Genomic DNA, 53,327 nt, shown 5'->3' on the forward strand with positions numbered 1-53,327 from the left:
ATTTCAAATCGGGCAGGCAGTGCCAAAGTGGGCAGTACTGGTCAGCTGGTACCCGGCTATGAAGCAAAAATAGTTGATGACGAGGGAGAGGAATTACCGGTTGGTGAAAGAGGCACCTTACTGATCAAAGGGCAGAGCATTACCCTGGGTTACTGGAATAACCCAGATAAAACACAGGCAACTTTATTAGGTGAGTGGTGTAACACGCGGGATACTTTTAAAGTCGATGAAGATGGCTTTTTTTATTATGTCGGCCGTGAAGATGATTTGATGAAAATAGGCGGTCAATGGGTATCGCCAAAAGACATTGAGTCGGTTTTACAGGAACACCCCGCCATCCTTGAAACGGGCGTCGTAGGATCTGCTGATGAGGGGATCATCACCCCAGTTGCTTATGTCTCTCTTAAAGGTGGATTTAGTCCCTCAGCGGATCTCGCTTTGGAATTACAAGACTTTGTTCGAACACACTCGGCGAGAAATCATGCGTGTTGGATTGAGTTTATTGACGAATTACCGCAAACCACCGTCGGAAAAATCCAGCGCTCGAACTTGCGAGAACTCAACGAGCTGCGCGGTGAGCACAAAACCCAAGCTGGCTCATTTGTTGATGAATTAGCTCAGTTTGCGTCGCCACAAGCTCAGCGCGATCACTTACTGAGCTATATTCGCACGCAAGTGGCTGTTGCACTGCGCTTAGATGAATCCCAGTTGCAAGATGTACACACTAGCTTTTTTGAGTTAGGGATGGACTCTTTAGCTGCGATTGCACTGAGAAATCGCTTGCAAACCGGCCTTGGTCGGGCGGTATCATCGGCGGCGTTGTTTAAACATTCGACATTAACGGCGCTGACAGATCACATTATCGATCAGGTGCTTGCGACACAAGCGACAGAAAGCACAGCCAAAACTGCGGAACCAGCTTTGAGCAATGCGTTACCTCAGCTGATCCCATCTGCGCAAGACCGCTCAAAACCGTTTCCGTTAACAGACATTCAGCTCGCTTATATTTTTGGTCGAGGTGACACATTCCTTGGTAACGTGGCAACACACTGGTACACCGAGATTGACTGTGATTATGACGATGAAGCCTTGGCGCGCTTTAATGCTGGCTGGCAGCGCTTAATTCAGCGCCAAGATATGTTACGTGCAGTGATGTTACCGGACGGTAGGCAGCAGATCTTAGAGGATGTACCTCCTTACGAGATTGAAGTGAGTAATCTTATCAACCAGCCTGAGGCCTTGGTAGAGCGCGAACTCATGACCACACGGGATAAAATGTCGCACCAGATCTTAGACCCCTACACTTGGCCTATTTTTGAAATCAAAGCGACGCGACTTGAGCACAACCGCACCCGTTTGCATGTTGGGCTAGATCTTTTGATCATGGATGCATGGAGCATGTTCCTGATCTTTAGAGAATTACATGACATTATCTATCAGCCACACAAGCTTGAACCACTGGAAATCAACTTCCGCGATTACGTGCTGGCCGAAGAAGCATTTAAAGAAACCGCACATTACCAAAAGGCCAAGGACTACTGGTTTGCGCGCTTAGATAATTTGCCGCCTACGCCGGATCTGCCTTTTGCAATTAAACCTGAAGCGCTGAAAAGCCATGAGTTTACACACCGTGGGATCACAGTGCCCGCGGATACATGGCAAACTTTACAGACGCGTGCAGCCAAAGTGAATTTGACGCCATCGGCCTTGCTGCTATCGGTATTTGCCGAAGTGCTGGCAATTTGGAGCAAAAATGCGCACTTTGTCATCAATATCACGCTGTTTACACGCCAGCCTCTACATTGCCAAATAAACGATGTAGTCGGTGATTTCACTTCGCTGTTGTTGTTAGAAGTGGATCATACGATTGAAGAACCATTTATTGCCCGTGCACAGCGTATTCAACAACAGTTGATGGATGACTTAGACCACAATGCAATCCATGGTGTGCAAGTACTGCGCGAGTTGGCGAGGCGACAAGGTGGTAATCAGCGTGCAGCCATGCCTGTGGTATTTAGTAGCACGTTGGGGCTTGGTTCGCTTGGTTCAGATATGTCATCTGTGAGCCAATTTGGTGACATTGCTTACACTGTTAGCCAGACCCCGCAAGTATGGCTCGATTATCAAATCTTTGAAAACAAAGGCGAGTTAATCCTCAATTGGGACTGTATCGAAGAGCTATTCCCGGAGGGGCTAATTGATGACATGTTAAACGCGTATAGCACCATGTTGTCGTCGCTTGCCAATGATGAGGCCACTTGGCAGCAAAGCAAGTTCCAACCACTGTTAATGGAAAAGCAGCTCACAGAGCGCACTGCCATCAATGATACTTCTGGTGATGTATCCGACGCATTATTACATGAATTATTTATCGAACGTGCGGCAGCAACCCCTGATGCGCCAGCGGTGCTCTCTCACGACCACTGTGTGAGCTATGGAAAATTATTCGATCTTGCAACGCGTACCGCGCATTGGTTGCAGCGCCATGATGTTGCACCAAATACCCTTGTGGCTGTGGTGATGGAAAAAGGCTGGGAGCAAATCGTGGCGGTACTAGGGGTATTGATGTCAGGTGGTGCTTATCTGCCGATTGATGCGCATCAGCCAGAAGCGCGCATCAACACTATTTTGGCCGACGGTCAGGTTACGCTTGCACTCACTCAACCTCAATTTGAACATCAAGTGCTCTCGGCGGGGATCACGCGCTTGATCATCACAGAAGACAACCTTGCTCAAGAACAAGCACAGCTTACTCCGGTTGTGATAGACCCTGAAGATCTGGCTTATGTGATGTATACCTCGGGCTCAACGGGCAAGCCAAAAGGCACCATGCTGCCGCATCGCGGGCCAGTGAACACCATTTTAGATGTGAATCGAAAATTCTCAGTGACACAGAACGACAGAGTAATTTGCCTCTCTGCACTCAATTTTGATTTATCTGTTTATGATGTCTTTGGGGTACTTGCAGCAGGCGGTGCGTTGGTAATGCCTGATCAGCAAAGACTGCGAGATCCCGCACATTGGCGAGCGTTGATGATTGAGCACAAGGTCACTGTGTGGAATACAGTCCCTGCATTACAACAGATGCTGGTGGATTATCTAGAGCTGCGTAATGAGTTGCTGCCACCAAATATGCGCTTGGTGATGATGAGTGGGGATTGGATCCCTGTTGATCTGCCTAACCGCATTCGTTCCCTGTGGCCAGATATGATGATTGTTGGGCTAGGTGGTCCGACTGAAACGTCAATTTGGAATAACCACTATGTCATCGAAGATGTCGATCCAAATTGGCAAAGTGTTCCATATGGTAAGCCACTGGCTAATCAAGCGTTGCATGTTCTTAACCAAGACCTTGCGCCTTGCCCTGTTTGGGTCACAGGCGACTTATATGTGGGGGGACGCGGTCTAGGAAAAGGTTTTTGGCAGGATGAGGAGAAAACCAATGAACTCTTTATTATTCATCCACAGAGCGGTGAAAAACTGTACAAAAGTGGCGACCTTGCCCGGTACTTGCCAGATGGCAATTTGGAAATCATGGGACGTGCTGATTTTCAAGTGAAGATCCGCGGCCATCGAATCGAGCTCAAAGAGATAGAAGCTATTTTGGCCGACCATAGTGATATTCGCTCTGCGGTGGTCACTGCGTTTGGAGAATCGCAAAGCTTGCAGTTTCTTGCGGCGTACGTGGTTTTACAGTGGGATAAGGTGCTTGCTAAGGATGCGCAAAGTGACTTAATCAAAGCGTTAAAGGCTCATGTCGCTGATTTATTACCAGACTATATGGTGCCAACCACCATTACTGTGCTGGATGTATTGCCGTTATCAGCCAATGGCAAAGTGGACCGTAACGCACTGCCAGCACCAGATTTATCACAAAGCCTTGGAAGTGATACGCAGACTCTACCTGAGACAGAGCTTGAGCAAACTTTGGCAGAGATATGGTGTGCGCTGCTTAATCGAACCCACATTGGGATCTACGACAGCTTCTTTGATGTCGGTGGCGACTCGGCTTCAATAGTGCAGCTTCACGCCAAGCTGTGGGAGGCGTTAGGTCAAGAAGTGCCGATCACCAAACTTTTTGAACATCCAACCATACATGCACTCGCAGCACATCTAGAAGGTGAAGAAGTGATTGAACATGCAGCTCGCAGTAACCGAGTTGATAAAAGGCGTACCAGTCGGCAATCAGCAAAAGATCAGAGGCAAGCACGTAAGCGCAGCCGAACGGAGAACTCCTAACCATGAACAGATATGACAAGAAGGTCCTTTTAAGTCAGCGCCAAATGGGGCACGGATCAAAGCAAAGCAGATTAATGGAAGTAACACTATGACGACTTTTGAATCGTTAAGTGACTCGGATATCGCAGTGATTGGCTTGTCCTGTCGCTTTCCTGGTGCAAAAACGGCGGACGAGTTTTGGCATAACCTCAAGCACGGAGTAGAGTCTATTACCACCTTCACTGACGATGCGTTGCAAAAAGCAGGGATCAGTGCCCCGATTTTGGTTCGACCTGATTATGTAAAAGCTGGCTCTGTGCTTGAGGACATCGATCAATTTGATGCTGGCTTTTTTGGCTTATCTCCTAAAGAGGCTGAGTCCACCGATCCGCAGCAGCGCATTTTTTTAGAATGTGCATGGGAAGCATTAGAAGATGCGGGCTATGTCGTCGACAAAGACACTTATTCTATCGGTGTGTACGCTGGCGCTGGCATGACGAGCTATTTCTTTGACCGTGTATCGGATCAACTGCCGTTTTTAGAAGCTGAGGCGTTTTCAACTTTATTGGGTAATGACAAGGATTATTTAGCGACACATGCCGCTTATAAGCTGGATTTAAAGGGGCCTGCGGTCAGCATTCAAACGGCCTGCTCCACCTCGCTTGTCGCGACACATATGGCGTGTCAAAGCTTGATTAATGGTGAGTGTGATATTGCGCTGGCGGGAGGAGTGTCAGCTCGTGTTCCCCATGAAAGTGGGTATTTTTATCATGAGGCCATGATGTTATCTCCCGATGGCCACTGCCGTGCTTTTGATGCGCAATCACAGGGCACAGTGCCTGGCAATGGGGCTGGCGTAGTGGCATTAAAGCGCCTTGTTGATGCGCTGGTGGATGGCGATATCATATATGCTGTGATCAAAGGCTCTGCCATCAATAACGACGGTGCTGGTAAAGTTGGCTTTACCGCCCCAAGTGTTGAGGGACAGGCAGCCGTGATATCTGAGGCACNCATTGCGGATGTTGACCCAGAGACAATTTCTTATGTTGAAGCACATGGCACAGGCACCAAGCTTGGTGACCCCATTGAAATTGCCGCTTTAACACGGGCATTTCGGCTTGGCACGAAGAAAAAAGGGTATTGCCCAATTGGGACGGTGAAATCTAATTTAGGTCATTTGGATGCCGCAGCAGGCATCGCTGGTTTGATAAAGACCGTGCTGTCGTTAAAGCATCAGCAGATCCCACCAAGCTTGCACTACGGTGCCCCAAACCCAAGCATTGATTTTGTCAGTAGCCCTTTTTACGTCAATACCGAGTTGACGTCATGGCCACGCAAAGAGGTGCCGCGCAGAGCGGGCGTCAGTTCTTTTGGCATGGGTGGAACTAATGCGCATATGGTGCTGGAAGAAGCGCCCACGATTAACGCACCACCTGTTAAACAGAGTACTGAGCGACAACATCATGTTTTGACCTTATCGGGAAAAACCGCACAGGCGCTTGCGCAACAGGCAGATAAGTTAGCGAGGCACCTAGACAGCCACCCTGATTTGGCACTTGCGGATGTGTGCTACACCGCGGCCAATAAACGGGCGCATTTCTCTCATCGGTTAAGCTTAGTTGCCAGTTCATTGGAAGACGCGAAGCAGCAACTTAGAGGCAAAGACTATAGCAGTACACAGGCCCCAGAGAAAGCGCCTAAGCTGGCATTTTTATTTACCGGGCAGGGTGCACAATATCTTGCAATGGGACAGCAGTTGTTTGAGTCTCAAGCGCTGTTTCGTGAAACGCTAGAGCGCTGTGATGCTATATTGCGACCGTTAGATGTGCCATTACTTGAGTTACTATATGGCCAACAGGCTGAAGCACTCAATCAAACTCAGTATACCCAACCTGTGTTGTTTGCAATTGAATATGCACTGGCAAAGTTATGGCAGTCTTGGGGTGTGCACCCTGATGCGGTCATGGGGCATAGCGTGGGTGAGTATGTCGCTGCGTGCCTCGCTGGCGTATTCAGTTTAGAAGATGGCTTAAAGCTTATCAGTACGCGTGGGCGCTTGATGCACAGCTTGTGTCAGGTTGGCGAAATGCTGGTATTGCCTGTGGATGAAGCCAAGGCACAGACACTGATCGCGCCTTTTGCGGAGCGCTTATCGATTGCCGCTGTGAATGGCCCTGAGAATATTGTTATCTCTGGTGATACTGAGTCGATGGCGGGCTTTGTATCGATGCTGGAAGCACAAGAAATTCAAAGTAAAGCGTTATCGGTTTCTCATGCTTTTCACTCTGTGATGATGGCACCGATGTTAGCGGAATTTGCAAGCGTTGCAGCGAGTATTCAATTTGCCAAGCCAAGTATCCCTGTATGCTCCAATGTGACAGGCGAGATGATAAATGCGGACATTGCAAGTGCGGATTATTGGGTGCAGCATGTGTGTGCGCCTGTACGCTTCGCATCTGGGATAGATACACTGCTAAGCAGAAGTATTGAGGCATTTATAGAGATTGGGCCCAAACCTGTTTTATTGGCGATGGCGAGGCAATGTTTAGCGGATGGGCATGCACAGTTATTCTTGCCAAGCTTGCGAGCAGGCCAAGATGATGAATTGCAACTATTACAGAGTCTAGGGCAATGGCATTGCCATGGCGGGCTTGTGGACTGGAAAGCGTTTGATGCAGGGTATGGGCGCCGACAAGTGTCTTTACCAACCTATGCATTTCAGCGTCAGCGCTATTGGATGGCGCCACTGAGCAAGGACAAGCAAAGTACAAATGATGAGCTGGTCCACCCTTTATTGGGTGCACAATTGCAACTTGCAGATACAGATAAGACCCGTTTTGCCAGTGAAATAGGCGAAGATTCGGCACCTTGGTTGGTAAGCCATCGCGTGTTTGGTGCTGCAGTACTGCCCGCCGCAGGTTATATTGAGATGGCTCTTTGCGCAGGCGTGCAAGTGCAGGGAGAAAAGACCTCTAGTATTGCAGTGGAAAATATCTCTTTTGAGCAGGCATTTATTTTACCTGAGCAGGGTACCTCTTCCATTCAAACTGTGATGTCTGCTCCTCACAATGACAGAGCCGTTCAAAGTCACTCTTTCCAAGTGTTTAGCCAAGATGCACACGGGCAGTGGGGCGCACACGTAACTGGTCAAGTTGTCGCTGAGCAAGCCGTTAGTCAGCCTCAGAACATTGACCTTGAAGCCCTGTTATCTAGTTGCCCAAATGAACTCCCCGTTGCTGAACAATACGCACTTTGGCAAACGCGAGGCTTACATTATGGGACTAATTTCCAAGGATTGGTGCAATTACATCAAGGAGAAGGTGTCGCCATTGGCAAGGTTACACTGGCCGATAACCTACTTGCTGATAGTGCGCTGCTAAATGCTAGCCAAAGGCTACACCCCGCAATGCTGGATGCGTGTTTGCAGGTGATGTTTGTGCAGATGTTTGACCCGACGGAGTCATCTGACAAGATCTGGTTGCCAGTCTCGATAGACAAGGTGAGCATGTTTGGTGCAGGCAGCAACACCTTGTGGAGTGTGGTTAAGGTGGTGGAGGACGCTCAATCTGAGCAACCAAGTCTCACTTTAGATATTTCAATATTTGATGAAGCGGGTAAGGCCGTTGCAAGTATCGAAGGCTTAACCGCAGTGCAAATGGATGGCAAAACACTTCGCAGTCACTTTGCACAAGAAGCAGATGATTTCTACTCATTAAATTGGGTACCAGCACCATTACCTGCATCAAGGGTTGAAGCGCAGGCCCTTGGCAATTGGTTAATCTTTGCAGATCAAGCCGGAGAAGGTGAAGCGCTAGCTGCACAGTTGCAGCAACAAGGCAATAACTGCACTTTGGTATACAGTAAAACGGCCCCCGAGTTAGAGCCTGTAAAAGGGAATTGCAGTAGCGCATTTACTGGTGAAAAAGTCTACATAGATGCCGAAGAAGCTGCTGGCTTTGAGGCGCTTTTCGTTCATATTAATCATCAGCATGGTGCGTTACCTGTTGGCGTGGTGCATCTTTGGAGTTTGGATGCCCCAACAACTTCCGCGCTGTCATTGTCTTCACTGAACCAAGCTCAAACACATATTGGCGCCAGTGTGCTTAACCTTGTGCGCGCGGCAGCGAAGCTGCAATCAGCAAAGCTATGGTTTGTTACGCGTGACGCTGTAAATGTCGGTGATGACGATAATACGGTATCGGTTTGCCAAGCGCCGCTTTGGGGTACTGCCAAGGTAATTGCACAAGAGCATCCAAATCTTTGGGGAGGAGTGATAGATAACCCTTCTACATCCGCTTTATTAGATGAGCTTAAGCAGACAGAACAGGGTGAGCAAAAAGAAGATCACATCGCATATCACAAAGGTAAGCGATATGTCGCACGCATGGAAGCAAGCATCAGTGCGCCTGTGCAAGGACACATTTCTCTGCAAGCAGACAAGAGCTATCTCATCACAGGTGGCATGGGTAAATTGGGGCTGCATTTAGCACGTTGGATGGTTGAAAAAGGCGCTCGTCATATTGCGTTAGTTGGACGCAGCGCGCCCTCTCAATTCGCCCAAGAGGCTATTGATCAGTTGCAAGGGATGGGCGCTAAAGTGTTCGTGATGCAGGCTGATGTGGCGAAGGAAAGCGATGTTGCGCAGCTTTTCCATCAGCTGAGCTCTGACATGCCAACGCTTAAGGGCGTAATTCATGCCGCTGGTGTGGTAGATCGTGCTGCTTTAGTTGAGCAAAGTTGGCAGCAGTTTAACCAAGGTATGGCTGCAAAGGTGCAAGGCAGCTGGAATTTACACTGTCATACAGCGTCCTTGGCGCTAGACTTTTTTGTGCTCTTTTCTTCTACGGCAGCACAACTGGGTGGCCTCAACATGGCAAGTTATGCTGCGGGCAATGCCTTTATTGATGCACTTGGCCAATACCGTACCTCGCAAGGCTTGCAAGCGCAAAGCATCAACTGGAGCTTTTGGGCTGAAGGCGGCATGGCAGGCGATACTGATGCGCAAGCAAGCTTAGGTGATTTTATGCTATCAACTGAGCAAGGCCTCAGTATTCTTGACGCCTTGCTTAGCAGCCCACAGCTCAGTCATGCACTTGTATTTCCAGGTAGCTTGCCGGCCTTTTTACAGCAGTTTTATCCCGGTGACATACCGCCATTTTTACATTCGTTGAGCCAAGAAACTGACGTGCAATCTCCACAACTATCTGTACAGGACCTTCTGGATCAAGCTGATTGGCAAGCACATGATGAGATCTTAGAAGACTTTATTCGCAAAGAACTCGCTACGGTGCTTAAGCTCAGTCCCACGCAGCTAGGCCCAACACAAGCCCTGAACTCAATGGGCTTGGATTCACTGATGACTGTTGGGTTGAGAAATCGTATTCGTGCAGAGTTGGGTGTTGATATCTCCATTGCCAAATTTATGGGCGAAGGCACCACAGTGTTGGATCTGGTCGCTGAGTTAAAGCCGCCTCATAACCTCAATGTGAAACCGCAAACAGAGCTACAAGAAGGGGAAGAGGAGTTTAGGGTATGAGTATTATGCAGACCGTACGTACCCTGTTAGCCGATTTGCAGGCGCTTGATTGTCGTATATGGGTTGAAGATGACGAGCTTATGGTGCGTACTTCTAAAGCGGGCATACCCACTGAGCTAAAAGCGCAATTGAAAGCCAATAAACAAGATATTTTGTCGTATCTGACAACACCATCAAATCGCACAGTATCCGAGGCGAGAATGGCACAAACGCTTGAGGCACAGCGCAGCACGACCCATGCTGTGCAATTGCCAGCGCTTGTCAAAGGCGAGCAGACTCAGACCTTTGAGCTCTCTTACGGACAAAAAGCGTTTTGGTTTTTATATCGCAACGCACCGCAAAGCCCAGCATATAACGTGACTATGCATTGGCGCATGTTATCCAAGCTGGATTTACCCACCGTAAAGGCGACTTTGCAAGCCTTGGTAAATCGCCACCCTTCCTTGCGCACGACCTTTTCTGAGCAACATGGTGAACCGATGCAAACGGTACATCCTCAGCAAGATGTCTGCTTTGAAGTACTAAACGTGGTCGGCGAAGGTGATGAACAAGTTTATCAGCGTGCCCGTGACGCTTATTTGCGTTTGTTTGACTTAGAAAATGGCCCGTTGCTGCGTGCGACATTATTAACGCAAGCAGAAGATAAGCATATTTTGCTGATCACCACACACCACATCATCACAGATGGTTGGTCATTTTGGAATCTGATGTCGGAGTTTTTAACTCTATACCCAGCGCTGAAGGCTGAAAAACAAGCCAACTTACCGCCTTTGAATTGGCACTACCAAGATTATGTACGCTGGCAAAATAACATGCTGTCCAGTGAGCAAGGAGAGCAGTTATGGAGCTATTGGCAAAACCAGTTATCTGAACAGCCGCCTATTCTCGATTTGCCAGCAGACAGGCCGAGGCCCTTGCTTCAGACCAGTAATGGCGCATCCATTATCTTTACGTTGCCAAAAACGTTGACCCAGCAGCTTAAATTACAAGCGCGTGAGTCAGGCCACACCTTGTATGTCATGCTGGTTGCAGCTTTTCAGGTACTACTGCATCGCTACACTAGCCAAAATGACATTTGGGTAGGATCGGCGGCAGCAGGGCGCAGTCTTGCTGAGTTTAAAGATATTTGCGGATGCTTTTTTAACTTTATTGTACTGCGAGGAAAATTAGAATCGAATCAAAGCTTTGCATCCTTTTTGAGTCAGATGCAAAAGGCGACGTTAGAGGCGTTAGTTCATCAAGACTATCCATCGCTTCTGTTAATTGAGCGTTTGAAACCGCAAAGAGACAGCAATCGCTTTCCGCTGTTTCAAGTTGAGTTTAATTTGCAACAACCTCATGAAGAAGATGACCTCGCTCCGTTTTTTTTAGGGGCGGATGAAAATCATATCGTGCGAAGAGATGGACTGACACTCAAGCCTTTTCGAATGACGCAGCAAGAAGGTCAATTTGATTTGAGTATCGATCTGATTGATGTGGCGGGCGAGTCACTATCTGGGATATGTCGCTATAGCGCAGACTTATTTGATGCGGATCGCATAAAACGTTTACTCGGTCACTTTGAAACCTTGTTAGCTGCGGTTGCTGAAAATACGCATACACCCATCGCTGAACTGCCCCTTTTAACGCAGTCGGAGCAACATCAGCTTTTGCATCAGGGGCAAAAGGCCACGGTGAACCTGGAGCATAGCAGCTGTGTTCATACTTTATTTGAACGCCAAGCCGAGTTATCTCCAAACGCGGTTGCACTGACGTTTGAAAATCAGCAAGTGTGTTATGGCGATTTAAACGCACGAGCCAATCAGCTCGCTCATTATTTACGTGAGCAAGGGGTTGGGCCCGAAGTGCGCGTTGGCTTGTTTGTCGAGCGCTCACTTGATGTGGTGATTGGACTGTTGGCAATCTTAAAAGCAGGCGGGGCCTATGTGCCGCTAGACCCTGATTATCCCACAGAACGGCTCGCCTTTATGGTACAAGATGCCGAGCTCAAGGTGTTGTTATGTCATGGTGCTACGGTCTCTCGATTACCTAAAAACGAGGCGCTTGTCGTGGATGTGTCGGCGCTGGCTGATGCGGTTGCGGCGCAAAGTGCGGCGAACCCAACACCGCTTGCTGGGTTAGATAACCTTGCTTACATCATTTATACCTCAGGCAGCACAGGCAAGCCCAAAGGCGTGTGCGTAGAGCATAAAAATGTACTGCGTTTATTCAAAGTCACCGAGCAGGAATATGGCTTTGGCAATCAAGATGTGTGGACACTGTTTCACTCTCATGCCTTTGATTTTTCTGTCTGGGAAATTTGGGGCGCACTCATATACGGCGGCCGCTTAGTCATCGTGCCATACATGACGACGCGCTCACCTGAGCTGTTTTATCAGTTACTGCAAGCACAAAAGATCACGGTACTGAATCAAACGCCGTCTGCGTTTTATCAATTGATTGAGTACGAGCAAGCAATCAATGTGACTCAGCCCGAGCAGTTGTCGCTGCGATGGGTGATATTTGGCGGAGAGGCACTGACACCTGCAAAGTTGGCTCCTTGGTTTGAACGCCACGGTGAGCAAACACCGACCTTGGTGAATATGTACGGGATCACTGAAACCACTGTGCATGTCACGCTCAATAAGTTAACCGCAAAAGATATTGCGTCTGCGACAAGCAATATAGGCCAGCCGATTGCTGATTTGAGTGCTTACATTCTCGACCAACATCAACACCCAGTGCCAATCGGGATCCCCGGTGAGCTGTATGTTGGCGGGGCTGGTGTAACCCGCGGCTACCTAAATCGTCAAACCCTGACAGATGAGCGGTTCATTGTAAATCCATTTCAGGATGCAGCAGAGCGGCTATATCGCACGGGCGATTTATGTCGTTGGTTACCCAATGGCGATATTGAATACCTTGGGCGAGTGGATACTCAAGTGAAGATCCGCGGATTTCGCATTGAGTGCGGCGAGATTGAGACCGCACTTTTATGTCATGAGGGCATTCAAGACGCCGTCGTCGATGCATGGGGTGAAGGGGAAAGTAGGCAGCTAATTGCATGGCTGATCGGCGCATCATCCGCACAGGAAAATACGACGCTAGCATGGGATGCGTTGCGTGCTCATCTGCGAACCTCGTTACCTGAATGGATGATCCCAACTCAGTTTGTCTTTGTTGAGAAGTTACCTCTCACACCCAGTGGAAAGGTTGACCGAAAAGCCCTACCTGCATCGGATGCGGCGCAAAGAGATGCGCAGGCACAACGTGTTCCACCAAAAACAGCGCTAGAAAAGACACTGGCTGATATCTGGTGTGCACTATTGACCCGTGAACACATTGGTATTCACGAAAACTTTTTTGAAGCCGGTGGTAACTCCATGTCCATCGTCCGACTTCAGTCAAAGCTCAAGGAGCAGATTGATAAGGATGTGGCCGTGGCCAAGTTATTTGCCAATCCCACCATCTTTACGCAGGCCCGCTATTTAGCCGGAGACCAGCAAAAGAGAGTCAATCGTAGTCGAGCAGGCGAACGACGCATTCGACAAGGCTCTATGAGAAAACAACAACAAACGCGGCAGCAGCGCCGTTCGAATCGTCAGACTGACATTCAGCGTTAAATAAGGAAAATACGATGACGAATTTATCAAATATAAATGATTCGGACATTGCCATTATCGGCATGTCTTGCCGCTTTCCCGGTGCAAAAAGCATTGAGACATTTTGGCATAACCTCAAAAATGGGGTGGAATCTATCACTGCTTTTTCTGATGAAGAACTGCTTGATGCTGGCGTTGATCAGGCCACGCTTGCTCAGCCTGAATACGTCAAAGCTGGGGGCGTTTTACCCGATATCGATATGTTTGATGCGGAGTTCTTTGGCTTTACACCCAGAGAGGCTGAGATCACAGATCCGCAAGAACGTATTTTTCTTGAATGTGCTTGGGAAGCGCTCGAGGATTCAGGCTATACCGCTAAAACGCATCAATATGCCATTGGCGTGTACGCCAGTGCCAATCTGAGCTCATATATTATTGATAATCTGCAAACCGCAGATAAATCACGTGATGTGTTCGAGTTTTTCCCGAAGCTGATTGGTAATGATGCCGATTATGTGGCGACACGAGTGTCATACGAGTTGGATCTCACTGGGCCGAGCATGGGGATCGCGACCGCGTGTTCAAGTGCTTTGGTGGGTGTACACATGGCGTGTCAAAATTTACTCAATGGTGAGTGTGATATGGCACTAGCCGGTGGGGTGGGCTTAGTATTGCCACAGGAAAAAGGGTATGTCTATTACGATGACATGCATGTATCCGACGACGGTCACTGCCGAGCATTTGATGCGCAGTCAACAGGTACGGTATTTACTAATGGTCTGGGGGTGGTGATCTTAAAGCGCTTAGATGATGCCTTGGCGGATGGTGATATCATTCATGCGGTTATCAAAGGCTCTGCGGTCAATAATGATGGCGGTATGAAAGTTGGATATATGGCACCAAGTGTTGAAGGTCAGGCGGATGTCATTGCAGATGCGCTGGCCGTGTCTGGTGTCGACCCGAACAGTATTTCTTATGTTGAAGCCCATGGTACTGGCACACGCCTCGGGGATCCGATAGAAATAGAAGGTTTAAGCCTTGCATTTGAAGCGCGAACAGGCGACAAGCTGCCAATTGGTACAGTAAAAAGTAATATCGGCCATATTGGCGCAGCAGCTGGGATTGCGGGCTTGATTAAAACCGTGTTGGCATTGAAGCATCAGCAACTGCCGCCAAGCTTGCATTATAATACGCCAAACCCAAATATTGACTTTGATGGCAGCCCTTTTTATGTCAACAGTAAGCTAGCGGATTGGCAAGCTAATGATGGCCAGCCTCGCTGTGCAGGGGTGAGTTCATTTGGTATTGGTGGTACCAATGCGCATGTGATTTTACAAGAAGCGCCTGTTTTGGCTAAGCAGCCAGAGTCCCAGCAAGCAGAACGCCCAAAACATGTCTTAACGCTGTCGGGAAAAAGCGTAGGCGCGCTAAACCAACAAGCGCTTAACTATGCAAATTATCTAGATACGCAGACAGCAAGCTTTGCTGATGTTTGTTTTAGTGCAGCTAATCAGCGTACACACTTTGCACATCGCTTGACCTTGGTTGCAAGCTCAATCCAAGACGCACAGCAGCAGCTGCGTGATAAAACCTATCATATTGACACAGCATCAGAGGATGCACCTAAGCTCGCGTTTTTATTTACCGGACAAGGTGCGCAATATTTAAATATGGGTAAGCGGTTATTTGAAACACAGCCACTATTTAGAGAAGCCTTAGAGCACTGTGATGACATATTACGCCCACAGGATGTGCCTTTGCTGGACTTGCTTTACAGCGACAATGCCGATGCTGAGGTGCTCAATCAAACGGTATACACCCAGCCTGTACTGTTTTCACTAGAGTATGCACTGGCAAAACTTTGGCTGTCATGGGGTGTGCGTCCTGATGCCGTTATGGGGCACAGCGTTGGTGAGTATGTGGCGGCTTGCATAGCAGGTGTCTTCAGCTTACAAGATGGCTTAACCCTCATTGCTGCCCGTGGCCGCTTAATGTACACATTGTGTGAAAAAGGGGCGATGTTAGCCTTGTCTGTCAGTGAAACGCAGGCACTGTCGTTGATAGCACCTGTACAAGATAAGATTTCAATTGGCGCGATTAACGGCCCTGATAGCGTGGTTGTTTCTGGTGATAGTGAGTCGATATCAGCTCTGTCAGCTAATTTGGCGCAGCAAGGCATCAAAGTAAAACCACTGGCGGTTTCCCATGCGTTTCATTCAAGCATGATGGAGCCTATGTTGGATGAGTTTAAGCAAATTGCCGCAAGTATCGATTATGCATTGCCTACACTGCCTGTGTGCTCTAATGTCACAGGAGAATATGTTAGTGATGCGCTGACAGATCCTGAGTATTGGGTCAAGCAAGTTCGCCAGCCGGTGCGTTTTTCTTCGGGTGTGCAAACGTTAGAGACTCAGGACATAACAGCGTTTATCGAGATCGGGCCAAAACCTGTGTTATTGGGGATGGCATCACATTGCTTCACAACGGATACCCCTGTGGTGCAATTACCCAGCTTACGTGAGGGCGAAGATGATTGGCTGCAAATCTTAGAGAGCTTAGGGCAATGGCATGCCTGTGGTGGCTTTGTGGATTGGCAAGCATTTGATAAGGGCTATGGACGCAATAAAGTGCCATTGCCAAGCTATCCTTTCCAGCGCCAACGTTATTGGATTGAAGCAGAAAAGACGGCAACAGCCGCTAAGCCTGAAGAAACTCACCCTTTACTTGAATTTTTGTTCCAAGATGATTTAGCGCATTTTGAGCAGTTTAAACGTCTTAATAGCCTCGTTGATGACAAGGTAAAGGCCATGGAACCGCATGAGCGTTTGAAACTGTTACAGGTGTTTGTGGAGCAGGATAAAAGAAGCCGAACTGTAACTAAGTACTATGATTCTACGGCAAATTTAGAAACCCAAGATTATCATTTAGAGGAAGGACGATTCCTAAACTTTGGTCCATTTTTTGACATGGTGCCGGGCTTTTCTTGGGTACTGGCCTTTTCTGATGCACAAAAATACCCTGAGCATTCTCGCTTAGTACTCAATGCACAAAAGTCCATGCGTGAAGTGTTATTCAGAAAAGTCGACTTTGATGCTTGTGAAAAAGTGATGGACTTTGGGTGTGGTTTTGGCACAGATATTTGTGTGCTGGCCAGAAAGCACTCGCATCTGCAACTCAGAGGCTACAGTATTTCGGGGGAGCAACTTGAAGCTGCCAATAAAAAGATTGCTAAGTTTGGGTTAGAAGATCGTGTCGCTGTGTTCAATCGAGACAGCGCCATTGAAGAGTTCCCAGACCAATTTGATTTGATCTTTGGTTTTGAAGTTGCACTGCATATTAAAAATAAAACCGCGCTATTTGCCAACATAGGTAATCACCTCAATCAAGGTGGCAAATTGGTCTTGGCAGATATTATTTCCAATACGCTGTTTGATATTGACCACGGTGAAACATCATCCTTCTTGATCACCAAAGATGAATGGGTTGAGCAGCTAACAAAAAACAACTTAAAAGTTGTTGATTGTATTGATGCTAGCCATGAAATCGCAAACTTCCTTGAAGATCCTAACTTTGAGGAGAATTTAGCGACATTTGATTTAACTGAAGAAGCACGCGCAGGGATCCGCTCACACAATCAATTAGGTAGGCTATTACGTCGCGAGTTGGCGAGTTTTGTATTGCTGACCGCAGAAAAAGACACGCAGTTAAGTACACAAGAGCTAAGACGCATTAATGAGGCGGGCTTGGGTAATTGGATGACTTATACCGAGTTATTAAAAGGTCGCCCAACTCAAGCATTGCTGTCAGAGAGCGTGTATGAGACACGTTGGCAGCCAAGTGAGATCGGCACGTCAAATCATGACGCTGAGACCGGACATTGGCTGATTTTTGCTGACGCAGGTGAGCAAGGTCAGCAATTGGCTACTCAGTTGGAAAAAGCAGGCCATCTTTGCACGCAAGTGTATGCAAAAAATGGGGTTGCGGTGCTGACGACGTCTGACTCAACACAAGGTATTCACTATCACCTAGACCCAAATACACCGGAGCAATTTAAAACACTGTTTGCAACAGTATGTGCTGATGAAACTACGCCACTTAAAGGCGTCGTGCATCTTTGGAGTCTCGACACACCGACAAGCGCAGAGTTAAGCGCAAAAGCGCTCACAGATGCGCAATCATTAAGCTGTGCAAGTGTCTTGCACCTGCTGCAAGCACAAGCTGAGCATGCTGAGTCTTGCAAGCTGTGGCTGGTAACACGCAATGCCGTGCAAGTGGCGCAACAAACGCATCCGTTGAATATTGCGCAATCGAGCGTGTGGGGACTTGGCAAAGTGATAGCTCAAGAGCATCCACAATTATGGGGAGGCATGATAGATAACCCGAGTGTGGGTGACTTGGTGAAAGAAATTATCTCTGATGACCATGAAGACCAAGTGGCTTACACAGAAGGCGGTCGACATGTGCCCCGAGTTATCAGCGCGCCGCAAGATGAAAGTGCTACCTTGACTGAGCTTAATGCACACAGTAGCTACCTGATCACGGGTGGTTTAGGTGGATTGGGACTCATGTTAGCTAACTGGATGGTCGAAAAGGGGGCGCGCAAGCTCGTATTAACTGGGCGCAGTGCTCCATCTGACGCGGCAAATGCTGTGATTGCACAGTTGCAAGCTCGCGGTGCCGAGATACAGCTTGTAAACGCAGATATCGCTGATGAGGTACAAGCGACTCGGCTGTTTAATGAGATTGTAGGTAACGGCGCGCCACTGAAAGGCATTATTCACGCTGCGGGTGTGATGGACCAAGACGCGTTAACGCACCAAGATTGGCTGCGCTTCAGTCAGGCGATGAGCGCAAAAGTTGAAGGAAGTTGGAACCTGCATCAATTGTCTAAAGGCCTAGGGCTCGATTTCTTTGTGTGTTTTTCTTCTTTATCTGCCTTGTTAGGTGGTCTTGGTATGGGCAGTTATGTTGCAGCTAACACCTTTATGGATGCACTTGCCCAGTTACGTGCTCAGCAAGGACTGCCCGCACTTAGCGTCAATTGGGGTGTATGGGCTGACGGCGGGATGTCAGCGGATATTGATGAGGGAGTAAATAAATCACAGAGTGAGTTCATTCTAGATGCCGCATCTGGCTTGGCTATTTTAGATAATCTAATCACTCGCCCAGATGTGACCTGTAATGCAGTTCTACCAGGCGACTGCGCTAAATTCTTAGAAATGTTCTATCCGGTACAGGTACCGCCTTTCTTATCTGAACTGACACGAAGTGAGTCTGACAATGATGTGTCGTTCTCTATTAAACGCCTGCTTGAGCAGACGAGCGCTGAGGATCATGCCCAGATGTTGGCGGAGTTTATCCAAAGTAGCCTTGCTGAGGTATTGAGAATGGAAACAGCGCAAGTCGATGTGCACAAGCATCTCAATACCATGGGGCTGGATTCACTGCGCGCAGTGGAATTTAGAAACCGGATCCGAATTGAGCTCAATATCGATATTCCCATGGCCAATATTATGAATGACATCAGCGTGATGGATCTGGCTGGTCAACTTGGTGCACTGCTCGTTCAGACGCCAACTGATGACAAAGAAGCGCTGCTCAACCAATTGGACTCAGCAGAGTTAAGTGGTGAGCAGATCGATGCGCTTTTTGATGAATATTTCGGTTAGAACAATTAAGCAGGTTAACCTAATGAACAACACCCAAGACGATAAACAAGCCATGACAACAGAACAAAAGCGCGCGCTTCTTCAACAGAAATTGCGCGCCGAAGTAGAAACCAAAAGGCAACAGGCAAATACGGGCAAAGAGCAACTTGCTTATATCAGTGAGGCATTACCGACTGTTGAGGCAGATCCTGAAGGACGCTTTTTGCCCTTCCCACTCACTGAAATCCAGCAAGCTTACATGTTAGGCCGACAAAGTAGTTTTGACTTTGGTGGGTTTGCTTGTCACTGGTATCACGAAATTGATTGCCCTTATGACGAGACACAGTTTGCTGCGTTTAATCAGGTTTGTCGACAGCTTATAGACCGTCACGATATGTTGCGGGTTGTGATGTTACCCGATGGACAGCAAAGGGTCCTTTCACCGCAAGAAATTCCGCCCTATACCATTGAGGTGACGGATCTAAGTGCTCAGCCAGAAGATGTAAAAGCAACTCAATTGGCCGAGCTTCGTGAGCAGATGTCGCACCAAGTGATTGACGCCTATACTTGGCCTATTTTTGATATTAAAGCGATACGTACTGGCCCGCAGTTGGTCAGGCTATTTGTCAGTGTTGACATGCTGGTGGTTGACGGTTACAGCGGGTTTTTGCTCTACAAAGAGCTATATCAAATGATGAATCAGCCAGAGGTTGCGCTGCCGCCGTTACCGCTTAACTTTCGTGATTATGTGCTTGCCACGGACAAAATCCAAGAGACCGCATATTACAAAAAGTCATGTGATTACTGGTTTGACCGTATTGATAACCTACCACCCGCGGCGGAGCTACCTCTGGTGTCCGCAGTGGATGAAGATACTCAAGTCCGGTTTAGCCGCAGACACGATACCATCCCCGCTGATGTTTGGGGCAAACTCAAAACACGAGGTGCCAAACAGGGGCTGACGCCTTCGAGTATTTTGACCGCTGTGTTTGCGGAAATCTTAAGTATTTGGAGTAAGAGCTCGCATTTTATTCTCAATGTCACGCAGTTTGACCGCTTACACCCTCAGGTCAATGATATTGTCGGTGATTTCACCTCCCCGATGTTAGTCGAAATCGACAACACCACCACTGAGTCGTTTGAGCGTCGAGCTGTGCGTATCCAGCGGCAGTTATGGGAAGATTTAAGTCATAATGCCATCAGTGCTGTTGGCGTGTTAAGAGAGATGACACGACGTCGTAAAGGGGCGTATGTCACCATGCCAATTGTATTTACCAGCACACTGTGGTCAGGCTCTGAGCAGGAAAGCTTTGCAGGCGACATGTCACCAAAAGGATGGCTTGGTGACTCGGTATATGGCATCACGCAAACCCCTCAAGTACTCTTTGATCATCAATTGGCGGAAATTAAAGGTGAGCTGATTGTCAGTTGGGACTGCGTTGAAGAACGCTTCCCAGCGGGGTTATTAGAAAGCATGTTTAATGCGTATTGTGACATGCTTACCTTGCTGGCCAGCGATGGAACAGCGTGGCAAAAGGCGTCATTCCAAGATGAGTTGTTAGCGACTCAACTGCTGCACCGTGCCCTTATCAATGACACTGCGCAAACGCCTTCAGAAGCACTTTTACACGAATTATTTATAGCGAAAGCCATAGAAAACCCAGACGCAATCGCGGTGATCTCTGGGTCTCGAACCTTGACCTATGGTGAGTTACTAGACCTTGCCAAGCGCACTGCTAATTGGCTACAGCAACAAGGTGCTGAGCCCAATACCTTAGTTGCTGTGGCAATGGAAAAAGGATGGGAGCAGATTGTTGCTGTGCTGGGTGTCTTGATGTCAGGTGCAGCATATTTGCCAGTGGATGCGCATCAACCTGATGCTCGTCGCCACGCTATTTTAGCCGATGGGCATGTGAGGTTAGTATTAACACAGCCTCAATTTGAGGCGCTAGCGTGGCCCGCTGACTCGCTGCAACTTATCATCACCGATGAGAATCTAGCACAGCAAAATACCAAGGTGGCAGATGTCTCAATCGGTGCCGAAGATCTTGCCTATGTGCTGTACACCTCAGGTTCAACTGGCAAGCCAAAAGGGACCATGCTACCGCATCGTGGCCCAGTAAATACGATTTTAGATGTGAATCGCAAATTTGGCGTCACAGAGAAAGATAGAGCAATTTGTCTCTCTGCCCTTAACTTTGATTTATCCGTTTACGATGTATTTGGTCTACTGAGCGCGGGGGGCGCATTAGTGATCCCCGAACATGATGGACTGCGCGACCCCGCTCACTGGCGTGAGCTGATAAATACGCACCAGGTTACGCTTTGGAACACAGTCCCTGCGCTTCAGCAAATGTTGGTGGATTACTTAGAGTCTAGTGGTGGTGATTTAGCATCGAGTATGCGACTGGTCATGATGAGCGGTGATTGGATCCCCGTTGATTTACCAGATCGTATTCGTCAATTGTCGCCGGATATGATGATTGTCGGATTAGGTGGCCCAACAGAAACCTCAATTTGGAATAATCATTATGTAATTGAAGAGGTTGACCCCAGTTGGACAAGTATCCCATACGGTAAACCACTGGCGAACCAAACCTTGCATGTCCTAAACGATAAGTTAGAGCCTCGCCCTGTTTGGGTGACGGGTGATTTATACGTGGGCGGTCGAGGCTTAGGCAAAGGATATTGGGGAGATGCGCAAAAAACCAATGAAACCTTTATCACTCACCCGCAAACGGGTGAGCGCTTGTATAAAAGCGGCGATCTAGCTCGCTATCTGCCAGATGGTAATTTAGAGATCATGGGACGCTCTGACTTTCAGGTTAAGATTCGAGGCCATCGTATTGAGTTAAATGAAATAGAATCTGTGATCAGTGAATACCCGGGCATTCGTGAAGCGGTTGTTACCACTGTTGGGGGGGAGCGCAATCTACAGTCTTTGGCGGCATTTGTGGTGCCTGAAGGAACAGGTCAGCCTACTGGCGATGGTGAACAGGCAGAGCAAGAGGGGGTGCTCTTAGATCAGTTTGCAGGGTTAGAATTTAAACTCACGCAGCCGGGTGTACGCAAAGTGGAAGACGGCATGGTTGAAATCCCTATCGCCGCGCCAAAGGTACTGGAGTCAGCTTGGCTGACACGACAAAGTTACCGTGAGTTTCGTCAAGACCCATTAGCACAAGAGCACCTTGGTCAGTTGTTGTCACACCTAAGTGCAGTAACGCTTGAGGAAACACCTCTACCTAAGTATCGCTATCCATCAGCTGGCAGTTTATATCCTGTGCAGTGCTACGTATATGTGAAACCAAACCGCGTAGCAGGGCTTGAAGGCGGTGTGTATTACCATCATCCAGTAAGAAACTCGCTACTGCAAATGGCCAAAACAAATGACATAGGCGAGCAAGTATTTGCTGGCAACATTGATATTTATGAGGAAGCCGCATTTGCGATTTTCTTGATCAGTGACCTCAGTGCCATAGAGCCTTTATATGCGCATTATTCCGAGCGCTTTTCACTACTAGAAGCCGGACATATAGGCCAGATGTTGATGGAGTCTTCGACACGCCATGGTATTGGCCTTTGCCCGATTGGCAAGCAGGACCTATCTGCAGTTGATGCGCTATTTGGTTTGGGTGAGCGTCATTTACCCCTTTATACCTTCCTTGGCGGAGGCATTGATCCTGAACAGACGCGTAAATTATCGCGCCCGGTGTCAAAAACAGCATCCCTTACAGATAAACTGAAAGACTTCGTCAGCGCAAGACTGCCAGATTATATGGTGCCGAGCACGTTTGAGCTACTTGACGCCTTGCCATTAACAGCCAATGGCAAGGTGGACCGTAAGACCTTACATGCGCAAATTGGCAATCAAGAAGTCGAGAAACCTGAATTTGTTGCGCCGGACAGTGCGCTTGAAAAGTCCATTGCGCAGATTTGGGCAGCGTTGTTGGGACATGACAATATCGGTATTCATGATAACTTTTTCGAAGCCGGGGGAGACTCCATGCTTATTGTGAGGGTGCAATCTAAGCTGAGGGAAATCTATCACCAAGAGATCCCCGTTACCAAGCTATTTCAGCACTCAACGATAGACGCACTTGCACGTTATCTTGGTCAAGAAGATAAGGTAGAAGAGGCAATAGCCAGTAAAGCGGATAAACGACAAGACCGCCGAGGCTCAACGCAGCGACGCAAGCAAGCACGTAAAAAACATCGATCAAACCCACAGGAGGGTAGCTGATGGGCGCGCATTTACCTCATGAGTCTGATATTGCGATTATTGGTATGTCTTGTCGCTTCCCTGGGGCGCCAAATATAAAGACGTTTTGGGAAAATCTCAGAGATGGAAAGGAGTCTGTTTCTTTCTTCTCTGATCAAGAACTATTAGATGCGGGCGTTGATCCTGATCTGCTGGCGATGCCTAACTATGTGAAAGCAAGCCCAACGCCGTTTGATGTCGACATGTTTGATGCCGAATTTTTTGGCTTTGCCCCCAAAGAAGCTAAGATCATGGACCCCCAGCAGCGGATCTTTTTGGAATGTGCGTGGGAGGCATTAGAAGACGCTGGTTTTAAGCCCGCAGAGACAGAGGAGGTTGTTGGTGTCTATGCAGGCGCTGCACTCAATAGCTACTTTTTTGATCACCTAACGCCAGAGGAAGTCGGGCTAGCTGGGCTGGCAGGTAATGAAAAAGATTACTTAAGTACTCGCATCGCATACAAGCTAGATTTGAGAGGGCCGGCTGTCACCATTCAATCTGCTTGTTCTAGTGCCTTAGTTGCTATTCATATGGCGTGTCAGAACTTACTTAATGGTGAATGTGACGTTGCCCTTGCTGGCGGCGTGGCTATTCGCAACTTTGCCAAAAGTGGTTATCTCTATCAGGAGGATATGATCTTCTCTCCTGATGGACATTGCCGCAGTTTTGATGCGGACTCTAAAGGCACCTTATTTGGTAATGGCGCAGGTATTGTGGTGTTAAAGCCATTAACAGAAGCAATCGTTGATGGGGATACCATTCACGCTGTTATTAAAGGCTCTGCCATCAATAACGATGGTGCGCAAAAAGTGGGATATACAGCGCCCAGTGCGGAAGGGCAAGCGGCGGTGGTGATGGAAGCACAGGCCATTGCTGATGTTGAACCAGAGTCCATTTCATACATTGAAGCACATGGTACGGCGACCGCGTTTGGCGATCCTATTGAAATCGCCGCACTGACGCGTGTATTTAGAGAATCGACTGACAAGGTTGGGTTTTGCCCAATTGGCACTGTGAAATCTAATTTTGGTCACCTTGATGCAGCTGCGGGGGTGGCAGGGTTAATTAAAACCGTACTGGCGCTAAAAAACCGACAAATTCCACCCAGTTTGCATTACCAGTCAGCCAATCCCAATATTGATTTTGCCAATAGCCCATTTTACGTTAATACCGAATTGGCGGATTGGCAAAGTGAGGGGAAGCCGCGCCGTGCTGGAGTGAGCTCGTTTGGCATTGGCGGCACCAATGCCCATGTCATCCTTGAAGAGGCCCCAGATGTTGTAGGTCAAGCACCTGAAGTCAATGCGCAGCGCCCGCAACATTTACTGACTTTGTCAGCTAAAACCGCATCGGCCTTGAATGCCCTTATTGCATCATATGACAATTGGTTTACTGAAAATCCACATACAGATTTTGCGGATGTTTGCTATACAGCTGCACAAGGCCGGAGCCACTTTGCACATCGTTTAAGCTTGGTTGCAGGTTCTATTAGCGAGGCGCAAGCCCAATTGCGAAGCCACCAGTACCAGCAAGGAATTGCCACAGAAGCCGCACCAAAAACGGCCTTTTTATTTACCGGCCAAGGCGCACAATATTTTGGTATGGGTCGCACGCTGTTTGAAACGCAGCCGCTGTTTAGAAATACACTGATGCGGTGTGAGGCAATTTTGCGTCCATTAAATGTGCCGTTACTGAAACTACTTTATGAGCAAAGTGAGGAGCCAACTGACCTCAATCAGACGGTGTATACGCAGCCTGTATTATTTTGCATTGAGTATGCCCTCGCGAAGCTATGGCAGTCATGGGGTGTAAAGCCAGATGTCTTGATGGGACACAGTGTGGGTGAATACGTCGCAGCGTGTATTGCGGGTGTATTCAGTTTAGAAGATGCATTAACACTTATCGCAGCGCGAGGTCGTTTAATGCACACGCTATGTTGCGGCGGTGAAATGCTGGCATTGCCAATCAGTGAAGCCAAAGCGGGATCGCTGATTGCTGATAGCCATGCGCTCTCAATTGCGGCGATAAATGGCCCGCAAAGTGTGGTGCTCTCTGGAGAATCAGATGCGATTGAGCAGCTTGCTGGGAGCTTATCTGAGCAAGGGATCCAAGGTAAAAAGCTCGCCGTGTCTCATGCTTTTCATTCTGTGATGATGACGCCCATGTTAGATGAGTTTGAAAAGGTCGCAACGGCGGTTAGCTATGTTAAGCCTAAGCTGCCAATTTGCTCGACTGTTAGTGGAGATATAAGCGGTGACGAGCTTTGCTCAGCTACTTATTGGGTGAAACAGGTGCGCGAACCGGTGCGGTTTGCAGCGGGTGTCGAGACACTACAAAAGCAAGGCATTCAGGTGTTATTGGAAGTCGGTCCAAAGCCTGTTCTGCTTGGCATGGTAGGACAGTGTTTAGCGGATGATACCGAGATTATTCAGCTCCCCAGCTTGCGAGATAACAAGCCTGATTGGCTGCAACTGTTAGAAAGCCTAGGCCAGTGGCACAGCCAAGGAGGCGAGGTTGATTGGCTCGCAGTTGATGCTGATTATGCACGAAGTAAAGTGCAGTTGCCGACCTATCCGTTTCAGCGTGAGCGCCACTGGGTTGAAAAAAAGGCCTCAAAGCCAGGCACTTACCAAGATCCTAAACAGCACCCTTTGCTGGGCAAAAAGCTGCGTTTGGCTGACTCAGATAGGATTTACTTTGAATCTGAAGTTGATGTGTCGGTGACGACTTGGCTAAGTGAACATCGCTTCTTTGATGTCATGGTATTTCCGGCGACTGGTTACCTTGAGATGGCCATGGCTGCGGGTAAAACGGTGACCGCTGCACAGGACAGACTGCACATACAAGACATTACATTTGAGCAAGCTTTGATCTTGGAGCACACAGGTTCCCTGATCATGCAATTGGTTTTAAGCCCGAATGAGCATGGTTATGAGTTTAAAATCTTGAGCCAAAAAAATGGATCAGTATGGCAGGTTCATGCATCAGGGAAACTCGCTGCGAGCGTGCCAACATCTACGCCACGTGAAGTGACGCCAGCAGAATTACAAGCTCAATGCCGTATTGAGTTAAGTGTTGATGAACATTACAGCATGGCCGATGAGCGCGGTGTTTATTATGGGCCAAGTTTTCGCGGCATCACTCAGTTGCAAAAAGGCGACTCTGTGTCCTTGGCACAAGTTCATTTACCCGAATGTATAACCACCAATGAATTCACACAGTACCATCTTCATCCAGCCCTGTTTGATGCTTGTATTCAAATTTTAGGTGCTGCCGTTGCCAAGCCTTCTGAGGGCACTTTTATGCCAATTGGCTTGGATGCATTGACGACTTATAAGCAAGGCGTGCAACAGCTATGGAGCTTTGTGCGTTTGATTGAGCAAAGTGATGATCAAGTGATCACGGATATAGCCTTATTTGATAGCCAAGGCAAATTGGTTGCTGAAGTCACTGGATTTAAAATTGGCCGCGTGGCTGACGCGACAGTAATGCATCATTTTAAAAACCAGACGAACGACTTTTATCAGATAGAGTGGCAACAACAGCAGCTCATTTCCAAAGCTCATGCTGATGATATTGGCCAAGGTACTTGGTTGATATTGGCGGATAAACAGGGCACTGGGCAAAAACTAGCAGGCAAATTAGAGCAAGAGGGCAAACGTTGTGTTTTGGTTTATGCCAGCACGGGTAGCCGAGCTGATAGTGTCCAAAGTGAGCGTGTTCAAAGTGATGCTAAATTGTCAGTGAACCCATCCGACCCCGCTGAATTTAAACACCTTTTTAATCACTATTGCATCGAGCAATCTAGCGCGCCTGAGGCGGTTATTAACTTGTGGAGCTTAGACGCCCCTGATTCTGATGAGTTATGCCAACAATCATTGCTGCAAGCACAAAACCTCGTCTGCGCAGGTACTTTGCACTTGGTACAGGCAATGGCTGAACTGGGCTGGTCGAGCAAGCTGTGGCTGGTGACTCACAATGCGGTCAGTACTGGTGCCAATATCTCAGAGATAGCCGTAGCGCAAGCGCCTCTGTGGGGCTTAGGTAAAGTGATCGGGATGGAGCATCCAGAGTTGGCCTGTTCATGTGTTGACCTGAGCCAAATTGATGACATTACGCCTTTATATACTGAACTTGGCGCGGATGTTAGTGAAGATCAAATTGCTTTACATGGCAGTGAACGCTTTGTCGCGAGGTTGGTACAGCATGATCCTGAAGGAGTGAAAGATGAGCTAGATGTACCTCAAGGTGCATTTAACATGCAGATGGCTGAAAAAGGTGCGCTCGACGCTCTGGCGCTTGTCAATGTCTCTCGCCCTGCACCAAAACAAGGCCAAGTTGAGATCCAAGTACGTGCTGCGGGCCTTAATTTTAGAGATGTGCTCAATGCATTAGGTATGTACCCGGGCAGCCCCCCGTTTGGTGGAGAGTGCGCGGGTGAAATCGTGGCTGTTGGCGAAGGTGTCACAGAGTTTAACGTGGGGGATGCCGTCATTGCTGCGGCACCAGATAGCTTCAGCAGGTACGTGCTGGTTGACGCAAGTGAAGTGGTGGCCAAACCTGAGCAGCTTAGCTTTGAAGCCGCAGCGACTATCCCTGTGGTGTTCTTAACTGCTTGGTATGCATTGAACGAACTTGCCAAATTGTCTAACGGGGAGCGGGTGCTGATCCATGCGGGTTCTGGTGGTGTTGGTATGGCGGCGATACAAATTGCACAGCTTGCAGGTGCTGAGGTGTTTGCCACCGCAAGTCCCAGTAAATGGCAGCAACTTGAAGCGATGGGTGTTAAGCACATCATGCATTCTCGTACCACGGAATTTGCCGAGCAGATTATGGCAATGACCCATGGCGAAGGGGTAGATGTAGTTTTAAATTCATTGACTTCAGATGACTTTATCCCAAAAAGCCTATCTGTATTGCGAACGGGTGGGCGCTTTTTAGAGATCTCAGTGGTCAATACATGGCATCCTGAGCAGGTTCAGGCATTTAACCCTGAATTGACTTACCATCAGATCAATCTTGCGCAATTGGGTCAAGACCAGCCAGATTTAGTGCAAGGCATGATGAAAAAGTTAATGTGGCTATTTAAGCAAGGTGAGCTTAAACCTCTGCCATTCAGAGCTTTTCCAATTAGCCGTGCAATTAATGCGTTCCGCTACATGCAGCAGGCAAGACACAGTGGAAAAGTTATTTTGACTGTTCCTTCAAGCGAGGAAAATCAGACACCTGTGTGCCAAGATGCGACTTATCTTATTACTGGTGGATTGGGCGATTTAGGGTTAGAAGTTGCTACACTGCTAGCTAAGCAGGGCGCTCGCCACCTTGTTTTAACCGCAAGACGTAGACCGACGGAGCAAGCCGCGAGTGTGATTGCGCAGTTGCAAGCAACTGGTGTGCAGGTTCGCGTTATCAGGGCAGACATAGCCAACGAAGCGCAAGTAACCGATCTATTTAACCAGATAGACGCAGACATGCCACCATTAAAAGGTGTTATTCACGCGGCAGGGCTGCTAGATGATGGCGTGCTAGTGCAACAAGATATGGTGCGTTTTGAGCGCGTGATGGCACCTAAAGTCTTGGGTAGCTGGCACCTTCATACGTTGACAAAAAATAGCGCGTTAGACTTTTTTGTGTGCTTTTCGTCAACCGTTTCTCTGTTGGGATCTGCTGGACAGGCAAACTATGCAAGTGCCAATACCTTTATGGATAGCTTGGCCCACTACCGCAGACAAATGGGCTTACCTGCGTTGTCAATAAACTGGGGTCCTTGGGCAAGTATTGGTATGGCAGCCAGAATGCACGGTCATGAACGAGAGCAAAGTCGCTTGCATGCCATGGGCGTGACCCCAATTGCACCTGAGCAAGGCATGGCCCAGTTAACAAGCTTGTTGCGCCAAGCCCACCAGGCACAAGTTGGCGTTTTACCAGTAAATTGGACTCGTTTCTTCAGTCAGTTACCTAAAGTACCTCAGTTTCTATCTGTATTGGCTTCGGATGACGTGCCTGTGGCTAATGCGCTTGGGATTAAACAGCAACTAGCGCAAGCCAGNAGTACGCCCACATATTGACTGAGTTTATTCGCGATAAATTGAGTGCAGTGCTTGGCATGACCGCAAGGCAAATAGATGTCCATCAGCCGCTAAATAGTATGGCGCTTGATTCTTTGATGACGATTGAGCTGCGAAATCGAATCCGCTCTGAACTTGGAGCTGAGCTATCTATGGCGCAAATCATGAAAGCAGGCACCACAGTATTAGACTTGGTATCAGAGCTAAATCCTCGACAAGGAGTTAACGTTAAACCCACCTCAGCATTGCAAGTGGGTGAAGAGGAGTTTGAGCTATGAGTGCAGCTGAAACGGTTCGTTCACTACTTGCCGATCTCAAGGAGATTGGCTGTCGGATTTGGGTTGAAGATGGCAAGTTAAAAGTGCGTACCTCAACGGCGGGGATCTCACCCGCTTTGAAGGCACAGTTAAAGGCCAATAAGGGGGGGATTCTCACTTATTTGATGCAGCCGCCAAGTAGAGCGATTAGCCAACCAGAGCAAGATCACGCAGGCGGCTATTTGCAATTGCCTGCATTACAACGGTGTGATAGGACGTCGATTTTTGAGCTGTCTTATGGGCAACAGGCATTTTGGTTTTTATATCAAAATGCGCCAAAAAGCCCGGCATATAATGTCGCCATGCCGTGGCGTATTTTGTCTAGGTTGGACACTTCGGTACTTAAAGCAGCACTACAAGCATTGTCTGATAGACACCCATCGCTGCGAACCACTTTTTTTGAGCAAGACGGGCAAGCAATGCAAAAGGTTCATGCTCATCAAGCGGTCGAGTTAACGTTACAGGATGCTGAAAAAGACAGTGAAGAGCGCGTGTTTAAAAAAGTCAGGGAGGCTTATTTATGTCCGTTTGACTTAGAAGAAGGCCCATTATTTCGGGCGCATTTAATCACTCAAGCAGAGGACAAGCATGTCTTATTAATGACCATACACCATATTGTGTTTGATGGTTGGTCATTATGGAACTTAATGTCTGAGTTTTTATCTTTATACGAGTCTATAAAGGGTCATCGACCTTCAGCGCTATCGCCTTTACCTTGGTGTTATCAAGATTATGTTAGTTGGCAAAATGCGCTGTTCTCCAGTAATGCAGGAGAGCGTCTTTGGTCTTACTGGCAAAAACAGTTGTCAGATCCGCCAGCGCCGCTTGATTTACCGGCTGATAGACCTCGTTCAGCGCAGCAGCTAAATATAGGCGCTTCCGTTAATTTTACTCTGTCAAAAGCCTTGACGGAACAGCTGAAATCGTATGTGAATGGCACTAGCAGCACCTTATACGTGATGCTACTGGCTTGCTTTCAAGTACTCTTACATCGTTATACTGGGCAGCAAGATATTTGGGTTGGCTCAGCTGCGGCGGGTCGCAGTCTTGATGAATTTAAAGATATTTGCGGCTGCTTTTTTAACTTTATTGTACTGCGTGGAAAACTAGAACCGCAGCAAAGCTTTGCCTCATTTTTGACACAAATGCAGCATACTACGTTAGAGGCGTTGGCGCATCAAGATTACCCGTCGCTATTATTAATTGAGCGTTTAGCGCTGCAAAGAGAGAGCGATAGGTTTCCACTTTTTCAGGTGGAATTTAACCTCCAACAACCGCAGCAAGGCCATGTGTTATCGCCCGCTTATTCAGCAATGAACAACAATGAGAATCAAACAATTAACAGTGCAGGGCTGATACTTGAGCCTTTTAAAATGCCCCAGCAAGAAGGCCAGTTTGACTTGAGTCTTGATGTACTTGATGTGGCTGGGCAGTCTTTGTCTGGAATGTTTAGATATAATGCAGCACTGTTTAATGAGGACAGGATCCAGCGCATGCTGGGTCATTTTGAAGTTATTTTAAAGGCGGTGGTGCAGGAGCCACAAACATCGATTGCACAGATCCCTTTATTGACGGAGTCTGAACAGCAAATGTTGGTGAAAATGTCACCTTTCAGCAGGGAGCATACGGCAAGGACGGCATGTGCACACACCTTGTTTGAACAACATGCAGCGCAAAACCCCGATGCAACGGCGGTCATCTTTGAAGGGCTGCAGCTGAGTTATGGTGAACTCAACGTACGGGCTAATCGCTTGGCACATCATTTACGTCGCAAAGGCGTCGGTCCGGATGTGTTGGTTGGTTTGCTTGTTGAGCGCTCGGTCGATGTTGTGATTGGTATTTTGGCAATCCTCAAAGCAGGTGGTGCTTATGTCCCTCTTGATCCTGAATACCCGGTTGAACGCCTGAGTTTCATGGTCGAGGATGCTAGTCTTCAAGTATTGCTGTGTCATGAGGCGACACAAGCGCGTTTGCCAAAGTGTGGGGTGCAGACGTTAGATATGTCTTCAGCTGCGATGGCAAAGGAGAGCGCCGAAAATCCGCAGCCGCTCTCGGGCTCAAATGACCTTGCTTATATCATTTATACCTCGGGAAGTACGGGTAAGCCTAAAGGCGTGTGTGTTGAGCATCGCAACATAGTTCGGCTTTTTGATTCTACACAATCAACCTACCAATTCGGTCGTGATGACGTTTGGACACTGTTTCACTCACATGCCTTTGATTTTTCTGTGTGGGAGATCTGGGGAGCGCTCATCTATGGCGGTTCGCTAGTTATTGTGCCATATACGACAACTCGAACACCGGCATTGTTTTATCAGCTATTAAAAGAAAAACGGGTAAGTGTTTTAAACCAAACGCCGTCTGCTTTTTATCAGTTGATAGAGTATGAGCAAATTTTAAGCGCATCGCAGCGAGCATCGCTGGCACTTCGTTGGGTCATTTTTGGTGGTGAGGCGCTAACGCCAACACGCTTAAAACCTTGGTATGCAAATCGCGGTGAGCAGGGGCCAACACTCGTAAACATGTATGGCATCACCGAAACAACGGTGCATGTGACTTTGCATGTATTACAGCCACAAGATGCAGACAATACCTCAAGCAATATTGGCATGCCTATTTCAGATTTACACGTCTATATCTTGGATCAATGGGGTCAGCCTGTGCCTGTAGGCATCCCCGGAGAGCTGTATGTTGGTGGGGCTGGAGTTACTCGAGGTTATCTGAATCGACCTGAACTTAATGCGCAGCGATTTATTGCTGATCCGCTGAACAGTGAGAGTGAAACACCTTGTTATCGTACTGGCGATCTCTGTCGACGGTTATCCGATGGCACACTCGAATATCTTGGCCGAGTAGATACTCAGGTTAAGGTACGCGGCTTTCGAATTGAATGTGGCGAAGTTGAAAGTGCATTGCTATCACATGCTTTGGTTCAAGCTGGGGTGGTTGATGCTTGGGGAGAAGGTGAAAGTAAGCAACTAGTTGCTTGGATAAAGTTGGATGGTATTACCGGTGAGCTGCCGCAAAGAGATGATTTTCGCACACATTTACGCGCGTTATTGCCAGATTGGATGATCCCGTCGCGCTTTGTATTTGTTGACACTTTGCCACTGACGCCCAGTGGAAAAATTGACCGGCGAGCATTGACCGTACCCGACACGCAGCTGTGCCAGACAAGCCCATCATTCAGTGCACCGCGCAACAGTTTGGAAGCGGATTTATGTGGGGCATTTGCTGAGTTACTTGGTGCATCACGTGTTGGCATTAACGATAACTTTTTTGACCTAGGCGGCCATTCAATCTTATCGATGCGACTGCTATCCATACTGCGAACAACACTTGGTATTGAAGTGCCGCTCAGTGTGTTATTTCAGCACCCGACCCCAAGTACCTTGGCGCTGGCAATCCAAGGGAGCAATCCTTGGCAAGAAAGTCTGTTGGTGCCGCTGCAAAGCGGCGGCTCAGAGGCGCCACTGTTTTGTATTCATCCTGTGGGAGGCAGTGCGTTTTGCTACCAAGCCTTGGCTGAATCGCTTGGGACATCGCGCAGTATTTATGGTGTACAGGCTTTTGGCCTAGAGGGCGAAGGCGAGCCACTCGATGATATCAAAATGATGGCTGCACAGTATGTGAAGGAGATTATCACACGTTATTCCGCGGGTCCTTATCACCTATATGGTTGGTCGATGGGTGGCGTTATTGCATTTGAAATGGCGCAGCAGTTACTCGCTGATGGCCGCGAGGTGGGCATGATTGCGATAGCCGATTCTACTCTGCCAAGCCTGAGTAAAAACCACCAAGCCCCTAAAGATGATGAAGTGTTATTGCACCTACTGGCTGAAACTGGTGAGCTAAGCGAGGCTGTATTTTCAGAGCTTCAAAATATTGAACCTGAGCGCCGCTGCGATGTGTTGCGAGCACGTCTGGCACAGGCCACAAATCCACTCGGCCCTGATGAAATAGTGCAATTGCTGCCTATCTATCGTGCCAACCTCAGTGCGCTATCAGCTTACCAAGCAAATACTCTGGATAAGGATATTCTCTACTTCAATGCTTGTGAGCGACTTGCTGGACAGGGCGATAGCTTGCGATCTGGTTGGCAAGAGGTTGTATCAAAAATAGAATCTTTTGAAATAGTAGGTAATCATTTCACTATGCATGATGCTGCGGGTACTGAGCAAATTTCAGAGCATATCACTGCATATCTAACTAACCAAACAAAGCCATGATTGGCATCCAAGGCCCCGACACTCGGGGCCGAACTTAGTTTAAAAGCACATTGAGGTGATGTGAGAAGTGATGTCTAAGCTAAGTTCATTTTTCACTGTTTGCTAGCTCACTATTGGGTGGAGTTGGCAATTTATAAATGTTTAAAAATTAACGCTTACAAGGAGCGCAACATGAGCCACGAAGCATCATTATGGGTTGGTGGAACAGAGAACCCGCAAGCAAAAATGAGGCTATTCTGCTTTCCCGCCGCAGGTGGCGGTACATTGTCTTTTCGAGGTTGGGCGCAGCAATTGCCCACGGATATTGAGTTACGTCCGATAAGGTTGCCGGGCAGAGAAATGCGGATTGGTGAGGTATGTTTTGATGATGCCCAACAAGCTGCCGATGCGCTGGCTGATGGCCTTAGCGAGTATTTGGATAAACCATTTGCTTTTTTTGGCCACAGTATGGGGTCGATATTGGCATTTGAATTGACGCGAGCCTTACGTCGACGCGGTGGGCCAATGCCACAAATACTGATGGTTTCTGGGCGCCGAGCACCGAGTCTGCCGCTATCTCGGCCTCTTTTTCATACCTTGCCAGATACGCAATTTGTTGATGTTTTACGCACCCATTATGCGGGTGGCACCTCTGAAGCCGTATTGCAAGAAGCCCAATTGATGGCGCTGTTTATGCCGGTCATTCGTGCCGACTTTGCTATCACTGATGTGTATAACTATGCATCAGAAGCTCCCCTTGATTGCCCTATTCATGCTTTTGGTGGTGAGGATGAGCCCGAGTTCGGTGAGGCTGAGCTTGACGCGTGGCGTAATGAAACGAGTGGCTATTTTAATCGAACATTATTTGCTGGCGATCACTTTTATCTGAATGAGACAAGTCGCGCTGCGCTACTTAGTTACATTTCTGAAGTGCTTCAAGCTCAGCTTAGGGCGCTGTGATGAGGTTTTTAGGAAAATTTTTGGGCAAATTTTACGGGTCGCGTCGTTGCACGTGTTCTCATTAGGGGGAACTGGTGAGTTTGGTCAAAAGAGGCAAGTAAAAAACGGGCATACAGATCTGTGTATGCGTGGGGCACCGAGAAACAACAATGATTAGAAAAAGAAGGATAATTTTGTGAAATCTATGAAGCGTCCATCAGACTGTGAAAACCTGACGGACATCCGTCACGGCATTGATTCCATTGATCAAGAGATCATCAAACTGTTGGGAGAACGCATGGAATATGTGTTGTCCGCTGCGCGTTTTAAACCAAACCAAGCCAGTATTCCTGCACCAGATCGGGTTGCCGCCATGTTGTTGGAAAGACGCCAATGGGCTGAGCAACACCAGTTGCCAGCTGATTATATTGAGTCGTTGTACCACGGAGTTATTCAGTGGTTTATCAGCCAGCAAACTCAGCATTGGCGGGCTAAGCATGGGCTACCTGTTGATGAGGATTAACCGCTAAATTTTTTGCATATGCCAGTGATAGCAGCACTGAGCTTTATGTGTAGCTCAGTACTGTATTTTTCTGGTTCCTACTTGTACAAGGAAATTTAAGAAAATGAAAATGTATCTTTCGATTAGACACATGATTTATCAAATACGAAAAAACATCTGCCAAGTCGGATTATTAGTATCTGTTCTGTTCTGCTCAATGCACAGTATGGCACAAGTAAAGCAAGACTTTGATTTTGATGTCGACAATGCGGCATTAGATGTTGTTGGTTTTGGTAGTCTGCCTGCGCTGCGTGAGCACGTATCGGCAAATTATGGTGATGCATCACTGGTATTTCGTTATGCAATTTTGTTAACAAACGCGTGGTACGATGCCACCGCTGCTTATCACCCAACCGCGGTCGGTGTCTATTCGCACTTAGGCCGCAGACCGCAAAGTGAGGCAACAAACAGGAATATCAATATTGCGGTGTTTTATGCGTCATATCATGTACTCAATAGCTACATGCCAACGTACAAGCCAACTTGGCGTAAGTTACTGCTTGATGTTGGTCTTGACCCAGACAATAACAGCACAGATATTACGACACCGATTGGCTTAGGTAATGTGGCTGGTAAAGCGGTTGTCGCGGGTCGTCTTAACGATGGTATGAATCAATATGGTGATGTTGGCAGAACATATAACCAAACGCCTTATGCGGATTATACAAACTACAAGCCAGTCAACACGGCGTATAAATTGAGAAACCCGTCACGTTGGCAGCCAGATATGCAGCGTAAAGGGCTGGGCTTGTACAAGATCCAACAGTTTGTAACTCCACAATTTGCATTGGCAGAACCTTACTCATATGAAGATCCGCGTGATTTTGAAATGCCGCCTCCGCACAATAGTAATCACCGTAATCGCAGAGCGTACCGTCAACAAGCGAAAGAAGTGTTAGACGTATCTGCAAACTTAACTGATGAGCTTAAGCTCAAAGCTGAATTATTTGACGATAAATTCAGTTCATTATCTTACTCTGTTGCGTCAAATACGACAGCGAGAAACTTACCTCTTCTCGACTTTATGCAATTTGAATTTGTGGTCAATATGGCAACATTTGATGCGGGTATTTTTGTATGGCAAGAGAAATACAGATATGACGCTGTAAGACCTTTCAGTGCAATTCAAAAGCTATTTAAAGACAATTTGGTAGAGGCGTGGGGCGGTCCAGGTAAGGGCACTGTTACCATGAAAGGCAGTGACTGGAAGAGCTACCTAGAAGAAGCCGACCACCCAGAATATCCGTCTGCATCGACCTGTTTTTGTTATGCGCATGCGCAAGCAGCAAGACTGTATTTTGGCGATGACAACATGGTTTTTAACTTGACTTATCCTGCAGGTAAATCACGTATTGATCCGGGCGTGACACCAGCGAAAGATACACTGATCACCTACAACACATGGTCTAAATTTGCACAAGAGTGTGGTCAAAGCCGTGTATGGGGTGGCGTACACTTCCAAGCAGCAGTTGATGAAAGTGCTGAGTTTTGTCCTATGTTTGGTAACTTAGCTTTTGATTATATGACTAAATTAGTCAATGGTACTGCTGAGCTGAGAGCGCCAAGTAAAGGTCGAGATCTAGACACCTTGCCAGAGCGTTTTAAGTTTGGAAAGTCGTCAGACAAAGGTGATGATGACGAAGATGAAAGCTAATTTAATCGCTGGTGGTTAAAATACACGGGCATTAGTGATAGAAAATCAATGAGCGCTAATTTAACGTTGTGAGCACTTCACATGTTTGATTGGCGCTTATTTAATTGTGTTCACTGTATTCAATTTATCTAAAGCAGCTCGTTAGTCTTTTTTTAGTTGTTTTTTTAACGATTAATCCCAGTAATTTGTGTTCTTTATGGTTTGTAGACAGATACCAACTAAAGTTTGTAGTTTTGGTTCCTGATATTGGTCTGGTTTTTATTGAGAATGATTTTTATTCGTGATAGTGTCATGGGTACTGGATAACATAGTTATTCATTAGTCGTTTTCAGTCAGTAGTATTTTGTTCAACAACCATTTATCAAGAACTTAGAATGTATTTGTCTGTAAAGAGTAAAAAAACCTTGAAGTCCCATGTGGAGTATCTCACAGGTTCAATAGAACGATATCGATTGGAAGTTAATCGCTTCCTAACCAGACGTGTGGGTTGTGCCGATACGGCTGCTGATATTTTCCAATCCGTCGCTGAAAACCTGTTACGGCGCGATCCAAATCCTCCCATCGAAGATGTGCGAGCATTTTTATATCGAGCAGCAAAAAATGCAGCGTTTAACCTGCAACGTTCTGAGTGTACGCGAGCTGAATTAAATGTATTGATCGCACCAATGATGGATGAGCGGGAGGAGCGCACTCCAGAGACTATCGCAGAATCTGGAGAGGATGTTATAAAAGTTAACCAAGCTATACAGGACTTACCGATACTAACGCGTCAAATTTTTACCATGTATCGACTTCATGGGATAAGCCAAAAAGACATCGCTGAACAACTTGGAGTCAGCCTTTCCACTGTGGAGAAACACGTTAAAAAAGCACTTTGTCATTGCTTCACATGTCTTTATGACTAAATATTACGGTTTTTTGTCAGTGACGTGTATTCTATAATAGCAAGACATTGAAACCTTTCAGGGCTTCATAGGACACGACACGTTAATTGAGGAAAAAGCTGTGAATAACCTACAGTCTGACAAGCGCCTATTAAGAGAAGCGTTTGACTTAGTGGTCGCAGTGTACGATGACCCAAAAAGTAGAGCGCAATTGGATGCTTGGCGAAAGCAGTCACCCATGCATGAACAAGCAGCGGCAAAGGCAGAAGCTGATTGGGCACTGTTGGGTCAGGTAGAAAATGTATCTTTGTCTCGTTTTGATAGGATTAAGCTTGCCTTTCAATTGCAATTTGAACGTTTTTCAGAAACACCTTTTAAACTTATACCCCCTCTGGGCGTAGCCATGGCTTTATCGACGCTATTGTATGTTAGTATCGATGAGCAAGTTCCAACACCCGCTCAGCCTTCAGTGGTTAACGTTGTTCCAGCTACCAAGCCAAAAGTGTCGACTAGGCATTACCAAACCGTATGGGGACAGCAACAAACAGTTGAGCTTGAGGATGGCACTGAGGTCTGGTTAGATTGGAGTACTGATCTTAAGATCTCTATAACTAAGTCAAGTCGACATGTCACTTTGCTCAGTGGTAAGGCACTGTTTAGTGTTAAGCCTGACCCAAATAGGCCATTTATAGTGGCCAGTAACAGTGCGGTTGCAAAGGTATTGGGTACAAAGTTTGTGGTGAACAAACTGGATGAGCAAGCGGTAGAAATCGAAGTATTAAGTGGCGCAGTTGGTGTGAGTGACAAAACTCAACACGTTATGAAACAATTGGGCAAGTCTGAGGTCGTACGAGTAACAAATGGAAAACTTAGTGAGGTCAAAACCAGACCTTTGGCTGAGATAGGTGCATGGCGAGACGGCGTCATTGTGTTTGAACAAAGGCCGCTGATAGAAGCACTTGAAGCGCTGCAACCTTATACTTCTTATCTATTAGACACCCGCTTTATCTATGATGGCAATCGACCAGTTTCAGGTACATTTATTCTGAAAAAAGGGGATGATGCCTTGCGTGCTATCATGCAAAGTTATCGCCTCAGGGGGGATGTAGAAGGGCGTAATACGCTGGTACTGCGTTCCGAAACGCCTCAAAGACCTTTCTAGAAAGTTTATTTTATTTTTTTGATTAATTTTTACGGGTACAACCAGCTTAATTGTCTACCTAGATAAGAATCGGTGAGTTTGTCACTGGAGTCTAACACTGAATGGAGACATCAAGCATGGTATGCATGGAATACCGAAAGAAAAATAATCGCATTAATTTATTATGTTCATTGGCGTTTGCTCCTGCTTTAATCACAGCACCAGTTGCACTGGGCCAAGGCGCAGCTGATAGCAGCGCGACTTATAGATTTGAGATACAGGCTAAGCCATTGATTAAGGCGCTGCAAGATTTTACGGTATTAACCGGGCACCAGGTTGTACTGCAAGTTGACGACATTAGCCAATATAAAAGCAAAACTGTTTCAGGGAACTTCACGCCACAGCAAGCGTTAGTGCAATTAGCAGCGAGTAATGATTTACATATTGCTCAAACCGCTTCGGGTGATTTTATTTTAGAGGCGGACGTTCCGAGCAGCAAGCCAGAGTCTAGTAAGGTTGAGCAAATCGTCGTCGTGGGCAGTAAAACAGGTGAAACACGGCAGGAGATTGCATCTAGCGTTGGGTATTTTGGTGAAGACCAAATTAAGGACCAAGTCATTTATAATGTTGAGGATGCCTTTGATCGTACCGCAAACGTATCAATAGGCAGCTCGATTTCTGGTGCATACAGTATTCGAGGTGTGAATACGGATGGTATTGCAGGCTCTTTGAATAGATCAAATGCACTAGCATCTATTCTGATAAACCAAGTCGCCATGGGCGTATCTGCTGGTAACTATGTCAAACCATCACTGTTTGATGCAACCTCTGTTGAGGTACTACGTGGACCGCAGTCTTCACTGCAGGGACCAAATGCGCTGATTGGTTCTGTATATATTAATTATAATCGTCCTGACTTTTATGGCTATGAAGGCGCACTAAGAGCAGAAGCCGGGCAGTTTGATACCATGCGCCTAGCACTGATGCAAAACTTTGTCTTATCCGAAAATACGTTAGCTGCAAGAGTCGTAGTTGAAACACGTCAATCTGATGGTGATGTGATCAACACAACAACTGGCCGTGAGGATGTGCAGAACGAAGATGAGGAAACAGTTCGTTTGGCACTTCGCTGGCAACCCCTAGGCGATGAGGACTTGGTGTTTGATTTCACTTATATGCATAATAAATCAGACACCAATGCCACGCCATTTGTCTCGGCTTTGCCTGACGGCGATATTTTTCATGGTGAGCAAACCTACAACATTGAGGGTGACTTCCCCTCTGACTTTGATTTATTTTCTTTAGAGGCCAGTTGGCAAATAAGTGACAAGTTTCGCTTTACCTCGGTTACAGGATTCAATGACTTTGGCGTTGAGCAGCGTTTTGAGGGAGATCACACTGCTTTTGACTTGTTAGGTGTTGACGGCTTTATGAATGAAGAGCTGTTTAGTCAAGAGTTTCGTCTTAATTATGAAGGGGAGCAGTTTTCTGCCTTAGTCGGTTTATTTTATTCTGACGGAGATTATAACAATGGCTTCACCGGAGCAGGCGTTTTTCCTGACGGAAAAGGCGGAGTTGTGCCATTTAACAACACCGTTGAAAGTACAGAAATCATTGAACAGCAAGCCTTGTTCGGTCAAATAAATTGGCAACCTATCGAAGATTGGGAATTTAAATTTGGCGCGCGTTTTAACAAAGAAGAGCGTACAACAAAGGATTTCAAGGACAATGGTTTTGTCAGCGATCAGAGTGCTTCTGAGTCTTTCAGTCAATTTATCCCATCATTAACGATCACTTACGATGTCAGTGATATTACTCGAGTGGGTGCCAGTTACAGTCGAGGGTTTCAAGCTGGCGGTATTTCTTTTGCGATGTTCCTTGGAGAAGCGACACCATATGATGAGGAGTATATCGATAACTATGAACTCTTTATGCGCAATCAGCTTTTTGATGGCAAATTGTTATTAAATGCTAACTTGTTCTACTTTGATTGGTCAGATCAACAAGTCACTATCACCTTACCAGGTGGCTTACCAGGTTTTGATGACGCGGTAGTTAATGCTGGTAAATCAAAAGTCAGTGGCGCTGAATTTGAAATTGAGTATCAGGCAACCGCTGATTTAAATCTATTCGCAAACTTTGGTTTTATTGATACCGAATTCAAAGAGTTCGTTACTAAAGGGGTTGATCTGGCTGGAATGTCCTTTTCTCAAGCCCCTGAGTTTACCGCAAATTTAGGTGGTTTATATCAAAACGATAATGGCTTTTTTGCCTCTATGACTTACAGCTATACCGATAAAACATATTCTCGTATTGATGCTCCTGAAATCACTAAAATCCGCGATCGTAGCCTTTTGAGTGGCCGTATCGGCTACCAGCAAGATGATTGGAGAGCATATGTTTGGGGCAATAACCTCCTTGATGATGATTATGAAATCTTTATTCAAGACGGTAGGGACTTTGGCCTACCCGGCGCTTATGGCAGCATCAGTGAGCCGCGTACGATAGGTGTTGGCTTCCAATTAGATTGGTAAAGCAGCCGACGTGATGGTGTGAAACATCTGTGTAGTAAGGAACGCGTTGCTCATTGGGTCATGCGTTCTTTTTAGACAATATTAGAAAGGAATGAGTGACAAGACATGACTGAACAACAAGTGAGCAAACGTGGTCTGGTAGTGAAAGGGCTAAGGAAGACTTATAAAGGTGGCGTCAGTGCGCTCAATGGTGTTGACCTTGAAGTGACGCCTGGGTTGTATGGGTTACTAGGGCCTAATGGCGCTGGGAAAAGTACCTTAATGCGTACACTGGCTTCTTTGCAACAGCCTGACTCTGGTTCAATTACCCTTGACGGTATCGATGCGTTAGCAGATCCAGATAGTTTGCGTTTTAAATTAGGTTATTTACCTCAACAAATTGGCGCGTATCCAAATGTATCTGGACGCGATCTACTCGAGCGTTTTGCTTGGTTAAAGGGACGCACGGATAAAAAGGTGCGTAAGCAAGAAGTCGAATACCTTCTTGCGCGTGTTAATTTGGAGCGTGATGCACACAGGGCTGTTGCTACTTATTCAGGTGGTATGTTGCGTCGTTTTGGCATTGCGGTTGCGCTTATTGGCGAACCTCGTTTACTCATTGTTGATGAACCAACAGCGGGTTTAGATCCGGCGGAAAGAAGTCGTTTTCATCGTATTCTTGCTGATATTGGATCTGATGCCGTCGTGCTTTTATCGACGCATATAGTTGAAGACATAGAAAACTTGTGTACGCGGTTGTCTATCATGGCCAAAGGCCGTATCGTTGCCGCTGGGACACCAGATAGCTTAAAAGCGAGCCTCAAAGGATTGATTTGGGAGAAGGAGATTTCACGAGAGCAAGCTGTGCCAGATGATGCACTTCATGCGACAGCGACACCTTATGGCACGCGAGTTGTGATGGCTGGTGAGGCTTTGGCAGGGTATAGTGAGCGCACAGTACGCCTTGAAGATGTTTATTATCATGCCTTGCGCAGTGCGCAAGTCGAGGAGGTCTGATGGGACATTCTCGCACTGGTTTCTTTTTTCAAGAAGCCGCAAATGAGGCAAAGCTGGGTTTAAAGAGCTTGATCACGCCCATTGTATTTTTCGGCCTGACAGCTTACATGCTTATTTTTTTACTCAACGCAGATTATATGCGCAGTATGGGCGCTGTGGACATTTATCGTAACAGTCCGCACGTGATTTATTTGATGGTATCAGGGCAAAGCTTGTGGCTATTTTTTGCTTGGGCATGGGTTTTTGCGCAAATTGTCGTTCGAGACCGTTCAGCAGAGCTCCATGAGGTTGTTCTGGCCAGCCCCATCTCGCTGCGCTTACTACTTGCTGCGCGGTTTAGTGGTGCACTCGTCGTTGCTGTAATCCTTGGTTCTTCAATTTGTGTCGGCTTACTAATGGCACCAGTTTTGGTGACATTTGGCGCACTTCCGCCTGATGCCGTCGGCCCTGTACCTTGGGCGGCAGCTGCGGTTTCCTTGCTGGTGTTTACCATTCCCAGTGCATTTGCCACCGGCGTATTGTTTTTAGCTGGTGCATCATTCACTCGCTCAAATACCGGTGCATTTGCCACCGCTGCAATACTAAGCCTGATTTGGATGATTGGTTTAGTTGTATTGCATGAAGGCGGAGTGAGTCCGATGCTCGCCTCCATTATCGATCCCTCTGCTTATGTGGAAGCTGAGCGACAAGCCTTGATTTGGACACCAGCTGAGAAAAAAGTAGCGATGATTGGCCTGACAGATATGTTATTAATCAACCGTGGATTGTGGTTGTCTGTTGGGTTAATTGTAGGGGGGATACTGTTAGTTCGTTTACGCCGTGAGCACCTTGCAATGGAACGCGCTCCTCGTACACAGGCACGTAAAGACACGTCAGTCTCAAGGTATATCGCGGCGCCTGCGGGGTTAATTACCAACCCTAATTGGTGGCGTACCTTGATGGTGGAATGTACATGGCATTTAAAGATCTCGTTGCAGAGTTTTGGGTTACGGCTCGCGCTACTATTACTCACCGCAATTGGTGTTGCTGCGGCATGGATAAATTCGATTGGCCACATTGACGGTCCTTTGGTGCCCACTCCTCAGACATTAACTTACTTTCTGGTCGGGTTCTTCTTTGTTTTTATTGTCTTTGTTGTGGTGGGTTTTGTCGGGGCATTAATGCGCCGAGATGATTGCGATGGCTTCATTGAATGGTTAGACACGTCACCGGTGCCACTTGGCATGAGATTGTTAGCACGTTTTTTTGCCGCACTGGGACTTACTGCTTTACTATGCTTAGTACCTGCTGTCGCATCGGTATTAATGACGGCAATTGCTGCGCCTCACGCTCTTGACATAACTTATCCTTTTGCCTACGTATTGCTCACAGTGTTTCCAGCATTGGCTGAACTATGTGCAATTGCTGTACTTGCACATGCTATTTTCCAACGCGCCGGGACGGCCTATGTTGTATCGATACTTGCTGCGTTTATCGCCATTGTGAATCATGAAGTAGAGTTGGTGCAATATACACCCGCTGCGATTGGTACACCTATTCATGCTTACCCATCTGAACTTGCCGGTTGGTCTGCGTGGATAGCTATGATTGTTGCCCTTGCCAGCTTAAAGCTGTCGCTTACCTTCTTGTTATTTGCTGGCAGTTGGCTTGCTTGGCGACGAGGGACTGCATTGACTCTGCGCGACCGTATTCATGCGGCAAAAAGACGTATGGTCGGCACAGCAGGCATAACCGCCGCGGCTGCCTTGTCCTTGGTGTTTGTTTTTATCGCTTTGCTTAATACTCGGTTTGTTGACGAGGGTGGGTATACTTCTTCAATGGATGCACTGGCACATGACGGGAATTGGGAGAAAAAGTGGTGGAGGCAGGCATCTGCTTATTCAATCAGTGGCGGGGAAGTGGTAATTCGCCTCAACCCATCAAAAGGGACTGGTGATGTCAACTGGCATTTAGAGGGTGTGCGCGCACAAAGGTTACATGGCACATTACCTCATGGCGTTGAACTTATTGGCGCGACAAGAAGTGGAGTGCCACTTGATTTTGCTGTGGATAGTGAGCATTTTGTTGTTGAGGCTGGCTGTGTGGTCAATTGTGAATTGACACTTGAACTAAACATTGACGCACAAGGTTGGCAGACAGAAGCGGCACCTTGGCTAGATTCAGCCAGTGTTTGGCTACGTGCACACGATGTATTACCAGTATTAGGTCATGATCCACAGCGTTTGGTTCGCTCTATTGGCGATCGGTCTGTTCTCGGTTTACCGGTGCAGTTGCCGGCAATTCCGCAAGCTGCTGCTCTAGCCTCATTAGAGGGTGTTGCGCCTATGGGCGATTGGACTTGGTCGGTTGCCATCGATAGTGGCTCTGGTGAGTACAAGGTATTTGATAAAGGAGATACCGAAGGGGTACTGGCCTTTGCATCGATATGGCAGCGTGACGGATCATCAACGCATCAGCAATCTGGTGTTGAGTTTTTAGTGGGGGGGGCTCGCCAACCGCTAGTCGATGGTTTTGCGCAAGAATTAGTGTCGTTGCAACAATGTGTAGAGTCTGAATTAGGGAATACTTCCCCTGTAAATACAGTGATTCAAGCGCCACGTAAATCGGGTGAAATTGCGCTTTATAACGGCGTATTGTGGGCGCCTGAAGACATTGCGTGGCAAAGTGATGGGACCGGCAGAGGTGCTTGGCAAAGGCAATATAACTTGGCGACAGCATTGGCGCGTGAAGCGATCAGCAGGCGAGGCGAGTTACGAGACGAAGCCGGTGCACGCTGGTTTGTCGAGGGGGTCGCGGGCTGGACGGCACTGCGCTGTGTCGAAACTCGAAGTGGGTTTGATGCTGCAATAGCGGTGCGCAAGCGCGCTTCAGAACAACTTGCTGAAGAGTTTGCGACAGCGGATAAACCCATTACCAAAGCGGTGGATGGAGATAACAGTTGGCTTGGGCTTTATGCCGCTTTATCTTTGGATAGTTGGGGCGCATCTGAGTATCGTACACCCAGCTCTATGATGACGGTGTTTGAGAGCACTGACTCAGGTGACTTATTGTCTCGTTTGTCTAAAGTTGTTGGGAATGAATCCCTTGAGTTACTCCTTGGTGCACCTAGAAGCAGTGATGTGGCGATAAAAAACAGCGATACAGGTGTTGAAGTTTCAGTGTTAAATTGGGTTTGGAAAGAAGGTGGTTGGCAGGCACAACCGGCGCTGCAAAGGCTTCTGCTCCGAGGTTCCGACATGCATATGCAGGAATATATACCACAGTCATTGGCTGAGCGCGGTGTTGAACTTGACGGTAGCTATTTGTTTTATGCAGGGATAGGTTATGAACGCTCAATCGATGACAATCGCTTTCAAAATCAATGCGCTGACACAAAAGAAAACAGCAAATGTGGCTCAGTTTCAATAACAAGGAGTGCAAATGACGAATATAGCCAGCAGTGAATCAGCGTCGAAAGAAAGCACATCATTTAGTATTAAACCACTGATGTTTGAGACCTTTGTATGCACGATGGCCGTTATGGCATTTGCAGCATTGGCAGGGCCGATAGCCCGAGTGATTGGCTTAGAAGCATGGCAGATTGGTACTGCCATGACCGCTGCGGGTTTAGCTTGGGTATTGATGGCTCGTTTTTGGGGGCGCTTGAGTGATAAACGTGGGCGACGTCCAGTGATATTATTTGGCCTTAGCGGGTTTGTGATCAGTTATGCAAGCCTTGCATTATTTATTGATTTATCAATGAAAACAGCCGTTGCTCCGATACTGGCATTCATTGGTTTGGTAATTGGACGAGGAGTTGCCGGGGTTTTTTATGCTGCGGTGCCGGCCACCAGTGCTGCATTGGTGGCTGATCATGTACCGCCCAAACAGCGCACTGCGGCGATGGCAGGAATAGGTGCTGCAAGTGCGATAGGTATGGTGATTGGCCCAGGTTTTGTCGGACTGATTGGCGCTTACAGCTTAAGCATTCCTTTATATGTTACGGCTATCTTACCGGCCGTTGCACTGTTGGTACTTTGGCGTGTATTGCCTAAAGTGGAGCAATATGCAAAGCCTGATGGGCACTCGATGAGTCTGACGGATGCGCGTATTCGAAGGCCTGTGATTGTGGCTTTTGTTGCTGCGTTTAGTATTGCGATTGCACAAATTACCGTGGGCTTTTTTATTCTTGATCGCCTTCAACTTGATACATCAGCAGCTGCGCGCTCTGCTGGTATTGCGCTTGCGATTGTGGGCGTAGCTTTGATTGTCGCGCAGGTCGCAGTGCAAAAGCTGACGTGGCAACCACAGAGGTTCATTATGTTCGGCGCACTCATTGCTGCGGTGGGCTTTATTGTTGCTTACCTTTCTTTATCTTCGGTCATATTATGGATAGGTTATGGCTTAGCAGGTTTTGGTATGGGGTGGGTATATCCGTCGCTCTCTGCATTGGCTGCTAACTCGGTTGAAGCGCATGAGCAAGGTGCCGCAGCAGGCACGGTCTCAGCTGCGCAAGGGCTAGGGATTGTAACAGGCCCAATCGTGGGCACTGCCATTTACGGATTAGATTATGGGTTGCCTTTTGCGCTGATCGCAGTGATGTTAATACTGGCAGCTATTTGGCGCTCCCCTAAATAGCTTGCTAGCATTTTATTAACTAAGGTGCGCTTTAAGTTTGAACTAAGCGCACTGAAGTAATATACGTTCTAATACCTTATTGTTAATTACCCGCCAACCAAGTCAATGGCACGGCGGAGATGTTTTTGTGTCGTGTTGAGCACTTCCATACCGTCTCCTGTTACAATAAAAACTGTAAACAGTTCAACAGTTAAAATTGTTGAAAGGCTACAGTTTTATTTGTAGAATACGGGCTTATGAAAACTTTATCCGAACGACTAAACCATGCCTTGCAGCTTACTGGGATTACTCAGTCTGAGTTGGCTCGTCGCATTGGTATCAAACAGCAGTCGATCAGTCAGATTTGTTCTGGCAAATCGGCTAGATCTCGTTACACCATGCAGATCGCGGAGGCGCTTCGCGTGAATGCTCATTGGCTCGCCACAGGTGATGGCGAGATTGGCTTGGGGGTCGGTAATGTAGAAGTTGGGCCTGACATTAAGGGAAGAATTCCTCTCATTAACTGGGTTCAGGCCGGTGATTGGACTGAAATAGCGGAGGGATTTGCCCATAAAGATGCTGAGGAGTGGCGTGAAGTCACTGGGAAAGCACATGAGGGTTGTTTCGCACTTCGCGTAAAAGGCGACAGTATGGAAAATCCAAGCGGGAAAAAATCCATACCTGAGGGGGCAGTGATCGTTGTTGATCCTGACTTACCTTACGCTTCAGGTTCATTGGTTGTTGCGCGTTTGGATGATTCGAAAGAAGCAACCTTTAAGCAGTTAGTTATTGATGGTGAACAGAAGTACCTAAAACCTTTGAACCCGCAATACCCTGCAATACCGATCAACGGCAACTGCACCATCATTGGTGTAGTACGACAAGCTATCATCGATTTTTGGTAGCGAAGGAATTTGTGGTTTAGCCACAGTTGTTCATGAGCTGAAGAAGCAACGATTGCAAACAGCTACAACTGAGCATTGGCGCACGCTGAGAGTAAATGGTAACCGATTAGATAACCATTGATTGTTTATAAAGTCAAGATCAGCGAAAATAGCGGCCAATTACGATTAACACGACGGATTTGACAAGCGAAGAACTGAAAAGAGAGTACTTCCAAAAGTGTGTACAAATCCGTGTACAAACTAAAAGAATTTATACATGGCAAACCAAGATTTTCTTAATGAAATCAATAAGCGAAGGACCTTTGCTATCATCTCGCACCCGGATGCGGGTAAAACCACCATCACCGAAAAAGTACTTTTATTCGGAAAGGCGTTACAAAAAGCCGGTACGGTTAAAGGTCGTGGCTCAAATCAACACGCTAAATCAGACTGGATGGAAATGGAAAAAGAGCGTGGTATCTCGGTAACCACTTCTGTGATGCAGTTTCCATACAATGATGCCTTGGTAAACCTACTAGATACTCCGGGACACGAAGACTTCTCTGAAGATACTTATCGTACGCTAACTGCAGTTGACTCATGCTTGATGGTGATTGATGCAGCAAAAGGTGTAGAAGATCGTACTCGTAAACTAATGGAAGTAACACGATTACGTGACACGCCAATCGTTACCTTTATGAACAAATTGGACCGTGATATTCGTGACCCAATGGAGCTACTTGATGAAGTAGAAACCGAACTCAACATCATGTGTGCACCGGTTACTTGGCCAATTGGCTGTGGTAAAGAATTTAAAGGCGTTTACCACATCCATCGTGACGAAACGATTTTGTACCAAACAGGTCAAGGTCACACTATTCAAGATAAACGCATTATCAAAGGACTAGATAACAGCGAGCTTGACGCCGCTGTGGGTGAAAGCTTAGCTGAGCAACTACGTGAAGAGCTTGAGTTGGTAATTGGAGCCTCACACGAGTTTGACCATGAATTATTTTTAACTGGTGAGTTAACGCCAGTATTCTTTGGTACGGCACTTGGTAACTTTGGCGTTGACCATATGCTTGATGGATTAACTGAGTGGGCACCAAAACCACTACCACGCCAAACCGATGAACGTGAAGTAACAGCCGACGAAGAAAAGTTCTCTGGTTTCGTGTTTAAAATCCAAGCAAACATGGATCCAAAACACCGCGACCGTATTGCCTTTATGCGTATTGTTTCTGGCAAATATAGCCAAGGCATGAAGATGAACCATGTGCGTCTTGGTAAACAAGTCAGTATTGCAGATGCGGTAACCTTTATGGCGGGTGACCGTGAACGCGCTCAAGAAGCCTTCGCGGGTGATATTATCGGTCTACATAACCACGGCACTATTCAAATTGGTGATACCTTCACACAAGGTGAAACGCTTAAATTTAGTGGTATTCCAAACTTTGCGCCTGAGCTATTCCGTCGCATTCGTCTAAAAGATCCACTCAAACAAAAGCAACTTTTAAAAGGTTTGGTACAACTTTCTGAAGAAGGTGCGGTACAGGTATTTAGGCCGCTTATCAACAACGACCTGATCGTAGGTGCAGTCGGTGTGCTGCAGTTTGATGTGGTTGTGGCGCGTTTAAAGTCTGAATACAACGTGGATGCGATTTACGAGAGTATAACGGTTCAGACCGCACGCTGGGTAAGCTGTGATGATGAGAAGAAAATGGCTGAATTCCGCCGTAAGTGTGAGCAAAACTTGGCACTAGATGGTGGTGATAACCTAACTTACATCGCACCAAGTCGCGTAAACCTGAATTTATCTATGGAACGTTACCCTGACGTGAAGTTCCATGAAACTCGTGAACACTAATCGCTGCGCATAAAAGGAAAACAGATGAATATCAAAAGTATTTTAATTGAAAAAGCCAATGCAGCGATGCAAGCGGCTGGTATCCCTGAAGGTACAAACCCAGCGGTAACACAAAGCACGCGTCCACAGTTTGGTGACTACCAAATTAACGGTGCGATGGGGGCTGCTAAAGCACTAAAAACAAATCCAAGAGAGCTGGCGCAGAAGATCATCGACAACCTAGATGTTGCTGATCTTGCAGAAAAAACGGAAATCGCAGGCCCTGGTTTTATTAATATTCACCTCAAGCCTGAGTTTTTAGCCACAAGCCTAGAGGCGGCAAATGCGGATGCCAAGCTAGGTGTTGCTGAACATGCTACGCCTCACAAAGTTGTGGTCGATTTTTCTTCGCCAAACCTTGCTAAAGAGATGCACGTAGGTCACCTGCGCTCAACTATCATTGGTGATGCCGTTGTACGTGCCCTTGAGTTCCGTGGTGATACCGTTATTCGCCAAAACCACATGGGCGACTGGGGTACCCAGTTTGGTATGTTGATAGCACACCTTGAAGATTTGCTAAACCAAGGTGTTGACCTTGAAAATGTCGCACTTGCGGATCTTGAAAGCTTTTATCGTGATGCGAAAAAGCGCTTTGATGACGAAGCCGGTTTTGCCGATAAAGCCCGTGATTACGTAGTCAAACTTCAAAGCGGTGATGCGCATTGTAAGAAGCTATGGCAAATGTTTATCGACACCTCAGTTAAACATTCTGAAGAAGTATACGGCAAGCTAAATGTGACGCTTACGCGTGATGATATCATGGCAGAAAGTGCCTACAACGACCGTCTTGCCGGTGTAATTGAGCTATTAAAAGAGAAAGGAATTGCGGTTGAAGATCAGGGCGCTCAAGTCGTATTCCTTGACGAATTGGCAAATAAAGACGGTGAACCTTCCGTATTTATCGTGCAAAAATCAGGTGGTGGTTTCTTATATTCAACGACGGATTTAGCCGCCTGTGATTACCGCTCAAATGAGCTAGATGTTGACCGTATCCTAATTTTTGTTGATGCGCGTCAAGGCTTACACTTCAACCAAGTTGAGATCACAGCACGTAAAGCGGGTCTCTTAAAAGACAAAACCAGCTACGAGCCGAGCCTGTTCGGTACAATGATGGGTAACGACGGCAAACCGTTTAAAACTCGTACTGGCGGCACGGTGAAGCTATCAGACTTACTTGACGAAGCGGTGAGCCGTGCGACAGAAAAACTTGCTGACAGAGCTTCTGACTTATCTGATGAAGCACGCCAAGAAATCGCGCGTAAAGTGGGTATTGGTGCAGTGAAGTACGCCGATCTGTCAAAGCACAGAACCAGCGATTATATCTTTAACTGGGATACGATGCTGAGCTTTGAAGGGGCGACAGCGCCATATTTGCAGTACGCCTATACCCGTGTTCGCAGTATTTTCCGTAAGGCAAACATGGATAGCGCCAGCCTAACTGGTCGCATTCAAATTCAAGCACCACAGGAAAAGGCACTTGCGCTCAAACTGCTGCAATTGGAAGAAGTACTTGATCTGATGATCAGCGAAGCAACGCCACACGTATTATGTAGTTATTTATATGAGCTCGCGAGCTTGTATATGACATTCTATGAAGCGTGCCCAATTTTGAAAGATGATGTAGCTGCAGACGTCCGTGAAAGTCGTCTCTTGTTATGTAATCTGGTTGCTAACTCACTGAAAACCGGTCTAGATTTGCTTGGTATCGAAGTGATGGAGCAAATGTAAGTTAGTTTTAACTTGCTTTAAGGTATACTAGAAGCCGCTTTATAGCGGCTTTTTTGTAAAGGAAATAGTGATGAAACTTGAAGACATTCGCAGAGAATATACCAAAGACGGTTTACGTCGTGAGATGCTAAAAGACACACCCGTTGAGCAGTTTGAAACCTGGCTACAGCAGGCGATTGATGCCAAGTTTACCGACCCAACAGCGATGGTCGTCGCTACCGTTGACGAGCACGGCCAGCCGTCTCAACGCATTGTTTTACTTAAGCATGTAGATCAGCACGGTTTTGTCTTCTTTACCAATACCGGTTCACGCAAAGCGCAAGAATTAAAGCAAAACAACAAGATATGCTTACACTTCCCGTGGCATGAAATTGAGCGTCAGGTTATCGTGTATGGTGAAGCAGTCCCGTTACCAACCAGTCGCGTTGCCAAGTATTTCTTATCACGACCAAAAGAAAGTCAGCTTGCGGCGTGGGCGTCTCAGCAATCGCGCCCCGTGTCATCTCGTCAAGCCTTGATGCAAACCTTTAGTAGCATGAAAGACAAGTTCGCTAAAGGCGAAATTCCACTACCTGATTTTTGGGGCGGTTATTGCGTGGAGCCCACTAAAGTTGAGTTTTGGCAAGGTGGAGAGCACCGTCTTCATGACCGCTTTATGTATGTGAAGCAAGCCGATGGCAGTTGGGAAATTGAGCGACTCAACCCATAAATTCGCTTTTATAGATAGCCACTGTCACCTCGATTTCAGCGAGTTGGCAGATGACCTAGCTACGCATATTAAAGCTGCCCGCAGCAATGGTGTTGAACGCTTTGTGGTGCCCGGCGTTACCCTTAAGCAGTCTCTTGAGCTTGTTGATTTTCAAGCATATCATCCACAATGTGAAATCGCCGCGGGGTTACACCCTTATTTTATTGGCGAACATTGCGACGACGATATGACCGCGTTGGTAGAGTATGTAATACACAATCGTACCCAACTGTGTGCGATAGGAGAGTGCGGTATTGATACAACCTGCGATGCACTTGAGCGGCAAATTGCACTGTTTGAAGCGCATATCGCACTGAGTAATCAGGTAAAGCTTCCGCTAATCGTCCATCACCGTAAAAGTCATCACCTAATTGCTTCCGCGTTTAAACGTGTTAAGCCAGAGTATGGCGGGGTGATCCACGCCTTTTCAGGTTCAAAACAGCAGGCTGAATATTATATCGGTCAGGGTTTTAAGCTAGGAGTAGGTGGCACAATCACCTATCCAAGAGGCGAAAAAACAGCGCAGGTAATATCACAGCTGCCGCTTGAAAGCCTAGTATTGGAAACCGATTCGCCGTCGATGCCGTTACATGGTTATCAGGGGAAGCCGAACTCTCCTAAGCGAGTCGTCCAAGTATTTGACAGGCTTTGTGAATATCGAAGCGAAACACCAAGCGAGCTTGCCTCAGCCCTCTATCGAAATGCCACACAGTTGTTCGGCTTGGGCTAAATTGATGATGTCGAGATAAATCTCGACCTACGAGTCAATATCACAAATGGGATATAAAACCATACCTATCAGCAATAGAAAAACAGGTGTAGGAGCCGGTTCACCCGGCGATCTTTTGGTTTTTACCGCGATATAAAACCATACCTATCAGCAATAGAAAAACAGGTGTAGGAGCCGGTTCACCCGGCGAT

General features: G+C 47.2%; 22 protein-coding genes (1 of these 22 only partly in view). All 22 read left to right on the top strand.

The window, feature by feature from the left end:
* Positions 1–4,239, top strand: the 3' portion of a protein-coding gene (locus CKO50_RS04535) for a non-ribosomal peptide synthetase (RefSeq protein WP_095727192.1). The gene continues 981 nt to the left of window position 1, outside the view; 4,239 of the gene's 5,220 nt are visible here — the last part of the coding sequence; the start codon falls outside the window, past its left edge; its stop codon occupies positions 4,237–4,239.
* 88 nt (positions 4,240–4,327) lie between these two features.
* Complete coding sequence (locus tag CKO50_RS04540) at positions 4,328–9,754, top strand: type I polyketide synthase (RefSeq protein WP_095727193.1); 5,427 nt, start codon at positions 4,328–4,330, stop codon at positions 9,752–9,754.
* A complete protein-coding gene (locus CKO50_RS04545) occupies positions 9,751–13,356 on the top strand; it encodes a non-ribosomal peptide synthetase (RefSeq protein ID WP_095727194.1) in 3,606 nt (1,201 codons plus the stop codon). The genes CKO50_RS04540 and CKO50_RS04545 overlap by 4 nt, the downstream gene beginning before the upstream one ends.
* Positions 13,357–13,370: 14 nt before the next feature.
* Positions 13,371–19,004, top strand: coding sequence for a type I polyketide synthase (locus CKO50_RS04550; protein ID WP_095727195.1), 5,634 nt, complete (start codon positions 13,371–13,373; stop codon positions 19,002–19,004).
* Positions 19,005–19,026: 22 nt separating this feature from the next.
* Positions 19,027–23,223: a non-ribosomal peptide synthetase gene (locus tag CKO50_RS04555; RefSeq protein ID WP_176474609.1), complete on the top strand. Its 4,197-nt coding sequence runs from the start codon at positions 19,027–19,029 to the stop codon at positions 23,221–23,223.
* A complete protein-coding gene (locus tag CKO50_RS04560; protein WP_095727197.1) occupies positions 23,223–29,309 on the top strand; it encodes a type I polyketide synthase in 6,087 nt (2,028 codons plus the stop codon). Before CKO50_RS04555 ends, CKO50_RS04560 begins: the two co-directional genes overlap by 1 nt.
* On the top strand, positions 29,306–29,587 hold the full coding sequence (locus tag CKO50_RS04565) for an acyl carrier protein (RefSeq protein ID WP_095727198.1): 282 nt from the start codon (positions 29,306–29,308) through the stop codon (positions 29,585–29,587). The genes CKO50_RS04560 and CKO50_RS04565 overlap by 4 nt, the downstream gene beginning before the upstream one ends.
* The gene (locus CKO50_RS04570; protein WP_095727199.1) at positions 29,584–33,855 is read left to right on the top strand and encodes a non-ribosomal peptide synthetase; all 4,272 of its coding nucleotides are present in this window, start codon (positions 29,584–29,586) and stop codon (positions 33,853–33,855) included. Before CKO50_RS04565 ends, CKO50_RS04570 begins: the two co-directional genes overlap by 4 nt.
* A 171-nt stretch (positions 33,856–34,026) precedes the next feature.
* On the top strand, positions 34,027–34,794 hold the full coding sequence (locus CKO50_RS04575) for a thioesterase II family protein (RefSeq protein ID WP_095727200.1): 768 nt from the start codon (positions 34,027–34,029) through the stop codon (positions 34,792–34,794).
* 184 nt (positions 34,795–34,978) lie between these two features.
* Entirely contained in the window at positions 34,979–35,296 is a 318-nt protein-coding gene (locus CKO50_RS04580) for an isochorismate lyase (RefSeq protein WP_095727201.1), read from the top strand.
* Between the two features lie 205 nt (positions 35,297–35,501).
* Positions 35,502–36,989 carry a vanadium-dependent haloperoxidase gene (locus CKO50_RS04585; protein ID WP_141240123.1) on the top strand — a complete coding sequence of 496 codons (1,488 nt, stop codon included), beginning with the start codon at positions 35,502–35,504 and terminating at the stop codon, positions 36,987–36,989.
* A 374-nt stretch (positions 36,990–37,363) separates the two neighbouring features.
* The gene (locus CKO50_RS04590) at positions 37,364–37,894 is read left to right on the top strand and encodes an RNA polymerase sigma factor (protein WP_095727203.1); all 531 of its coding nucleotides are present in this window, start codon (positions 37,364–37,366) and stop codon (positions 37,892–37,894) included.
* Between the two features lie 100 nt (positions 37,895–37,994).
* Complete coding sequence (locus tag CKO50_RS04595; RefSeq protein ID WP_095727204.1) at positions 37,995–39,035, top strand: FecR family protein; 1,041 nt, start codon at positions 37,995–37,997, stop codon at positions 39,033–39,035.
* 125 nt (positions 39,036–39,160) lie between these two features.
* The gene (locus CKO50_RS04600) at positions 39,161–41,548 is read left to right on the top strand and encodes a TonB-dependent receptor (protein WP_176474610.1); all 2,388 of its coding nucleotides are present in this window, start codon (positions 39,161–39,163) and stop codon (positions 41,546–41,548) included.
* A 105-nt stretch (positions 41,549–41,653) separates the two neighbouring features.
* Positions 41,654–42,544: an ABC transporter ATP-binding protein gene (locus CKO50_RS04605; RefSeq protein ID WP_095727206.1), complete on the top strand. Its 891-nt coding sequence runs from the start codon at positions 41,654–41,656 to the stop codon at positions 42,542–42,544.
* On the top strand, positions 42,544–45,987 hold the full coding sequence (locus CKO50_RS04610) for a hypothetical protein (protein ID WP_095727207.1): 3,444 nt from the start codon (positions 42,544–42,546) through the stop codon (positions 45,985–45,987). The genes CKO50_RS04605 and CKO50_RS04610 overlap by 1 nt, the downstream gene beginning before the upstream one ends.
* Positions 45,965–47,161, top strand: a complete 1,197-nt coding sequence (locus CKO50_RS04615; protein ID WP_095727208.1) for an MFS transporter — start codon at positions 45,965–45,967, stop codon at positions 47,159–47,161. The genes CKO50_RS04610 and CKO50_RS04615 overlap by 23 nt, the downstream gene beginning before the upstream one ends.
* 236 nt (positions 47,162–47,397) lie before the next feature.
* A complete protein-coding gene (locus CKO50_RS04620) occupies positions 47,398–48,045 on the top strand; it encodes a LexA family transcriptional regulator (RefSeq protein WP_095727209.1) in 648 nt (215 codons plus the stop codon).
* A 256-nt stretch (positions 48,046–48,301) separates the two neighbouring features.
* Complete coding sequence (gene prfC / locus CKO50_RS04625; protein WP_095727210.1) at positions 48,302–49,891, top strand: peptide chain release factor 3; 1,590 nt, start codon at positions 48,302–48,304, stop codon at positions 49,889–49,891.
* 24 nt (positions 49,892–49,915) lie between these two features.
* Positions 49,916–51,658, top strand: a complete 1,743-nt coding sequence (gene argS, locus CKO50_RS04630; RefSeq protein WP_095727211.1) for an arginine--tRNA ligase — start codon at positions 49,916–49,918, stop codon at positions 51,656–51,658.
* Between the two features lie 67 nt (positions 51,659–51,725).
* Positions 51,726–52,367 carry a pyridoxamine 5'-phosphate oxidase gene (pdxH, locus tag CKO50_RS04635; RefSeq protein WP_199539682.1) on the top strand — a complete coding sequence of 214 codons (642 nt, stop codon included), beginning with the start codon at positions 51,726–51,728 and terminating at the stop codon, positions 52,365–52,367.
* Positions 52,333–53,136 carry a TatD family hydrolase gene (locus CKO50_RS04640; protein ID WP_095727212.1) on the top strand — a complete coding sequence of 268 codons (804 nt, stop codon included), beginning with the start codon at positions 52,333–52,335 and terminating at the stop codon, positions 53,134–53,136. Before pdxH ends, CKO50_RS04640 begins: the two co-directional genes overlap by 35 nt.
* Positions 53,137–53,327 lie beyond the last annotated feature (191 nt).

The organism is Pseudoalteromonas sp. HM-SA03, assembly GCF_002289345.1.
Classification (GTDB): domain Bacteria; phylum Pseudomonadota; class Gammaproteobacteria; order Enterobacterales; family Alteromonadaceae; genus Pseudoalteromonas.

Coding starts and splice junctions, on each gene's coding strand:
- CKO50_RS04545 (WP_095727194.1), top strand. CDS start 9,751: ATGAGTATTATGCAGACCGTACGTACCCTGTTAGCCGATTTGCAGGCG.
- CKO50_RS04550 (WP_095727195.1), top strand. CDS start 13,371: ATGACGAATTTATCAAATATAAATGATTCGGACATTGCCATTATCGGC.
- CKO50_RS04555 (WP_176474609.1), top strand. CDS start 19,027: ATGAACAACACCCAAGACGATAAACAAGCCATGACAACAGAACAAAAG.
- CKO50_RS04570 (WP_095727199.1), top strand. CDS start 29,584: ATGAGTGCAGCTGAAACGGTTCGTTCACTACTTGCCGATCTCAAGGAG.
- CKO50_RS04575 (WP_095727200.1), top strand. CDS start 34,027: ATGAGCCACGAAGCATCATTATGGGTTGGTGGAACAGAGAACCCGCAA.
- CKO50_RS04580 (WP_095727201.1), top strand. CDS start 34,979: ATGAAGCGTCCATCAGACTGTGAAAACCTGACGGACATCCGTCACGGC.
- CKO50_RS04585 (WP_141240123.1), top strand. CDS start 35,502: ATGGCACAAGTAAAGCAAGACTTTGATTTTGATGTCGACAATGCGGCA.
- CKO50_RS04590 (WP_095727203.1), top strand. CDS start 37,364: ATGTATTTGTCTGTAAAGAGTAAAAAAACCTTGAAGTCCCATGTGGAG.
- CKO50_RS04600 (WP_176474610.1), top strand. CDS start 39,161: ATGGAATACCGAAAGAAAAATAATCGCATTAATTTATTATGTTCATTG.
- CKO50_RS04605 (WP_095727206.1), top strand. CDS start 41,654: ATGACTGAACAACAAGTGAGCAAACGTGGTCTGGTAGTGAAAGGGCTA.
- CKO50_RS04610 (WP_095727207.1), top strand. CDS start 42,544: ATGGGACATTCTCGCACTGGTTTCTTTTTTCAAGAAGCCGCAAATGAG.
- CKO50_RS04615 (WP_095727208.1), top strand. CDS start 45,965: ATGACGAATATAGCCAGCAGTGAATCAGCGTCGAAAGAAAGCACATCA.
- CKO50_RS04620 (WP_095727209.1), top strand. CDS start 47,398: ATGAAAACTTTATCCGAACGACTAAACCATGCCTTGCAGCTTACTGGG.
- prfC (WP_095727210.1), top strand. CDS start 48,302: ATGGCAAACCAAGATTTTCTTAATGAAATCAATAAGCGAAGGACCTTT.
- argS (WP_095727211.1), top strand. CDS start 49,916: ATGAATATCAAAAGTATTTTAATTGAAAAAGCCAATGCAGCGATGCAA.
- CKO50_RS04640 (WP_095727212.1), top strand. CDS start 52,333: ATGGCAGTTGGGAAATTGAGCGACTCAACCCATAAATTCGCTTTTATA.